The organism is Taibaiella helva (assembly GCF_003545695.1).
In the GTDB taxonomy this organism is placed as follows: Bacteria; Bacteroidota; Bacteroidia; order Chitinophagales; family Chitinophagaceae; genus Taibaiella; species Taibaiella helva.
Genome location: NZ_QUZZ01000004.1, coordinates 1 through 57,671, shown reverse-complemented (window position 1 = coordinate 57,671; position 57,671 = coordinate 1). Strand labels below are relative to the sequence as shown.

The following is a 57,671-nucleotide window of genomic DNA, read 5'->3' as shown; positions in this document are numbered from 1 at the left end:
GAAGCGGTGCTGGACGAGGCTATAGCCAGGGGCTGCAACCTGGTCGTCGCACACCACCCGCTTATTTTTTCAGGACTGAAGAGCATTACCGGCCGCAACTATGTTGAACGGACAATACTCAAAGCCATCCGGCATGATATCGTGATCTATGCGGCGCATACCAACCTGGATAACGTGCAGGCCGGTGTCAACAGGAAGATCGCCGAACGGCTGGGACTGCAGCAGGCCCGTATCCTGGCGCCGGTTAAAGAAAGTCTTTATAAATTATATACCTATGTCCCCGAAAGCCAGGCCACCGCTTTGCTGGCTGCGCTCTTCACCGCAGGCGCGGGCAGCATAGGGGAATACAGCGAATGCAGCTTTGCGACACCTGGAGCGGGCACTTTCCGGCCTTCGGCCCATAGTAAGCCGGTCATTGGCGCAGCAGGAGGGCCCAGGGAGATCGTAGCCGAGCAAAAGCTGGAGGTGATCGTGCCCAAGCACCTGAAAGCGGCAGTGCTGAAGACTTTGAAGGAAAACCATCCTTATGAGGAGGTCGCATATGAGCTGATCGCCCTGGAAAATGAAAACCAGACTATCGGAGCAGGCATGGTCGGCCGGCTGGAAAACCCCATGGCTCCTGAAGATTTTCTGCGGTTCCTGAAAGAAAAGATGAAAACTGCCTGTGTACGGTATACTGCGCCACCTGCAGGGAAGATCCGCACGGTAGCGCTTTGTGGCGGAGCGGGCAGCTTCCTTTTGAAGCAGGCCCGGGCTGCCGGCGCCGATGTATTTGTGACCGGCGATTACAAATACCACCAGTTTTTTGACGCGGAAGACCAGATCATGATCGCGGATATCGGCCATTACGAAAGTGAGCAATTTACCATAGAAATTTTTTCTGAAATTGTAAAGGAAAAATTTCCTAATTTTGCGCTTCTTTTTACGAAGACAAATACAAATCCTGTAAATTATTATTTCTAATATATGGCTACTGTAGCAAAAGATTTTTCGATTGAGGAAAAACTTACCGCCGTTCTGACTCTGCAAAAGATTGATTCCAAAAGGGATGAGATCAAAACGCTTAAGGGAGAGCTGCCGATGGAAGTGAACGATCTGGAAGATGAGGTGGAAGGCTTGCAGACGCGCGTAAACAATATTGACTCGGAAATTGCCAGCATAGGCGAATACATCGAAAGCCGCAAAGCCGCCAAGAAGGAAGCCGAAGCTTTGATCAAAAAATATGAGAAGCAGCAGGATAATGTGAAGAACAGCCGTGAGTTTGAAGCGATCACCAAAGAAATGGAGATGCAGGAGCTGGAAATGAAGCTGTGCGACAAGCATGTTAAAGATGCCGGTGTACGTATGCAGGAAACACAGCACAGCAAGCTGCAATCGCAAAGCCTGCTGGAAGCCAAGCAGGAAGCCCTGGCTGCCAAAAAGGAAGAGCTGGACAAGATTATCAAAGAGACTGAAAAGGAAGAAAATGAACTGACCAAGAATTCAGAAAAAGCTAAAGAAAAAGTTGAAGAGCGTTTATTGACCGCTTACGAGCGTATCCGCGCCAGCTACCGCAACGGACTGGCTGTAGTACCCGTACTACGCGACTCCTGCGGCGGATGTTTCAATATCATTCCCCCCCAGCGCCAGGCCGAGATACACCAGCGCAAGAAGATCATCGTTTGCGAACATTGCGGCCGTATCCTGGTCGACAATGATCTGAACGAGTCGGTGAAAGCCTGATCCGGGAAGGACGCTCAGGACAATGAAGGGTATTTCCGGCCGGACCGGAACCTCGTTTTCCTGTACAATTTTTTAACCTGTTTCTTTAGCGGCGTTTATATAAACGTCGCTTTTTTTATGAACCCGGGACAGCATGACAGCTGTCTCTAATACTGACCCCAAGAGCAAGACCCCGGTCCTGCTGCTTTATACGATTATCAACATGCTACAAACTTATCCGGCGCAAGCACAGGATCAGCTTGAATTCAATAAAATAAGACAGCTGCTGTCGCTGAAATGCCGTACTGATGCCGCCCGCAAGAGGGTGGACAACCTGAAATTCCATAGTCGATTTGACTATATCGCCATGGCACTGCAACAAACCCAGGAATATAAGCTGACCCTGGAAAGCCATGACCATTTCCCCAACGACTTTACCCGTAACGTAGAGCGGGAGCTAAAATACCTGTCCCTGTCCGGCGCCATACTCAAAGGAGAAGAGCTGCTTGCATTCCGCAGCCTGGCTCTCAATGTCAAAGAGATGCTCCAGTGGCTGAAGAACCATGATCCGCTTTATCCGCAGCTGCGGGCGCTGGCCGAAAAGATCGTTTATGAAAAAGAGATCAGCCAGATCATTTCTGCTGTAATCGACGATAGCGGCCAGGTAAAAGACAATGCTTCGCGCGAGCTGATGAGCATTCGCATGGAGCTGGATAAAGCGCGGCAGCTATTGCGCAAAACTTTTGAAGGTATTCTCCGGAGGCTGAGCAAGCAAGGCTACCTGGCCGAAATATCCGAGAGCTTTCTCAGTGGGCGGCGTACCGTAGCTGTTTTTGCCGAACACAAGCGCATTGTAAAAGGAATACTTCACGGCGAGAGCGATACTGCCAAAACGGTATTCATTGAGCCGGAAGAAACGATTGAGCTGAACAACGAAGTATCGGCGCTGGAACGGGCCGAGCATAAGGAGATCCAGCGTATTCTGGCACAGACCACGGCGCATCTTTCGGGCTACCAGCCCCAGCTCGACAGCTATTATCACCTTTGCGGTCTCTACGATTTCATCAGGGCAAAGGCCCTGCTGGCTGCAGAGCTGAATGCCACGCTGCCCCGCCTGAGCCCGCATCCCTCCGTACAGCTCATCAAAGCTGTACATCCCCTGCTTTTCCTGCACAACCAAAAAAACGGTAAACCCGTTGTCCCTTTAAATATTACCCTGGACCGCGACCAGCGGATACTGATGATCAGCGGACCAAATGCCGGCGGCAAAACAGTATCGATGAAGACTGTCGGGCTGCTACAGATGATGCTCCAGGCCGGCTTGCTGGTCCCCGTAGACGAGCAATCGGAAATGGGGGTGTTCAAGCAGATCTTTGTGCACATCGGCGATACGCAATCGATCGAGAATGAGCTGAGCACGTACAGCGCCCACCTGCGCGATATGAAATACTTCCTCGACTTTGCCAATGGAAAGACCTTGTTCTTTATCGATGAGCTGGGTAGCGGATCGGATCCCAACCTGGGCGGCGCTTTTGCTGAAGCCATTGTAGAGGAGCTTGCCGGGAAAAGAGCCTTGGGTATTATTACCACGCACTACCTGAATCTCAAGGTAATGGCCGGGAAGGTGCAGGGCATTTACAACGGCGCTATGACCTTCGATGAAGAAAGACTGGAGCCGCTTTACCAGCTGGCCATAGGAAAGCCGGGCAGCTCGTACACCTTTGCTATAGCCCAGCGCAGCGAGCTCTCCAAGAAGGTGATCGACCGTGCACGGCAGCTTACCGAGCGGGGGCATTTCAAGCTGGATAAGATGCTGCTGCAGACCGAGCAGCAATCGGTACGGCTGGGTGATAAGGAAAAGTATCTCGACCAGCTGCTCGACAAGAATGAGGCGCTGAAAGAGCAATATGAAGAGCTGATCGACAAAGAACGCCTGCGGCAGCATTTCGAAACGCTGAAGCTGCAGAACAAGATCAAAAAAGAAGAGCTGGAATACCTGCGCGACACCGAAAGGAAATTCAAGCAGATCATCCACGACTGGAAGAAAGCGGAGAACAAGCAGGAGGTGCTCGAATCGGCAGAGAAAATATTGTTTCGCCGGAAACAGATACAGCAGAATGAAGCTGCGGCGAAGAAGGCGGACAAGAAGTTCCGCTTGTCGGGGAGAGTGCCGCAGGAAGGCGACCTGGTACGGCATACGCTGAATCACCAGGTGGGTCGCCTTACCGAGATCAAAGGGAAGAAGGCTGTTGTGCGTATTGGCCAGATGCCCTTTACGATCAACCTGGCCGAATGGGTAACGGTGGAGGAGAAAAGAGAAACCAGGAAGAAGAAATAAAGCTATACTTCAGGGATGGAGGGGATTTATTTTCCCTTCCACCTGATCGCATAGCTGAGGTAAAAGTTAAAGTCGAAATTGGTGGACTTATCCCCCTTCCCGTAACCGGCGATGTAGTTAGGGGCTATTTCTTTAAAAATACCGCTGTTGAACATAAACTTCCCGCGTATGTTCCAGCCGACAAAAAAGCCTTTCCAGAACTCCACTTTAATGCCGCCGGTCACTTCGCCCCAATGAACAACATAGTTCTGGCTTTCCACGGAGCCGGCCACAGGCGGGCCAAAAGGATTGGCTATTTCATAGTCGACCGCGCTGCGCTTACCGGCTGCCACACCATAACGGAGGCCGATGAAGCCGATGTCGAAATCCCTGATGCTGATCACATCCAGGAATTGCTGATCCATGCCCAGGCGCAGGAAGTAGGACGAGCTGTTGTACTGCAGAAAAGAGTAATCTATTTTTCCTTTCCCGAAGCCGGCTTCCGCCACTACATAAGTCTTCTGGGTGATAGAATAGTCAATTTGCGCTTCATAGCCCTGCCGGCTGGGCCACATCAGGTTGTAGGCGATACGGTACAGATCGAAGCCAAGCCGGAGCTGATGCGTGCGGGGTGTACGGGGAAGCTTTGCGACAGTATCCGTCGCAATCTTCTGAATGCTGTCGGTAGCCGGTCGTCCGGCGCTATCCGCCGGCATTTGTGCAAGGACTAGGCCGGACAGGAACAAGGACAAAAGAACAAGTACAGCTGCTTTCATTAAAAGTTTCTTTTAAAGTACAATTGTACATGCCTGACTGTAATGTCGGTGGTAACGTTAGCCTGGGGCACAGCGGCCGAGTCGAGGATATGCTTCGTGGTTTTTACACCATTCAGGGTGTAATAAAAGGTATAGCCGCAGCTATTGGACACAAAATGGGATACCGGTGTGTAGTAATAGGTAATCGTATCCCATATTGATGATGCGGTATCTGCACGGAAAGCATAGCGCGTGCTGTCTCTCAGGGGATTGAGCGCGATGTGCATCAGGTTGCCACTTTGCTCGGTACCGGTAACGATATAGGCCGGCGTGTCGATCAGTATTTTCATCTCGGCGTTCCGCATAACGCTGTCGCTGTATACATAAATCAGGCTATCTCTTTGTGGCATGGTATCCACTTGTATGTATTGCGTATCGGTTATGATAAAGGCATTGCCAGTCCTTACCAGCAGGGGGACATAGCATTCCGGTCCGTCTTTTTCACAGGACAGTATTCCGGCGAGGCAAAGCAGCAATACCAGTATACCTGTCCGTTTTTGGGTTGGGGTTGAAAGCATGTGCAGGTTACAGCAGTTCTATGTTTTTTTCGATTTCCCTGATGACCCGTTCAAGATGGGTCTTCAGCTTTTGTTTATTCTCGCCGGCATGGGTCCCTGTAGTGGAAAGCGCTACGGCTTTCAGCTGCAGCTCGGTTTCCAGGGCGGCGATCTTATTTTGCTGGTCCGAAATGGTCCCGGTATGGCGGTTGCAGAGCTCCTCTAGGCGTTCTTTCTCGCTCAGTACGGCTGCATAGCGCTTCAGGAGCAGCTCCAGCTTTTGCTGTAATAATTCCAGTTCTTTCATAGGCCGGTTTTATTCTCTTACCAGCGCCTGCAGGTCCTTCTGGTAGGAAGCGATCAGCTGCTTCATCATACCATCTACTTCCTCGTCGGTAAGGGTACGCTCGTTCAGCTGGAACGTGAAGCTCAGGGCCAGCGACTTTTTACCGGCGCCGATCTTCTCGCTCTCAAAGACATCGAAAAGCTCGTATCCTTTCAGGGCTTCCCACTTCTGGGCCTGCGCAATGGCGGCTACTTTGCTGTAAGGTACGTTTTTATCCAGTACCAGGGCCAGGTCGCGGCGCATGGACGGGTATTTGGGCAGACCTGTATATTTTACTTTCACACCCTCAGCTGCTTCAACAAAAGCCTTTACATCAAGTTCGGCATAGAATACTTCCTGCTTCAGGTCGAACAGCTTCAGCCGGTCGCGGGATACGGCGCCGGCTTTGGCAATGATCTGCCTGCCGCGTTTCCATTCGATACCGCTATCGGTTACGGCCTCCTGTATTTTGGCAATGCCGCAGCTGCGGAAAATATTGTCAACAATGCCTTTGAGCTCATAAATATCAGCAGGCCTGGAGGGATGCTGCCAGTGCTGCTCCTCGCTGTTGCCCGTGATCCATATCGCCAGCTGGGCAGTCTGCTCGTACTGACCAACGGCTTCCTGCCGGTAAATATTGCCAAACTCATACAAACGCAGGTCCTGCGCCTTGCGGTTAACATTCCATGCGATAACCTCCAGGCCGCTTTCCAGCAGGGAAGGCCGCATCACGTCCAGCTCGCTCGACAGGCTGTTGATCATCTTTACCAGGGGCGCGGCCTGATCGTAATATTTGCTGTTGGTGATCGAGTTGGTTACAATCTCGCTAAGGCCTGCCGCACTGAGGTAGGTCGCCACCCGCTCCTTCCAGCGGCGGCTTACCGGGTCGGGACGGCGATGTAAAGAAATATTCAGCCGCGAGGGAATGGCTACATTGTCCAGGCCGTCGATACGCAATACCTCTTCGGCAATATCGGCCGGCTGGCGTACATCAGGTTTGTCGGACGGCACTTCAACCTCGATAAAATCTGCTGTTTTATTCAGTATGCGGAAACCCAGCGCGCTGAGGATCGTTTCGATCGCTTGCGGCGCATAGTCTTTGCCGCAAAGCTTCCGGATGTACTGGTATTGTACGGTAATGATATGCGCGGGTAGAGGAACGGGATAGATGTCGGTAAGCGCAGAGGCGACCTGGCCGTCTGCGAGCTCCTGTATCAGCTGTACAGCCCGTTTCAGGGCCGGCAATACCATTTGCACATCCACACCTTTTTCAAAATGGGTAGCGGCATCGGTGCGCAGGCCGTAATGCATCGAGGTCCTGCGGATGGCGCGGGGATCAAAGTAGGCGCTTTCCAGGAAAATGCTGGTTGTCTGCCCGCTCACGCCTGAATGGGCGCCGCCGAATACGCCGGCGATGCACATGCCTTTCTCCGCATCGGCGATCATCAGGTCTGCTGCGCGCATGCTGTGCTCCTTACCATCGAGGGTGACAAATCTTTCGCCATCCTGTGCCATACGGACCTCTATTTTCTGCCCGCCTATTTTATCATAATCGAAGGCGTGCAGCGGCTGGCCATACTCGTGCAGAACGTAATTGGTGATATCTACTACATTGTTGATCGGGCGCAGGCCTATGGTTTGCAGGCGCCGTACCAGCCAGTCGGGAGAGGCCTGCACTTTGATGCCGTTCAGCACAATGCCGCTATAGCGCGGGCAGGCTTCGCCGGCAGTGACCGTTACTTCCACCGGAACGCTTGCAGCGGCAAGCAACGGTTCCGGAGCTGCCGGGTATTTTACCGCCCAGGGTGTTCCCTTGTGATGCGTCATATAAGCGCATACATCCCTGGCGACGCCGATGTGGCTGTTGCCATCGCTGCGGTTAGGTGTCAGACCTATATGTATAGTAAAGTCCGGAGGAGCAATATTGAAATAAGCGGCGGCCGGTGTACCGGTTATGGCTGTTTCCGGCAGCACCATGATCCCGGCATGACTTTCACCCAGGCCGATCTCATCTTCTGCGCAGATCATCCCTTCGCTCACTTCTCCGCGGATCTTGGCTTTTTTGATCTCAAATGGTGTCCCGTTCAATGGGTGTACCGTGGTACCCACGGTAGCTACGATCACCTTCTGGCCCGCAGCGACATTAGGCGCGCCGCATACAATGGGTAGCAGTGCGCCTGTGCCTACATCGACGGTAGTACACTTCAGCTTGTCGGCATTGGGGTGGGGGATACAAGTCATCACTTCACCCACAACAAGGCCTTCCAGCCCTCCGGGAATCGCTTCAGAACGTTCCACTGCTTCCACTTCCAGCCCGATGCTTGTTAATATATGACTGAGTTCTTCAACCGGAACCGGCTGCGGCAGGTAATCCAGCAACCAACTATAGGCAATCTGCATAAACGAGTAATTCTGTATTTTTTGAGGGCGTAAAGTTACTTGATAATGTTGAAGTATGAAAAGGCTGTATAATGTTAATTCACCTGTACCTACATTGTTTTTCCCTTTAATTCGATATATTCGCTTCATGTTGCTTCGCTCCGCAATAACGGGAATGCTGCTGGCTGTCAGCTTACCCTATCCGGCAAAAGTATCCGCTCAACAACAGGTATCCGCTAAGGGGGCTGTCTGCAGCGTTAAAGAAGAAGGTCTTACCCTTACCTGGAACCAGGTAAAGACCCCGGCTATACTCCGGCTTCCTGCCCGTTACGGTTCTGTAACGTTACCCAAAACCTTTTCCGTATACATTGTAAATGAAAAAAGCCTGCAGCGCTACCTGGCTATGGCCGGGAAGCGGGGCAATACACCTACCACTATTCACCTGCCCTCGCTCTCCGACCAGGAATGCATACGCTTCAAAGTGATCTCCTCCGGCACGCTTTCTCCTGAGCTGGCTGCAAAGTTTCCCGGGCTGGTGTCGCTTAAAGGACTGGGTATTGATGATATCAGCGCTTCAGTGCGGATCGATTATGATGGTAAGGTGATGAATGCTGAGATCAGGCAACAGGATCGTTACTATATTATTGCTCCCTGGAAGAAAGGGAATAAGACTTATTACGTGGTGTACCGGAAAGAAGACGCCACGACAAAAAGAAGCACCCCCGCCGGAAGATAAATCCCGAAATTGTATCTCATTAATTTGTATCCGGAATCAATTTAAAAACATGATCAAAATCAACCGAAACTGGCTTACCGGCTGCTTGTCGCTGATAGCTCTGTCGCAGGCTCAGGCAACCGGCTTTTTCCATTCCTTCGACGGGAACACTGCACCCTCGAAGGGCCGGCAGGTACTTCAGCCGCTGGCATATCGCCTGGAGATGGCCGAACAGCCTGCGCTGAAAGATTTTCTGTTCTCACTCAGCAATGATCCAGCCAAAGCACAACGTATCAGCCTACCCACACCTGATGGTAGCTCCCGCGATTTCTATGTATGGAATACCCCTATGATGGAAGAGCCGCTGCGGTCCCGCTTTAGTGAAATACAAACATTCACGGCACGTGCAGCCGACAATCCGTCGGTAACGGCCAAGCTTGATTTTACCGTCAATGGCTTTCATGCAATGGTATTCGATGGGACCAATACTTTCTTTATCGATCCATACAGCGATATTGCCGACGGCTATTATACGATATATTATAAAAGGAATTACCAGCGTCCGGAGCAACAATACATGACCTGCAGCCTGGGTGGCGAAGCGTTGCCCGATGCAGAGGGCAACCTCCCCGAAACCATAGACGGTCAGCTGCCTTCGCTGGGAATGAAGCAGAGTGGCGGCACACGCAAAACCTACCGGCTGGCTTTGTCCTGTACCGGGGAATATGCTGCAGCTGTGGGCGGCTCTGTGCCGACTACTGCCAGTGTGCTGAGCGCTATGACCACTTCCATGAACCGGGTAAACGGCATCTATGAACGTGAAGTCGCCGTGACGATGGTTATGGTCGGTAACAATGACCAGCTGGTCTATCTCGATGCTTCTTCAGACCCTTTTACTGCCAATAACGACGGTAACACGCTGCTGGGACAAAACCAAAGCAATACTACCTCGGTGATCGGATCGGCCAATTACGATATCGGTCACATTTTCAGCACCGGCGGCGGCGGCGTTGCCTTCCTGGGCTGTGTATGCCGCAATTTTTCCAAGGCCAGGGGCGTGACCGGCTCCGCCAACCCGGTCGGCGATCCTTATGATGTCGATTACGTTGCACATGAAATGGGTCATCAGTTCGGCGCCAACCATACCTTTAACCGCTGCAGCGGTACCGAGAACAGCTTTACTGCCTATGAGCCGGGAAGCGGCAGCACCATAATGGCCTATGCCGGTATCTGCGGGCCAATCAATAACCTGCAGGCCCACAGCGATGATTACTTTCATACAGCCAGCCTGGATGAAATATCCGACTATATTACTACCCAGTCGGGGGCCGACTGTCCGGTGACGGATGTGGGGACGACGCCACCTACTTTACCTTCTATCACTGCCAGCTATTCCGTTCCCTATAAAACGCCCTTTGAGCTGATGGCTCCGGATGCAACGCCCGGTTCTCCTGAAGACGCCTTAACCTACTGTTGGGAAGAATGGGACCTGGGCAACCTCAGGGCAGATGAGGATACCAGTGCCAGATTTACTATGGGTCCTGTTTTCCGCAGCTTTGCGCCTGTTGCCGGTAAGCTGAGGGTATTTCCCCGTATCGACTCGCTGGTGCGAAATATCACCGCTTATAAAGGGGAGCGGCTGCCCGCAGTAGCCCGCACCCTCAGGTTCAAGCTGGCAGCCCGCAGCCTGGCTAATGGTTTCGGCGCTTTCGATTTTTCGGATAACGTGGTGACCCTGAATGTGATCAATACCGGCCAGCCTTTTAAGGTGACTTCGCCCAACCTCAGCACTGACACCGCTTATGCCAACGCCTCTGAGACGATCACCTGGGACGTGTCGCAAACTGATGCTGCACCCATCAGCGCAGCCAATGTAGACATTTTCCTTTCTGTAGACGGCGGCTTTACCTATCCCTTCACGCTGGCCACCGGCGTACCCAATACCGGTTCCGCAACATTAATGATGCCCGATACCTATTCTTTCAGGGCCAGGGTAAAGGTAAAGGGCGCCGGCAATGTATTCTTTGATATTTCGGATGTTAACTTCAAGCTCATCGATACCAACAAGGTTATGTCGGTTGCCGACGCGCAGCTCCGCAACGATCTGCTGATCTACCCCAATCCGGCTGTGAATGAGATCAACGTAACCAATAAAGGTATGGGGCAGCTGGACCTGGTTTTGTTCAATGCCCTTGGGCAGAAACTATGGAGCGGTACGGTGCAGAAGAGCGTCGTAATACCTGTGGGTGCTTTCTCACGGGGCATCTACTATCTCAAAGTAACAAATCCGCGACAGGGGAGCAAGGCTGTGCGCAGCATTTCCCTGCGGTAACCTAATTTTAAGGAAGAGAAGCGTCGCCCGTATCGCGGGCGGCGCTTCTCTTTTGGACCAGGCAAGGTGCGCCACGCATATGCCGCTAAAGCTTCTTTCGTCGTACCTTTGCTGTCGTTCTTTACCGATGAATCAAGAGATCAATAAAGCCCTGGAAGTGCTGCAACAAGGCGGCCTTATTCTTTATCCCACCGATACGATATGGGGTATCGGCTGCGACGCCACCAATGCCGCAGCCATAAGCCGTATCTACAGCCTTAAAAAAAGGGACGATACAAAAAGCCTGATCATCCTGCTCGCAGAACCCAAGTCTATTTTTCAATATATAGCGAACCCGCATCCCGACATTGTGGGTATGATACAAGAGTTTGAGCGGCCCACTACTGTGATCTATGACCAGGCGATCGGGCTACCCGACAACCTCGTCAATGCCGATGGCAGCATAGCCATCCGTATTACAAAAGATTCCTTTTGTAAAAGTCTTATCAAAAGACTGAAGCGACCGCTGGTCTCTACTTCTGCCAACACAAGCGGGAAGCCCTCTCCGAAAGGCTTTGCAGATATAGAAACCATCATAAAAGAAGGTGTCGACTATGTAGTGGATCACCGCCAGGACGAGCAAAACGAAACGCCACCTTCGCGCATCCTCCGCATTAGCGCCGATGGAAAAGTGCAGGTGATACGGGAATAGCCTGGCAGCTTCTTTTTCGTTACCTTCGCCATCCTTTATTTTTTTGAACAAGAACAGACATGATTGCATTCTCAGCGCCTGTAGCCGGTAAGCTTGCCTTGCCCGAAAAGCAGGTTATTGCCGTATTGGAATTACTATCGGAAGGGGCGACCATTCCTTTTATTGCGCGTTACCGTAAAGACCGGACCGGTGCGCTGGACGAGGTACAGATCCAGCAAATACAGGAGGAAGCCCGCTTCCAGCAGGAATTTACCGACCGCAAAGCGTTTATTGAAAAAACCATTAACGAGCAGGGTAAGATGACGGAGCTGCTGCAGGATAAACTGGACCAGGCGACCACACTCAACGAGCTCGAAGATATTTACCTGCCTTATAAACCCAAGAGGAAGACCAAAGCGCAAACAGCCCGTGAAAACGGCCTGGAGCCATTGGCTTTGCTGCTGCTGGAGCAAGGCGATATCCTGCCCGCAGCCGAAGCGGCAGCTTATATCAACGATAAGGTAAGCGACGGAGACAGCGCACTGCAAGGCGCCCGGGACATTATTGCTGAAATGGTGAATGAAGATGCCGAGGTGCGTGCCGGTATGCGTAAGCTGTTTGAAACGCAGGCTACCGTACAGGGTAAAATACTGAGCGGTAAAGAGGAAGAAGGGATCAAATACAAAGATTACTTCGACTTCTCGGAGCCGGTGTCTAAGATACCTTCCCATCGTATGCTGGCGATCATGCGCGGCTTTATGGAAGGCTTCTTACGGATGAGCATTGCGCCTGATGAAGAAGCTGCATTGCCGAAGATCGAGAAGCAGTTTATTAAAGCCAATAACGAGGCAGCCGACCAGGTAAAGAAAGCGATCAGGGATGCTTACCGCCGCCTGTTGCAGCCCAGCCTCGAAAGCGAGTTCCGTATGGCCCTGAAAACAAAGGCCGACGAGGAAGCGATCGCTGTATTTGCCGAAAACCTGCGCCAGCTGCTGCTTTCCTCACCTTTAGGCACCAAGAGAATACTGGCTATCGATCCGGGTTATCGTACCGGCTGCAAGGTGGTGATCCTGGATGAAAAAGGTGAGCTGCAAAAGAACGATCTTATCTATGTGCATGAGCAGAACAACCGATTGCTTGACGCAGAGCATAAGATCCGTACCTATATAAAGGAATTTGGAATAGAGGCTTTCGCCATCGGCGATGGTACAGCTGGTCGTGAGACCGAGCAGTTCATCAAGAAGCTGAATACCGGCTTACCGGTATTCCTGGTGAACGAGGACGGGGCTTCAATTTATTCTGCTTCAGAGATCGCAAGGGAAGAGTTCCCCGATCATGATATTACCGTGCGGGGTGCAGTGAGCATCGGTCGCAGGCTGATGGACCCCCTAGCCGAGCTGGTGAAGATCGATCCTAAAAGCATAGGCGTAGGGCAATACCAGCACGATGTGAACCAGGTGCGCCTGAAAGAAAAGCTGGACCAGACCGTGGTCAGCTGCGTGAATGCTGTAGGCGTCAACCTCAATACCGCAGGCAAGCACCTGCTGAGCTATGTGAGCGGGATAGGGCCGTCTATCGCCGAAAACATCGTCAGCTACCGGAAAGAGAAAGGCCGCTTTACCAATCGTAAGCAGCTGCTGGAGGTGCCCCGGCTGGGCAACAAAGCTTTTGAGCAATGCGCAGGCTTCTTGAGGATCAAGGGCGGCGATAATCCCCTCGATGAAAGCGGTGTGCATCCCGAAGCATATAAAGTAGTGGCGCAAATGGCGGCCGACAATGGTATCGGGCTGAAGGAAATGGTGGGCAACGAAGCCGTCGTTAACCATATCGTTCCCCAGAAATATGTGTCGGATACGGTTGGCCTGCATACCCTGCAGGATATCCTGAAAGAACTGAAAAAGCCCGGATTGGACCCCCGAAGCGAAGCGCAGGCTTTTGAATTTGCCGGTATTTATGCTATCGAAGATGTGCATGCCGGTATGATCGTTCCGGGCATCGTTACCAACCTTACCCGCTTCGGCGCTTTTGTCGATATCGGTGTGAAGCAGGACGGCCTGGTGCATGTTTCGGAGATCGCGCACAAATACATTACCGATCCGGCCGAGGTGCTGAAGCTGAACGATAAAGTCATGGTCAAAGTAACCGAGGTCGACATCCCCCGTAAACGGATCGCCTTATCCATCAAGCAGACACAGGACCCACCGGCACAGCAGCCCCGCGCCAAGCGTGCTGCGGAAATACGGCAGAAAGATGCTAGCCGGCCCAGCGATAATATTCATGATGCCTTGAGCCAATTGAAGAAAAAATTTGGGAAATAAAAAAGGAGAGGTCAGGTTTTATAACTTGACTTCTCCTTTTTTACATCAGTATATTGTTGACCGGAGCAAGTGCAGGAGGAAGGTCCTGCTCGCCCAGCATTTCGCGCAGATCGATCTCTATGGTACGGCTCATCGCGGTAACCGGTACATCGTTGGCGCTGCCCTCAAAGGGATTTTCGGTACTCTCCCCGATCTTTTCCATAGCCATAAACACCCAGGAAATGATGACAGAGAAAGGTATGGCCAGCCATATGATCCAGCTGCCCAGCTTATCGCTCAGCTTGCTGAACTCGCCCAAGGTGCCGAAAGGGATCAGGCATACGAAAAGCCGGATGAACATCTGGTTGATGGTAGCAAACTGCCGGGGATAGGGGAAATTCTTCAGGCGCTCGCATTTGCCTTGCTGCTCATAAAGGTTGACCAATAGCTGCTCCAGCTCGACATAATCCAGCGGGTCGATATGTCCCTGGGATTTCAACGCCTTCAGCTGCGCCGATTGTAGCCCGATAATATGTGTGGCCCGATTCTTCCGGCTCAGCACATAGTGCAGGTCTTCTTCCGAAAGGAAAGGCTTCAATGCCTCATCCAACCTGGTTTCCCATTCTTCGACACGGTACAGCCGGCCATATTCGATATACGAAGGCTTGCTGCGCGCGTTTTCCCAAGCCCTGTTTTCCCTCAACTGATAGCGGAGCGCAGTAAGCCAGGCAATGTGCCGGTAGATCATCTGCTGGTGTATGCCAGGCTGGGGATCTGTGCCAGGGATACCGATATTGTCTTTGACCAGCATGCCCCAGGCGCGGCTGGTATTGACGATCGCGCCATAGATCTGCCGTGCCTCCCACAGGCGGTTATAAGTCTGCGTATTCCTGAAGCCGACAATGAAAGCGGCCGCCGTTCCGACCAGCGCGATCGGTACCCAGGGTATAGCCAGCCATTGCCAGTGGAAAAAGAAAAGCAGGGCTGTAGGAAGCGTAGCGAATGCGATCAGGATGTAAATGTCTCTCCGTGTCCAGAGCAGGAATTCTTTAAGCGTGTAACGTTGACCGGCATGCATAGGCGCGTATATTAAAGATTAAGGGTTTCAGTGTTGCAGCAAAGCGCTGTACAGTTTGCCGCTCCGGTAAACGGAAGGACGTTCCTGCAGCTTACTTATCCGGGCAAAGCCCTGCCCCCGGAAGAGCTTGCTTAAAGATGCGAAGCTGATGGGATAGGGCACCCAGGTCTGTACGGGTTTATCTGTGTCGTATTCCACCATGAGAAAAGCGCCATCAGGCGCCAGGTGCTGCCTGATCCTGGCCAGGAAAGCGTCCTGCCGGCGTACGTAATGCAGGGCATTCGCCATCAGGATACCATCCAGCGGTGGCAGATCCAGGCTGGCCGTTTCAAAGTCTTCCAGCAGGAAATGAATGGTTACCGGCAAGTCGCCGGGGTCGGACCAGGATGCTGCTCTGTCGACAGCATAAATGCTGCTGCCGGGAGGAAGCAGCATAGCCAGGGCCCTGGTAAACACACCGCTGCCGCAACCAAGATCGGCCCAGCGCACGGGCGCGCCGTATTGTTCCAGCAACGGGCATCGCAGCATCGCAGCGGCTTCGGTAATCTGCATAGGGGGCATTTTTTATCCCGGATTTTTTAACTGGTATTCCGGCAAGAGCATTATTCAGGTACAATAATAATAAAGCTCTGCCGGTATCTCAGGGTGCCAGGTAAGGCAGATCATAAAAATAATACAATTACCTTATGGAAGTGTAAGTTCGGGACGAGCGTTGCATGAGCATCTGTCGTGTCAAAGGTCGAGCTGGTAATACACATTGGCCGCTATGACGCCGTCTGGCCATTGCATCATTTCTTCATGCGTGAACCGGAAGCCGAAGTGTTGATTCGCCCGCCGGGAGGCTTCATTGCCCCCGCGATGGGAGACGATGATCTGCTTCAGCCCTATATCCCTGGCCCAGGCGATCCGTTCCCGGTACAGCAGCGCAGATAGTCCTTTGCCACGGTGGTGCTTCCGGATGTAAGAGGCGACAAGCGTCGCTTCGCATTTGCCGGGATCAGTAATGACAATGCCGGTGATACCTACCAGCTCCTGGTCGTGGAACAGACCGAAAGAAGCCGATTGCGGGTTGTTCAGCCTTTGTTCCCAATCACCGGTTGCAAAGGCAGCCTCCCGTTCGTAAGTACTGCTGAACACGGAGGACTCCTGCTCCAAGGCTTCGAGGCGAAGCCGCTTATAAGCTTCCAGGTCGGTAAGGTCCAGCTTCCTGATGCTGTAATGGAATATATGGTTCATATTGTTTTGATTGAAAAAGAGCCGCAGGTTTGTCTGCGGCTCTTTAGCTGCGGCAGCCCGTTAACGGGCTGCCGGTAAGCCGTCTATTCTTCTTCTTCAGCCTCCGAAAGCCTTTCCTGTATACGATCTTCATTCCAGAAGGTATCGTACAGGCGGGGGAACAGCTTGCGGTATTCCTCCTTGGTCTCGGGCCAGCGCTGCTCGATCACCTTTTCTTCCGGATGGTCGATCAGCTCATAAAACTCATCTTCATTGTCTTTGTCCAGCTTTTCCAGCCAGGCATTGGCCGCAACGAATAGCATGTACTCACCGCCCAGGTCGCGTGCTTCTTTGGGCAAAAGGATATCGCAGATCACGTTGGGATCTGCGAGTATCTTATAGAAATGCTCTTTGCCCTGTCCGACCATCCAGGCACGGAAGTCTTCGTAAGTATCGTCGGAAATAAAGCTGCAGACCACGAAGGTTGCCGCCATGATAGGCCAGGTAGAAGCTTCCTCGATCTTTTCGCGCAGGATGTGCTCAAAGGCAATAATGTCCTCGGCGGAATAGGGGATCAGCAGCTCCGTAAGGGTAACACATTGGGTCTCAAAATTGCTGTTGCGGGCAGCACGGGCTTTATCGATCAGCTGCCAGAAAATTTGTTCGTTCATACCGTCGGGCTGAAAATATTATTGAATATAACGGAAATCATGACCATCCTTAATGTTGAGCAGGCTGTTGTAGATCAGGTGGATCACATTATCAACATCTTCCTTGTGCACCATTTCCACGGTCGTGTGCATATAGCGCAGCGGCAGGGAAATAAGCGCCGAGGGCACGCCTGCATTGGAATAGGCAAAGGCATCAGTGTCGGTGCCGGTAGAGCGCGAAGAGGCCGACCGCTGGAAGGGGATCTTATTGTCCTCCGCTGTTTTGATGATGAGGCGGTTCAGGTTGTTCTGCACGGCCGGTGCATAGGTTACTACAGGGCCTTTGCCACAAGCGAGATCCCCTTCGCTTACCTTGCTGATCATAGGCGTAGATGTATCGTGGGTTACGTCGGTAACGATAGCGACATTGGGCTGTATGTACTCTGCGATCATCTCTGCGCCCCGAAGGCCAATTTCTTCCTGTACGGAGTTGACGATGTATAAGCCGAAAGGAAGCTTCTTTTTGTTTTCATGCAGCAGGCGGGCAACTTCTGCGATCATAAAGCCGCCGGCGCGGTTGTCGAGCGCACGGCCTACATAATAGCGGTCGTTCAGCACCATGAACTCATCTTCATAAGTGATCACACAGCCGACATGAATACCCAGCGCTTCTACTTCCTCCTTGGAAGTGCAGCCGCAATCGAGAAAGATATTCTTCACTTTGGGGGTTTCCTCTTTCTCTCCGCTGCGGGTATGGATCGCCGGCCAGCCGAATACGGCTTTGACAATGCCTTTATCGGTATGGATATTCACCCTTTTGGAAGGGGCTATCATATGGTCGGAGCCGCCATTGCGGATCACATAGATAAGGCCATCGCTGGTAATATAATTCACAAACCAGGAAATCTCATCGGCGTGAGCTTCGATCACTACCTTGTATTTTGCCTTGGGATTGATGATGCCCACAGCAGTACCATAATTGTCGACATAGTGCTCGTCGATATAAGGGCGGATATAATCCAGCCACAGCTTCTGCCCTTCGGCTTCAAAGCCTGTCGGCGCCGCGTTGTTGATGTATCTTTCAAAAAAAGCCAGCGACTTTTTATTGACTACAGGAATATGTTTTCTTTCCTTCTGCTCTTTTTTAGCCATATCGGTTTTCTTTTTTATCCGGGCAAGTTAAATCATTCTCAGGAGCCGGCAAGGGGCATCCGCATTTCATATTGGTCCAGGAAGTTTTCCAGGCCGGCAGCGTTAAGGGCTTCAAGCAGCGTTTTGCGGCTGCCATCTACATTGTTGATCCTGACTTCCGGCGCGATTGTCGCAATGCCGGTCAATAGCGGCTGCCAGTCGTCCGGGTTGCCGGTAGTTGCTTCAAACTGGATCAGGTGCCCTGTTTCCGGGTTATGAATACAATAGCCGATCGTTTTTTCTTCCTGTTCCAAGGTATAGCAATGGTACCTGTCGCCAGCCGCCTGCACGGCCGCTGCGGTATTGTCCCAGGAATAAAAAGCGTCGCAGGGGAGTGCTGCATCTGCTATAGCGGCAAAAGGCACGCGGCTGGCCTGTACACCTGTAGCGCCAACTTGCAGCCGGCCCCTGAAACAGTGCAGCTTCTTGTGTATGCTAAACCCGATGCGTTCGTACACATGAATGGCTCTTTCGTTCCGATCGATCACTTCCAGGCTGCACAAGGTAATGCCGCTCTCGCGCAATAGCGGAAGCGCATAGGCATACAGCTGGTCTACGACTTTATGTCCGCGTGCTGCTGCCAGCACACCGGTGCCGGTATTGAATGCCGTTAGTTGTCCCTGCAGCATATCGATGCCATTGAGGATAAAGCCCGCCAGCCGGTCCTTGTCAAACAGGCCGTAGGACCTGGAAAAGTCAACTCTGGCGGCTTCCAGCCGTTTTTGCCAATAAGTAACATTGGCAGAAATAGGAACAAAATAATCAGCGAATGCCTCGGCAATGCTCGCTACGATATCGGCGAGCGCTGTATCTTTTAAATTGCGGATCTCCATCAAAGAGGTTTTTTTATTGTCCCCATCGGAAGCCCCCGGCTTGCAGGCCGGCCAGGTTGATCAGCCTGTCGACAACGGTTTGGGTCGCTTCTTCCAGGGATTGGGGTTTGTGATAAAAAGAGGGTGAAGCAGGACAAATGATACCGCCGGCTTCGGTTACGGTTTTCATATTGTTGATGTGGACCAGGCTGTAGGGCATCTCGCGGATCATGCAGATCAGCTTTCTCCTTTCCTTCAGCATCACATCTGCAGCGCGGGTAATGAGGTTGTCGCTGATGCCGCCGGCGATCCGGCCCAGGGTACCCATACTGCAGGGACAAATGATCAGCGCCTGGTAGTCGGCGCTGCCGGAAGCAAAGGGGGCATAGAAATCATTTTTAGCCCATACTTTAAAAGGAAACTGATCATAATCTTTATTGCCCAGCTCTTCTTCCCATACTGTTTTGGCATTGTCGCTCCACACGATCCCTACTTCGGTGATCTGGTCCTTCAGGAGGTCCAGCTTATGTAGCAGCTGCTGCACATAGATCGAGCCGCTCGCGCCGGTAATGGCTACCGCTATTTTCATCTTCGCTTTTATATTGTTAAGATGGCAAAACTAAGCCTTCTAATCAGTAAATTGCATACTTATTGGCCGGGATACCGGACGCCGGTGCTAACTTTAATTGAAAAGCACCTGTCTTAAAAGATATCCCTATTTTAATCATCCAAAGAAGAGTTCATGAAAAAGATACTTTCGCTGCTGGGCATCCTGTTCGCTTTTTCCCAGGCTGCCTGCGCTACAGATAAAACGGACGGCGCCGATAACAGCAAAGACGCCAAAGAGATCCATTGGATCAGCTTTGAAGAGGCGGAAGCCAAAATGAAGCAGCATCCGAAAAAAGTGCTGATCGATGTGTATACCGGCTGGTGCGGCTGGTGTAAGGTGATGGACAAAAAGACCTACAGCAACGATTCGTTGATCCGTTACGTGAACGAGCATTACTACGCAGTTAAGTTCGATGCCGAGCAGCGCAATGCCGTAACCTTCCAGGGTAAGAAATGGGAATACTCCGCTCAGAAAAGAGTGAATGAGCTGGCCGTGCAGTTGCTGCAGGGCCGTCTCTCTTATCCCACTACCGTCTTTATGGATGAGAACTTTGAGAATGCGCAGCCGATGCCTGGTTACCTGGAGATCTTCCAGATGGAAAGCATCCTGAAATACCTGGGCGGCAACAACCACAAGTCAACCCCCTGGCAGGACTGGCAGCACAGCTTTAAGCCGGCATGGCCTACTGTAAATGTCAATAAGTAATTTCCCGATCCTACTTGTACCGTGGCCCTGTCTGAAAGATGGGGCCACACTTATGTTCAGCGCTCCAGGCAATGGACGCTGTAGTGCTGTCCCCAGCCGCTCAGTATCCAGCAGCGCCGGGTGGTTGCGGTTTTCAGCAGCGCAATGCCGAATGCCAGGCCAAAGGAAGATGCCGTAGGATAAGCGCCACAGTATTGGTTGTAGGTTATCGTTTCCAGGTCCCGGAAAGGGCCGCCGGAACGGTCGGACCCCGGCGCATTCAGTAGCAGGAGATCGTTGTCTGCGACAGGAAGCTCATGTTGTTGCAGGAACTGTTCCAATGATGCAGCAACGGTCTTTTCATCAGCAGCGGAGAACATGTCGAATGCTCTGAGCTGTGCCAGCGTGTCTTGTGTCCTGCGGGCAGATAAAGAAAAAAAGGCAGCGCCTTCGCCGGCAATATCGGCAGCGGTGTATTTGCCAAAGCGTTCGAGTATCGCGTAGCTGGTATCCGTGCATTCGTCTACAGCGCCGGCCAGCACTGTAGCTTCCGGCCGCTCGGCCAGCATCAGCGCCGCATCGAGCAAGGCACTCTCAAAGGAATGCGCTTTGTGCACATAGGTCATGTTGTGGGCAGTACAGGCCAGCGATAAAGCGATCTGCCCGGATACTGTATTGTGCGTCGATTGGATAAAGGCTGTGGGGTTAAGGGTCTGCTCTTCCTGCACGATCATCTTTTGCAGGAAATTTTCCGAATCCTGCAGCATGCCGTAGGCCGTGCCCACGTGGATCGCATCCGGCAATACCTCACCCAGGCAAAGCTTTGCGGCTGCCACACCTGTGCGCACCGGTTTGGTCATGCGGCGCAGCTGCATGGGGGCGATCAACTCCTTGTAATCGGGCTCGATGCAGGCGGCTTTGCCCCGCGCCGGTTGCTGAAGTGCCGCTACCGGGGTGTCCTGTGTAAGGATGCCCGCAGGGCTGATGCTGCAAAATCGGTTGATGTACATTTTCATTGAAATAGGCGTCAAAAATACTTTTTTTGCCTTACTTTAGGCTGGCAAAATTACGATGCCCCGAGCTGCCTATACATACCTGGAGCCGATGAACGACTCGGAGCTTTCTTACCTCAAAGAAAAAGAAGCCAGGGAAAAACACGCCTTTTTAAAAACCACCCGGATGCTGGCCGTGCTGTTCGTGATCGTGCCCTGCTGCATGGGTATCATTATGGAAAGCATCAAGCGCAGCCGGGATACACCGGCCATGGCGCAGCTGCGTGAAGAGCAGGAGCCACGGGTATACCTCTACTATGTGCTGGGTATGATTGTTCTATTGCTGATCGTCGCTGTGGGTAGCTATATCGTCTATGCCCGCAGCCTGAAGCCGCTGCGAAAAGACATCCGTTTGGGTAACAAAACCATTGAGAGTACCGAGATCAGCCGCAAGCAATACGTCAATAGCAACGATACCTGTCATTTTTTTCTGCGTTCCACTTTCCGGCTCAGCATAGAAGTGAGCAAGGAAGACTTTGAGCTCTACGAAGAAGGCGACGAGATCAATATTGAATACAGCACTTTCTCCAGAGTTTACTTCGGCTATTTTTAACGACTTACCATGTATGCTGCAGCTGCTTCAGGTAAGCGGCAGTATGCAGCAGGCGGCTGCCGTACCAGCTGAATAGCTCACCATCGACCAGCTGTATGGTTGCTGCAGGCAGCAGGGCCTGTAATTCCTGTATATGCTGTTGTTTGAACGGATAGGGCTCCGATGAAAGCAGCACCAGCGAGGGATTACGGGCGATGATGTCTTCATTGCTGATGGTAGGATAGCGTTCCCCGTCTGCGTAGCTGTTGGTCAGCCCGGCGCGCTGAAGGATATCGTGGATAAAGGTATCGCGACCCACAGTCATCCAGGGCTTACGCCAGATCAGGTATAGCGCGGAACGAGCAGGGGAGAAGGCTTCCAACCCGCCGAAGTCTGCTGCGATACGCCCGGCGATGGTGTCTGCTTTATCCTTCTTATCCGTAAGTGCACCCACGGTACGGATCATCTCGAGGGCATCGTCCAGGGTATGGATATCGCTGATCCATACCGGTGCTATATCCTGCAGGCGCTCTACCTGCTCTTTTACATTCTCCTCCTTATTGGCAAGTATCAGGTCGGGCTGCAGTGCAGCAATACGATCGCGGTGCAGCGCTTTGGTGCCGCCTACTCTTGTCTTGCTCCGGAACCAGGAATCGGGATGCACGCAGAATTTGGTGATACCTACTGTCTCTTCCTCCAGGCCCAGGTCGTACAGGAGCTCGGTTTGGGAGGGGACCAGCGATACGATACGTTTCGGAGGACTATTGGGTTTGCTATCGCCATTAAGAAAGAACATAGCTTAATCTTCAGTAGGATGTTCGGGTTTGGGTAACAACAGTTGCATAAAGACCAGGTCCAGCCATTGACCGAATTTGTAGCCTACTTCCCTGAAACGGCCCACCTCTTCAAAGCCGAAATGCCGGTGCAGCTTCAGGCTGGCCTCGTTGGTAGCGTCGATGCCGGCAACCAGCGCATGCAGCTGCTGTTGCTGCGCCGATGCCAGCAGCTGCGGATACAGCAGCTTGGCTATCCCTCTGCCCCGGTGTGCGGGATCGATGTAGGCCGATATCTCGGCAGTGTATTTGTAAGCGGCCCAGGGGCGAAAAGGGCCATAGGTGCCGAAGCCGATGGCCTGCCCGTCCAGGTCAGCTACCCAAACCGGGAAGCCGTCCTGCTGCTTCTGGCGGAACCATTCGTGGCGCATAGCCAGTGTGTGCGGCTTGTAATTATACACCGAAGTGGTGTTTAATATCGCATCGTTGTAGATGTCCAGTATCTGCTGCAGGTCGCGTTCCTGCGCTTCCCTGATCTTTATCTCCATAAGCTAGTAGAGCAGATGCATCTTCTTCCTGCTTTTCCAGCCGGCATCGCTTTTTGATTCGGTGAAATAGACGATAAGGTCGGCATCGCTTTTCCAATCGGTAAAATAGATCTGTTTTTTGGCATCGCTTTTCCATTCGGTGAAATACCATACGCCTTCGTTCTTGCCTTCGGCATCGCTTTTGCTTTTGGTTTTATACACTACGATGTCGGCGTCGCTTTTGGAATCGGTCACATAGACGATCACCTGGGCATCGCTTTTCCAATCTGTAGAAAATACGACCTGTGCTCTGGCCGGGCGGACACCGCAAAGCATCAGCAACAGGCAGGCCAAACAAAGAATATTTTTCATGAGCGGGCAGGTTTTGACGCGCCTGCGCTACCTCCTGAATACGATGCGGAAAGTAGTGCCTTTGCCGGGTTCCGACGATTTTACAAAGATACTGCCATTATGGTATTTCTGGATAATACGCTTGGCCAGCGACAGGCCCAGGCCCCAGCCGCGCTGCTTGGTAGAGTAGCCGGGGGCAAACACCTTCTTAAAATTATTTTTGGGAATGCCTTTGCCCGTATCGCTGAGATCGATGGTGACCAGGCGGGGCTGATTGGTCAAGGTGATCAGTATCCGGCCTTCGCCCTCCATGGCGTCGAGTGCGTTGCGCATCAGGTTCTCGATCACCCAGTCGAACAGTGGCCCGCTGAGCAGTACCTGTACATCGTCTTCTTCATGCTCAAAATCGATCGTTACTTTCTGCGGCTTACGCATACGCATGTATTCCACCATACCCTGCAGGCGGTCAACGAGATTCTCTTCCTTCAGCTGGGGCACACTACCGATCTTGGAAAAACGATCGGCGATCAGCTGCAGCCGTGATACATCTTTTTCCATTTCCGATATCCATTCGCGGTTGCTTTCGTTATCCTTCAGCAATTCCATCCAGGCCACAATAGAGGATAAGGGGGTCCCCAGCTGGTGAGCGGTCTCTTTGGACATGCCCACCCATACCTGGTTTTGTATGCTGCGCTGTGCATTGGAAATGGCAATGATCACGATGAGCAGGAAAAAAACAATGATCGCAAGGATAAGGAGGGGATAATAACGAAGCCGGTTCAGCAGTATAGAGTCGCCATAGACGACGTAGCCCTTGCCCGGTAGGCCGGGTGTGCTGTAATCGTAGGGCAAGGGCTCGTGCAGTCGCTTGAACTCCTCATATTTACGAGCCAGGTATTCCGGATCGTTGATCAGGCGGCTGCTGTCCAGGTTCTGCGTGCTGGTGATCTCTCCCTTGTCCGTAGTAAGGAACAGCGGTATGGTTGTATTCTCTGTAATGACTTTCGATGCAAAAGTAACATCGGACTGTGCCTGCGGTGATCCTATGGCTATCGTGCGGAAGGCTTCCACCAGCATGACTACTCTTTTCTCCTCTTCCACAGCCATATCCTTGGCTACCTGGTTGAAGTAGTACAAGGCAAAGCCGACGATCGTAAGGGCAAAGACAACCAGGTATGTTTTCCAGTGCAGGTACTTGCGCATGGGCCAAAAGTAAGTAAAAAACATAAGGACGAAAGCCTTTCCCCACGGGCTTCCGGCTTTATCTTTTTTCTGTTTATTTGCGCCGAACTCGCTATTTTTGAAGCTATGGGCTTTCTTTTTCCCCTGTTTCTTCTGGCCGGCCTGGCGCTGGTGATCCCGGTGCTGATCCACCTGTTCAACCTGCGGCGCTACAAACGTGTTGCCTTCCCTGATACCCGCTTCCTGAGGAATATCCAGCTGTCGACCAAAAGGCAGGCGAAAGTACATAACTGGCGCCTGCTGCTGATGCGGATGATTTTTCTGCTGGCCCTGGTGCTGGCTTTTGCACAGCCTTTCCTGGGCCGCAGGGGTACCGAAGGAAAAGCTGCGGTATCGGCGATCTATATCGATAATTCGTATAGCATGACGATAGGGGAAGGACAGGAAAGCCTGCTGCAGCAGGCAAAGAAGAAAGTCCGGCAGCTGATTGCCGCTTCCGGCAATACGGCGCGGTTCCTCCTGCTGAGCAATGATAAGCTGGCTGCCACGCGGCCTATGCTGCGCAGCGAAGCGCTTGAGGCGCTGAATGCCATCCGGCCGGTAGCGCGGGTAGCTTCCCTGCGGCAGGTAATGAACAGCATTGTTGCCGCACAGGCGAACGAAGGGAAAGAGCCCTGGAATATCTACCTGTTCAGCGATCTGCAGCAAAGCACGCTGGATGCAGACGAAAAGCTGCCGCAGCCGGTAAACGCCACGGTGTACTGCTATCCGCTTACTGCCGATAAAGTGTCTAACCTGTATATCGATACGGCTTACTTCCTTTCCCTAAACCTCGATACCCGCCAGTCCAATCCGCTGGTAGTGCGGATAAAGCAAAGCGGTGCAGCGCAGGAACAGGGCAGCAACCTGAGCGTGGCTGTGGGCGGGCAGGTAAGGGCGGTGAGCGCGATCTCCCCTGAAGCGGGTAAGGATTGGACAGATACCCTGCCATTGCAGCTGAATGGCGCCGGCTGGCAGCAGATCAGCATCAGCCTGGAGGATCATCCGTTGAGCTTCGACGATACCTTCCGCATTGCGGCGCGCACCACGCCCAACCTTTCCGTGCTGATCGTTAGTGACGAAACCATTAATCCTTACCTGCAAGCTGCCTTCCGCACCTATCAGGGCTTCCGCGTGCAGCAGGAGCATGCCGGCTCGGTGAATAAGGCGCAGTGGCCGCAATACAGCCTGGTGATCCTGCAAAATCTTTCCCGGATCACGCCCGATGTGCAGGAAGCCGTCAAAGAAGCCCTGCAGCGCGGGCAGAACATATTGCTTTTTCCCGGTAACATTACCGACGCCGATGCATTTAATCAGGCCCTGAAAAGCTGGGGCGATATCAGCCTTGGGAAAGTAGATACAAGTAGACAGCAGGTGGTATCCCTGCAGCAGGCACATCCTTTGCTGCAGGATGTGTTTGAAAAAGTGCCGGACAACATACAGCTGCCGGTGGCCGTAAAGCGATACCCTGTCGATGCTTCGGTAGCCGCCAACCAGCAGGCGCTGATGAGCTTTCGCGATGGCAAGCCTTTCCTGGCGCAATATTCGCTGATGCAGGGCAAGCTCTATCTCTGCGCTTCTTCGCTGGATGACCGCAGCTCCAATTTTGTGTTAAGCTACTTCTTCGTTCCGGTCCTGTATAAGATGGCAGTGCAGGGGAGCGGTGGCAATATCTATGCGCGGGCTGTGGGCAGCAGCGCGCCCTTGTGGCTGCCGGTATCAGGTACGGACGACCGGAAGGTATGGCATCTCGCCAGGCCCGGCTTCGATGCAATCCCTTCGCAGCGGCCCGCCGGCATCGGTGTAGAGCTTTACCTGAACAATACCGCCAGGGACGCCGGCTTTTACCAGCTGTACAGCGAGGCCTCGAAAGATACGGTGCTGGTGGGGCTGAATGCGCTCCGCAAGGAGTCTTTGCTGGGCAGCATTTCCCGTACTTCACTGGAACGGGTGATGGCGCCGGCGAAGCTGCATTGGCTGGATGAGCAGACCGTAGGCCGCCAGGGCTGGAACCAGGCACATGATCCATTCCCCTTGTGGAAGATCTGCGTGATCGTGGCCTTATGCTGCCTGGCGGGAGAAACCTTCCTGCTGCTGCGGAAAAGAAAGGCACCGGAACCGGTGGCTGCCGTTTCCTGAAACTATTGTTTATAGCTTGATATGCTCCCGGGAACTATGCCCTTTGTCAGGCCTTCCTGCGGATACCCAGAAGCAGGAACAGCCAGCCGGCGATGAAGAACAATCCACCAATAGGCGTCAGGATGCCCAGCCCGCCTAAGCCAACGGAAGCCGTTGCTTTCAGGTACACCAGGCAATAGATGGAACCGGAAAAAAGCAGGATGCCGCCAAGAAAGGCCCAGGTGGCCCGGCGTATCCATGCCGAAGGAAAAGCCTGATGCAGGATACCGGCAATGGCCAGCGCAAAGCTGTGGTAGAACTGGTACTTCACTGCGGTTTCATAGGAAGCCAGCAGCTCGTCGGTAAGGTGGGGACGCAGCGCATGAGCGCCCATGGCGCCGGTGATCACGCCGATAAGCGCGAACAGGAATGCAGCAGTAAGAGCGGGTCTGTACATTGTTCAGAGCGAAAGATTGTTATCGGAAAGGTATTGCTCGAGAGCTGCTGCAAAGGTACTCAGGTTGGCCGTTCCGGTGTCTATCTTCAGGTGTGCCTGCTCGTATATTTCTTTTCTTTGCCTGTACAGCCGGGACAATTTTTCGGCCAGCTCCTGCCGGTTGCCATTGACCAGCAGGGGGCGTTCGAGCCCTTGTTCCTCAATATTGGCCAGGAGAGCTTCAAGCTCCGTTTCCAGGTAGATCACGCAGCCCGCTGCTTTCATCAGCCGCAGGTTGTCTTTATAGCAGGGCGCGCCGCCGCCGGTTGCGACTACAACCTTGTCGGCAAACTGCTCCAGGACAGCGAGCAGGGCTTCCCGCTCCTTTTCCCTGAAATAGGTTTCACCGGCCTGGAAGAGCTGTGGAATGCTGCTGCCTTCCCGGGCTTCGATCACATGGTCCATGTCCACCTGCCGGTAATGCAGCAGCTCGCCCACCTGGCGGGCCCAATAGCTTTTGCCGCTTCCCGGCATGCCGATAAGGAATATGCGCATCGTTTTTCAGGATAAAGATTTGCAGATGTCCGGCAGCTGCTCTGCTCCGAGCAGGTTATGACCGGTGTCCAGCACATGCAGCCTGGCTTGCTTCAGGTTCCGGATAAACCGTTCGCCCTGCGCCGGAGGAAAAATACGGTCGTGCCGTCCCATGAAAAGATGGGTCTCCACTTTGTACTTGTTCAGGTTCCACTTCACTGCCGCTATATTGACCACAAGTCTGCTGGTGACCGGCCATACATAAGACAGCTGATGCCTTACGTTTTCGTCGGTCAGGTTCCGTTGGGCAAATTTAAACCGGGATTCGTCGATGATCTTAAACTTCCTAAGGAAACCGACACGGCTTATCCATTTGTCGGGATCCCGCATCATGCTTTTGAAGCCCAGCTTGCCTACCGGATTCCTGGTGGCGAAATGATACCAGAAATTCTTTTCCAGTCCGTCCGGCGCCAGCAATATCATTTTATCGATCCAGTTGGGCTGCTGCTCGATTACGTTCAGGCATATCCTGCCGCCCAGGCTGTACCCCAGCAGGGAAAGCCGTTCGGCACCGAAATCGTTCCGTATGCCCTGGACAATAGCCATCAGGTCTTTCTTGCGGAAGTAAGGGTCCTTCCAGCGGGTAAGGCCATGCCCCGGCAGGTCTATCGATACTATGGTATATTCCTGCTCCAGCAGGGCGGCAAGCGGAGCAAAGATCGCGGCGTCGTTGCCGAAGCCGTGAAAGGCGATCAGCAGCTTGCTGCCCCGGCCCATCCGGAGGCAGTGGATCTCGTTGTCGTTATATTTTAAAATGCCGGCGTGCGGTAACATATCTTAATGATCTCGGGAACAATCCAACAAACAGGTAAGGGCTATAGGACGAGGTTAAAAAAAAGCTGTCACCACAGGCGACAGCTTTGAACTTATTTCTGAAGGGAGCCTACGCCGCGTAGCAGGCGCCCCCACCGGATACCTTTTTTCGTATAGGCATCAACCTGGTTTTCCGGGTTGCTGCCATAGCTGAGCCAGACGAAGGATGCTTTACCTACGATATGGTCTTCCGGGACAAAGCCCCAGAAACGGGAGTCGGCAGAGTTGTGCCGGTTGTCGCCCATCATCCAGTAATAGTCCATTTTAAAGGTATACCGGGCCGCTTCCTGGCCATTGATGAAGCACCTGCCTTCCTTTATCTCAAATTTGTTCTTTTCATAAGTCTCGATGGCCCTGCGGTACAATACGGCATTGGCCGGCGTCATGTCGATGGCCATCCCTTTTTTCGGGATCAGGATCGGGCCGTAGTTGTCCTGGTTCCAGGGGAACAGGGCAGGGTTCTGGGGATATACGGCTTGCCCGCTGGGGCCGGTTACATTGCCTTTCGGCTCTACAGCCGTTGTAATGCTGGTCACGCCCGGCAGCTTGCTGTAGGCCTGCATGGTCTCATATTCCATCTCCATCACCATACCGGTGGTATTGTTGCCGCCGCGGAACAGGATATGATGCTCTTCGCCGTAATCGTTATCGTAGCGGAACTGCGGTCCGACCTGTACCAGGTAATCCATGCGCTGGTGGGGAAACAGCTCACCCCTGGCGCCGTTGACGTAGACCACGCCATCGATGACCTCTATCTTGTCGCCCGGTATGCCCACGCAGCGCTTGATATAGTTCTCTTTCTTGTCGACGGGACGGGTAATGATCTCGGTACGGCTCAGCACGGCATCCCTGCCCATCATACGCACCGCGGCATAATAATCCTGCGCAGGGTCGATCAGCATAGCTGTATCGTTGTTGGGAAAATTGAATACCACTACATCGTAACGTTTTACTTTGCCAAAGCCGGGCAGCCTGCGGTATTTCCATTGAACCGCGTCGGTATAGGACTTCCCGCCGAAGATAGGCATGGTATTGTGTACGAGTGGAACAGCCAGCGGGGTCATGGGCATACGGGGTCCATAGGCCACTTTGCTCACGAAGAGATAGTCGTTGATCAGCATAGTGCCTTCCATGGAGCCGGAGGGAATGGTATAGGCTTCTATAAAGAAGGTACGGATAAGGGTGGCTGCAACGATCGCAAACAAGGCGGCGTCAAGCCATTCCCGCCATACGGGTTTCTTTTTCTTATTGGGATCCTGTTTTTTCTTTTTCCAGAAAGCTAGGCGCATATTCTTTTCAGGGGATTGATCATCATTATTGCGGCAGGAATGCCTGCCTGGCTATAAGCGTCAAAAATAGTAACTTATTGCCAATAAGCCGCTTTTCATTTATGCTCTGATGCGGGAAGGATAAAGGCCCCGCACACCAAGGGTAGCGGGGCCTTTATACAACATGTGCAAAAAAACTTATGTGGCCGGCACTGCGGCGCTGTCGGCAGCTTCTGCCGGTACGGCATCTTCAGTACTGTCGGGAATTACTTCTTCTACATCATCTGAGGGTCTTCTTTCTGCCTCGGCTACTTTCTGGCCAAAACGGATCAGCTGCAGCAGGCTGTTCTCATCTTTCTTCTGGAAGGTAGCTTCGAAATGCATGTCGGTATGGTCGCCTTCCAGCTTACCGCCATGTGCCGTGATGGATTCCAGCAATTGCTTGCCATCGTGGAATACCGAGCTATCTTCTTTGCCGTACAGCAGATCGAGCGGTACAGAGCTGATCGAATTTTTAATATCCATAAAGAAGCCGGAGGGACTGCTCTTTGCCTCGGACGGAACCTTAAGCGCCGTATTGCCGGAAGTTTGCAGGAAGCTGGCGGCTACGGCAGGCTCGTTGGCGGCTACGACATAGCTGCCATCGGTAGCCAGGGTGAACGATCCGCCGATCATATAAGTATTGGGTGCAGCGCCGGGCGACAGCATGCCGTTGCTGAGGGCCAGCTGCAACAGTTTGTCAAAGGAAGCCTTATCCTTGATCTTCATCGAAAAGGTACCCTTGAATGTGGGCACCGGTTTGGTGTAGTTCACAGAAGAGCCGGCCAGGGTGTACGACTGGCTTTCGGTGGTTACTTTAAAGTCAGTAAAGGCGAGCAGGAAATCACCGGTAAAGGCGTTCAGGATATCGTCGAGGCTCAGGCTCACTTCTTTGAGGGCGGCGCTGGCCAGGGGAGCCATACCGATAGTATCGATCAGTGCTTTGATGCCCTGGGGATTGATATGATGGCTCAGCATCAGGTTCATCTGGCTGCCGGGAACCTTATTCAGCAGGTCGTTGTTCACCGATTTTACTTCGAGCGCCGATGCAATGCCTTTTACGCTGGGATTAAAATAGTAGCGGGCATCGCCGGTGATCTTGCCTTTCTCAAAGTCGATACCGCCGGCGAGGCAGGCATCTTTGATCAGCTTTTTCTGTGAGGCCATGATGGTACCGGCCTGGCCCAGCTCTTCCTGGGGCATAACGTTCATCAGGGATTCATAGTTCATCCATACGCTGATATCGTGCCCGGCTTTCATCAGCTCGGTAAATTTTGCATTGGTGGCTATCGATTGGTCTTTCTGCATTGAGAAGGTTTTCTCGATCTCCTCGGTCAGCAGCGTAGTGTTATCGGCCGCCGGCTTCAGGCTGCCGTCGTCGGCCCATTCCCGCTGGGGCATGGTAGCGGCAACTATGGCTGTCTGCTTGTTCCAGCCTACACAGATGTTCGGATTCAGCACGGCAAAAGACAGCTTATCCTTAGTGGTCAGCTTCGCTTCTTTAAATTTATCTTTCAGAAAAGCGCTGAATTTTTCGGCGTCTTTCAAAGGAAGCAGTACCTGGTAGCGGGATTTGCTCTGCGTGCGCAGGTCGGGTACGGCATAAGCGTACACGATCGACAGGAATTCAATACCTGTTTTTTCTATGTCGAAATGTGAGGTGTCGCCGCCGGCGCCGCGGGTCATTTCCTTCAGCATAGGACTGCCCGAGATGGCGCTTAAGCCCACTTTTTGCACCAGCAGCTGCCCGGCATTAATGCCGATCACGCCGATAGCGTCTTTGGGAATATAGCGGAGATTGTCATCTTTCTTGCTGCAGCCAGCCAGGACAAGGAGCAGGCACAGCACAAGGGGCACTAAGCGAAGGGATTTTTTCATCGATAAAGTTTTAGCTGGCAAAAATAAATAAGCCTTGTCATATAACAAGGCTTACCGTGAATATTGAACATTCTCTTATCAGAACGGCAGATCGTCGGGCTGGTTGCCGGCATTGCCGAAGTTATTGTTCTGCTGCGGCTGAAATTGCTGCTGCGGCTGCTGTGCATATTGCTGCTGGGGCTGGGGAGCGCCTGCTGCAGGTGCAGCGGAAGCCCTTTCTACCCTCCAGGCGTTGAGGTTGGTAATATACCGCACCTGCCCGTCGCGTTCCCAGCGGTTACCCCTTATATTGAAGTTCACTTTAAGCACCTCGCCTTCCTGGAACTGATCGATCACTGCGCAGCTCTGGTTCACCAACTGGAAAGAAGCATAGTTGGTAAATACCATACCGGTAGGGCTTTCATCCGTGAGCTCCAGCACGAACTCTCTTTTAGAAAAATTGTCTTTGATCTGTTGCGTAGGGAATTTGGCATGCAATCTGCCGGACACTTCTAAACTCATATTAGCTGTATTTATAAAATTAGTTGACGAAGTTAAGCTATTTTTTTAAGGTATGTTCTATCTTTTATGCTAAAGTAAAGGCGGCATAGCCGGCCTCTGTCATTTTAGGTTCTGTTCCAGGCTGTTGATTGTACAATGTGATGGTTATCATACACTTGTTGTCTTTTTAAGGATGGCCCATTTCCTGAAAACAGCATAAGCAAAATATTAAAAGGCTGCTTTGATGATGCCTTCAAAATCATCGGCGTTCAGCGAAGCGCCGCCGATAAGGCCGCCGTCCACATCGGGGCAGGCAAACAGCTCGGGCGCATTGGAAGGCTTGGCGCTGCCACCGTACAGGATCGGTGTCAGGTCTGCCACCTCAGTGCCATATCGGGCAGCGATCAGGCTGCGGATATAAGCATGCATGTCCTGCGCCTGTGCGGCAGTGGCGGTACGGCCGGTGCCGATGGCCCATACCGGTTCATAAGCGATCACGATATTGCCGAATTGGCCGGCATCAAGATGGAACAGGGCGCCTTCGATCTGGCGGCGTACGAGGTCGTTCTGCGTACCGGCATCCCTGATCTCCAGGGGCTCGCCTACACAAAAGATCACTTTCAGGCCCTGGCTCAGGGCAGCATCGGTCTTTTTGCTCAGCAAGGCTTCATCTTCGCCGAAGTACTGGCGGCGCTCGCTGTGTCCGAGGATCACATAGGCTACGCCTACGCTTTTCAGCATACCGGCAGATACTTCGCCGGTGTAAGCGCCGGAGGCTTCCTGGTGGCAGTTTTGAGCAGCAAGGAAATGGCCGGGCACCTCTTTCAGCTGTGTAGCGGCCAGCTCAAGCTGCGTGAACGGCGGAGCGATCACCACTTCCAGGTTTTCGGGAAGCTCAAGCGCTGCGGTCCTTTTCAGGATGTCGGTCACCAGTTGTTTCCCTTCAAAAAGATTCTGGTTCATTTTCCAGTTGCCGGCTACAATTTTCTTTCTTGACATGTAAAAATTTAAGAGGTTTGAATGTATGTAAGGTTTGAAATGTTATGTTTTGTGGTTAGCGTCGTTGCGTCACGTTCATCAGGTCTCTCTGTTTGGCCGTGCGCTCAAATACATGCTGCAGGATACTCTTTTCATCTGCACTCAGCTGGCGGTTGCGCCGGATCATCATGCGGTTGGCGGTATCCAGGGCTTTATCCAGGGTGTAAGTGGTCATGCCTTCGCTGCCGCCCCAGCTGAAAGAGGGAATGAATTTTTCGGGAAAGCCGCCGCCGTAGATATTGCAGCTGACGCCCGCCACAGTGCCGGTATTGAACATGGTATTGATGCCGCATTTGGAATGATCGCCCATCAGCAGGCCGCAGAACTGGAGGCCGGTCTTCACCGACCGGTGCTCATATTCATCCCATATTTTCACCTCATCATAGTTGTTCTTCAGGTTGGAGCAATTGGTATCGGCGCCCAGGTTGCACCATTCCCCGATCACGGCATTGCCCAGGAAACCATCGTGCCCCTTATTACTGTTGGCGAAAAAGACGGCGTTGCTGATCTCCCCGCCGGCTTTGCAACCGGGTCCGATGGTTGTGGCGCCATATACTTTAGCACCCATTTTAAGCACTGCGTGCTCACCCAGGGCAAAAGATCCCCTGATGATAACGCCATCCATGATCTCGGCATCTTTACCGATATAGATAGGGCCGCTGCCGGCGTTCAGGATGCAGGGATAGACTTTCGCACCGGGTTCGATAAATATCTGGCCGGGATTGAGCGCCGTTACATGAGCCGGCAGCTCCTGCGATTGCCGCCCTGCCGTAAGGAGGGCAAAATCGTCCCTGATGGATTGGTCGTTTGCAGCGAAAATATCCCATACCTGTTCCAGCTTCCGGAAAAAGCTGGTGTAGCTGATCGTTTTTGCCATCTGCTGCGCCGTCTCCAGCTCTTGGCCCTGTACCTGTGGCTGGCTGGTACGGAATGCGATCAGCACATCGTCCTGGATCAAAGCTTCTTCCGGCTGTAGTTTTTTTATGGCTTCAGCCATATCTGCTGTAGCAAATACGGCACTGTTGATATAGGTATGCACGGTCTCATCCGTATCCTGGCGCCCCGGGCTGAAAGCTGCCCCGGGTTTTTGCTCAAACAACCTTTTGAGGTGATCGGTGAGGGTATGTCCATCGTTGTGCAGGGGAAAGGCGCCCTGCAGGTAGCTTTCGGTAAGGGTCCCCGTCGCCGCTTCCAGCAGTAGCTCCCAGCGTTCCCGCATGGTCAGGATGCCGCAGCGGACATCGGCCATCGGACGGGTATGGGTAAAGGGAAGAAAGCGGTAACGGGCCGGGCCGTCGAACAAAATAAAGGACATAGGTCAGGAAAATTGCGCTGCGAAGTTCGGGATTTTTTGAAAAGATAAGACGCTGTGAAAGGGCTGCCTGCCAATGGGAGGCCATTCCGTCAGGATATCGATGGCGGTATTCCCCCGCGGACAGGGCTATAAACAAGCGGATAATGCTTACCTTTGCACTCTTTTTAATTCATAGAAACAGGAGAACCCAAAGATGATTTTACCTATTGTGGCCTATGGACATCCCGTGCTGCGTAAGGAATGCGAGGATATAGCACCCGATTATGCCGGCCTGCCGCAGCTGATCGCAGATATGTGGGAGACCATGTACCACACCAATGGCGTAGGACTGGCTGCCCCGCAGATCAACCGCCCGGTCCGCATTTTTGTTGTCGATACCGAGCAGATCGTGGAAGGCTTTGACGAAGAAGACCATAAGCAGTATCCCAATGAAAAGCCGGTGAAACGTACCTTCATTAACGCGCATATCGTGGAAACAACAGGCGAGCCCTGGGCCTATAATGAAGGCTGTCTCAGCATTCCAAAAATCCGGGAAGACATCAAGCGCCCCGAACATGTGCGGCTGCGTTATGTGGACGAGCAATTTGTTGCGCACGAAGAAGATTTTCATGGTATTACGGCACGTGTAATCCTGCACGAATACGATCATATCGAAGGCAAGCTCTTTATCGATTACCTGCCCCAGCTGAAGAAGCGCCTGCTGAAGAAGCGCCTGGAAGATATTTCCAAGGGAAAAGTACGCGTGGATTATCGTATGATGCTGCCTAAATAAGCGATGGAAAAACAAGAAACAATAGCTTCCGAAGGCCCGAAGGGCAATGTGCTGGTGCGGTACTTCAGGACCATGCCAGTATTTTTCCCGCTGATCGGCCTGTTCCTCCTTGTCCTGACGGTTTACGAGGCGTTGAACTACCTGGGCGACGATTCGGTATCGCGCCTGTATTGGCTACGTCCGCTGGTGCTGGCACTGTATTTCCTTTGCTGGGCAGGAGCCTGCCTGGCACGGAAGCTGCCGGCTATAGGATTTGTAGGGCTCACCATTATTAATGTGGCATTTTACCTGTTCGGTCCCGATAGCATACTTAAGCGGGCATTGGGCGACCTGCTGTTCCTGCCCATACCGGTGAACCTGCTGTTTGCTTTCCTGCTGCTGTTCTTTTTCAGGAAGATGAAATAGAGCGACCCGTTTGGGGATAAACCTTAACCCGGTTCCTGTGCCGAAATGAATAACCGGATGGGAACCGGGAATTTTTTTGTTGATTTGTGGTAATCGTTGCCGACCGGCAATCATTTTCAATCATGAGCTACGCACAATCTTTTGAAAGATTACAGAACATACTGGCCGAACTGAGGGAGAAATGCCCCTGGGATAAAAAGCAAACAATCCACTCGCTGCGGATACAAACCATCGAAGAGCTGTACGAGCTGGCCGATGCGATCACCGATGAGGACTGGAAAGGAATCAGGGAAGAGCTGGGCGACCTGCTGCTGCATATCGTGTTTTATAGCAGGATAGGGCAGGAGCAGGGCCAATTCGCTATCGGCGACGTGATCGAATCGGTATGCAATAAGCTGGTGGCCCGGCACCCGCACATCTATGCCCAGGTAAAAGTGGAAGATGAAGCCCAGGTAAAGCAAAACTGGGAGCAGCTGAAGCTGAAGGAAGGCCGTAAATCGGTATTGAGCGGGGTGCCCACAGCGCTGCCGGCGATGGTCAAGGCGTTGCGGTTACAGGATAAAGCCCGGCAGGTCGGATTTGAATGGGATAACAAAGAACAGGTATTTGAAAAAATAGAAGAAGAGCTGCTGGAGCTGAAAGAGGCTATCGAGGTCAAAACACAAAATGATATCGAAGAAGAATTCGGCGACCTGATGTTCTCGATGGTCAATTATGCCCGCTTCATCCATGTCGATCCGGAGAATGCGCTTGAACGGACCAATAAGAAATTTAAGTCCCGTTTTGAGCAGATGGAACTGCTGGCCGAAGCCGGCGGCCGGTCGCTGCACCAGATGACCCTGGCTGAAATGGATGCGCTCTGGAACGAGGTGAAGCGAAAGCCTGCCTGACCGATCCCTAACCTAAAAACACTACACATTGAATAAGTGGCTGAAAAATGTGCCACATCTGGGCTGGCTTACGGTATTTGCGATCTCGCTGGTCGCCTGTACCATCCTGTACCATTGGGAAAAGCAGCAATACAGCCCCCGCCGGCTGGTGCACTATGTCCAGCGGGATTTCAGCATAAAGGAAAATGCTACCGTAAAAGACAGCCGCAGCGGCGCGTTCGGACGGTTTTTTAAATCCCGTGGTAAAAGCACCCTCAGCACGGATTATTTTCTGTTCCTTGCTACATCGAAGGAAACCCTGCTGTGGAATACCTCTCAGGTAGATCTGCCGGTAATGGTACGCCGTCATCCCGATGCCTATCTCGGGGGCAAGCTGCAACGGCTTACTGCGGGCTTTTTTTACATACGCACATGGCCGCTGGCCCGCTATGCCGCTGAAGCCGACAGCAATGCGGTGTTTGCCTACACCCTGGTTCCGGTCGTTTACAATTATCCGCTGGAAAACCAGTACTTCCAGTCCCGTTTCGTAGCCGATCCGCGGATACCTGTATCCACAGGCGTTTCCGATACGGCAGGGCCCGGCAGCTATCCCGTATGGCGCGACAAGGGGAATGCAGCCTTCTATCTCAGTTTTCGTGAAACGGCGGAAGAAACCTATACGGCAGGGCTGGCCGTATGGCTGTTTACGATCGTTACCTTGTTCAGCTTCGCGTTCTGGCTGCACGAGGTATGTCTCGATATCGGTCCGCGCGCCGGGAAGCCATTCCGGGGCTGGCTCGTGCTGCTCGTCATACTGGCAGGATTTTATTTCGGACGGAGCTGGATCACCTATCCTTCAGGTTATCTCAATTCGGAGCTCTGTTCTCCCGAGCTGTTTTCTTCGGGAGAACGGGTAAGGTCGCTGGGCGATTTCATTGTTTCTACGGCGATCATTTTCTGGCTGCTGCTTTATTTTATCGCTTATGTGCCGGTCGCGACACAACCTTTGCTTCGGCACCAGGTGGTCGACCGGATATTGCGTTTCCTGCTCGCGACGGGCCTCATCCTGTTCCTGTACCAGGACATTGCTCCCGATATGCGAAAGCTGGTGATCGATAGTAAGATCTCGTTCCAGGTAGGCGACTTTTCCAGCCTCACGCCCTATACTTTCGTTGGTATCTTTACGCTTTCCGTCATTACCATCAATTTCCTTATTGTGCTGGGCATCATCAATGCCTTGCTGGCCCGCGCGACGCGGCATAGCTGGCTCAAGTACGGCTTTGTGCTGCTGGTAAGCCTGCTTATTGTGTACCGGCTTTCGGGCACGGAGCTTAATGTGTTCAATATGGCCATTATGTTCATGTCCTTTGCCGGCCTGCTGCTGATCGATGCTTTCGGCTTGCCTATGCAGCGGCGCACCCGCCTGTACGACTTGTCCATTGCGCCGACCTCCTATCTCTGGTTTGCCATATTGTGCTCCTGGATCACCCTGGAGATCTTTTATTTCAATTATATCAAGGAGAAAGAGCTGCGGACCGTATTTGCCCAGAAGCAGCAGCAGGTCGATGATGCCTATGTGCTGCTCTATACTTTTATGGACTTCGCCCCTTCGTTCCAGAAAGATACGGTGATCCAATCCTTTTTCCGGGATCCTGGCCAGCATAGCCAATTGCTTGCGGAAAAGTACATTTTTTACAATTACCTGTCGGAGTATGCCCGCAAATACAGTGTCTCCATTTATTGTTATGACCGCCGGCGCAAACCCCAGGGAGGCAGAGATTCGACCGATGCGCAGTTGTCACGCCTAACCGACACGGTGACCACACAGGGATTCGTATATGCGATGGGACGGGCAGCCGGTAACGGGCACCTGTTCTGGTTGCGTTGCCCTATTCCGGCGCCCGGCGGCTCCGGCGATACGCTGGGTTATATCGATTTCGATGTCGCTGTCGATAAGACACCGAAAATGATCAGCCGGCGGTCGTTCCTGGGAAAGAAATACAACCCTACCGACCAGCTCTATTTTGATAAATATGCTTATGGTATCTACAGGAACAATACCCTGTGGACGCAGTATGGCAACCACGTTTTTCCTTATATCAACGCTGGCAGCACCGATACCCTGGAGACCCGCTTTTACGAGTCCTGGAACAGCTCCCGCCTGGTTTACCGCTCATCGAAAGAAGAGCAGATCGAGGTGATCTATGATCGTAACCTGCTCATCAGTGTCATTTCGCTGTTCAGCTATGTGCTGGCGGTGCTGCTGGTGCTTACGGGTCTCACCTTTATTGTCCGGCAGCTTTTCTTCTATCCGGCGCGTACCCGCTTCTTTCTGCGGAATTTCAATTTTACTATCCGTACCAAGATCAACCTGACTATCCTGGTTACGGTATTCGCTTCGCTGCTGGTGGTCGGTGTGATCACCCTTTCTTTCCTCAGCAGCAAGTACAAGGAGAACCAGCGGAAAAGCCTGCAGAACCTGCTGCTGTATTATGCCCAGAACATCAACCAGTTTGTAGAGGAACATCATCTTGATCTCAATGCCGGGCCTGCCGGGCCGATCGACAATTACTCCGATCTCAGCTACCGCCTCAATGCCCTGGCCGAAGACCAGGGAGCCGATATTAACCTGTACAACGGTTCGGGCAAGCTGATCGCCACTTCCCAGCCCGAACTGGTGAAGAACGGCCTGTTGTCGCGGCATATCCAGCCCGAAGTATTCAGGGCGCTGCGCAACGGCGATCAGACGGAGCTGCTCATCAGCGAACAGATCGGCGACCTGAAGTACCAGAGTATATACACACCGCTCAGGAGCCGTAACGACAGGATACTGGCTTATGTCAACCTGCCTTATTATGCCTCGCAGCGGGAGCTGAACGACGAGATATCCAATGTGCTGGTATCGCTGATCAATGTATATGCGCTTATCTTTTTCCTGTCGGGTATCTTTGCGATCATTATTTCCAACAGCATTATCCGTTCTTTCCGCCTGCTCATCGACCAGTTCAGGAATATACGGCTACGGCATAATGAATATATCGAATGGCCTTATAAAGATGAAATAGGAGTGCTGGTAAAAGAATACAATACAATGATGCAGAAAGTGGAAATGATGGCTTCGCGGCTGGCCCGTACCGAGCGTGAGGCGGCCTGGCGGGAAATTGCGAGGCAGGTGGCGCACGAGATCAAGAACCCGCTTACGCCCATGAAGCTCAACATCCAGTACCTGCAGCAGGCAATCAAAAATGATCGCCCCGATATCCATGCGCTGGCGTCAAGGGTCTCCGATACGCTGATCGAACAGATCGAAAACCTGAACCTGATCGCATCCGAGTTCTCCAGCTTTGCCAAAATGCCCGAGGCCGATCCTGAAGTTTTGCAGCTGGAGCAGGCCCTGCATTCATTGGTGCAGCTGTTCCAGAAGGATAATAAAGTAGCGGTTGTGCTGGAGCCCGGCGATAAGAACCTTTGCATCTATATGGACAAGAGCTATTTTATCCGCGTGTTCACCAACCTGATTCAGAATGCGATCCAGGCTATCGAGGAGCATAAGGCCGGCTTGGTCCGCATCAGCTATGAACAAAAGGATAATGACGTTGTTATTGCAGTCGAGGATAACGGAAGTGGTTTTCCCGAAGAGCTCCAGGAAAAGCTTTTTGTGCCGTATTTTACAACCAAGTCGTCGGGTACAGGATTGGGCTTATCGATGACCCGCAATATGGTGGAACATTCCAACGGCCGCATATGGTTTGAAACGATGCTGCATGAAGGCTCCACTTTCTTTGTCTGCTTACCTTTGGTGGAAAGCGCGCATAGCAGCGTGGCAAAAGATCATTAAGGCATTATCGCCCTTAGCTGGGAAGCCGGAATTTTCCGGCTTTTGTTTTATTTTTATTTGCTAATGCCTTATAAATTGCAGAATTTCATCGCGACTTTTTTGACAATCACCGAGGAATGCGCAGGTTTTTCAGAATAATATTGTACATCATAGGCAGTATCCTGCTTCTGGTTATACTCGTCATTGTGTTCCTGCAAACACCGTGGGGTAAAAACTTTGTACGGCAGCAGGCGGTTAAATACTTGCGCAACAAGCTGAAGACAGAGCTGGTAATCGCGAAGCTGGACTATTCCATTCCCGATAAGCTCCTGCTGGAAGGTGTGCTGCTGAAAGACCAGAGAAAAGATACCCTGCTTGCCGTGGAGCGCCTGCGGATCAATATGGATATGTTTGCCCTGCTCAAAGGCAAGCTCGCTGTAGACGATATCCTGCTCGAAGGTGTCAATACGCATGTGTATCGCCCGCTGCCCGATACGGTATTCAACTACAATTTTATTATCGAAGCCTTTGCCGGTAACGACACCACAGCCGCGCAGCCGGAAGGTGCAAAGGATACCGCGGCATCCAAGCCGATGGATATCGATATTGCCAAGGTGGTGCTGAAAAATATACGGTTGCGTTACGACGATGCGACCGGCGGTACCTATTTCTCTATGAATCTCGGCAACCTGACCCTGCGCCCAGGGAAGATCGACCTGGAGCGAATGAAGTTTGAGGTGAAGGAATTCAGTGTAGGCGGATTGCAATCCTACTTTGCCACAGATACCTCGTACCTGCCGCCGCCGCCAAAAGATACCACACCTGCCGCAGATTTTCAGCTGGCTGTTGAGAAGCTGCACCTGGACAACATTAAATTTGCCTTTCTCGGGAAACAGGATTCCATGTATTTCGGCATACAGGTAGGCTTGCTGGAAACGAAGATCAACCATTTCGGACTGCAGGAGCAGCTGGTCGATATCGATAAGCTTCAGCTGGAGAATGTAGCCTCTTCGGTGGCTATGGGCAAGCCGAAGACAGCTGCGAAGGTGGCGAAGGACCTGGATAAAGCCACAGAAGACTCGCTGGGCAACAATAACTGGAGGGTGCTGGCCGGCAGCCTGATGCTGAAAGAGATCGGTTTTGTCCTGGATAACAATGCCGAACGGCGGCAACCCATCGGTATGGACTATGCGCACCTGAACTTCCAGCATCTTTCTTTCAATGGTGAAGATATTCTTTACAGTCCCGACACCATTTCGGGCAACCTGAAGCACCTGGCGCTCAATGAGCAGAGCGGGCTCAGCATTATCGAGCTGCGTACCCGCTTCCTCTATTGCAATAAAGGCGCACAGCTGAAGGAGCTTTACCTGCAGACGCCCGGTACCACCTTGCAGGACCGGCTCGAAGTGAGCTATCCCTCACTGGCTTCCCTGGAGAAGGAGATGAACAAGATGCGGCTGGATATTGCCATCAGCAAAAGCAAGGTGAGCATGAAGGATGTGCTGCTGTTCATGCAGCCCGAGCAGCGCAAAATGCTTGCGCCTTATGCCAGCCAGCAGTTCCAGGTGGCAGCGCAGATCAAAGGATTCCTTAATGCCCTGGTCATTAATGATTTCAACGCTTCGGGTCTGCAGGGCACCGTTGTGGCGCTGAAAGGCCGGCTGAACGGGCTTCCCGATGCCGATAAGCTGAATTACGATCTGAACATTGCTACCCTGCGCAGCACTTACCAGGATATTGCGCCTTTCATCCCTGATAGCCTTAAGCAGCAGGTACGGATCCCCGAATGGTTTTCGATGTCGGGCCTGTTGTCCGGTACTACCAAAGATTACCGGCCCGATCTCGATATCCGCACGGCCGACGGCGATGCCACGGTGAAGGGAAGCTTGCTGATGTCGCCGGGTGAAGGCAAAGAGCAATACGATCTGGCCCTGACGACCAATAACCTTAACCTCGGACGCATACTGAGGCAGGATACCCTTATGGGAAAAATCACGATGCGCGCCAATGCCAGGGGCGCCAGCTTCGATGTCAATAAAATGAACACGACGTTCGACGCCGATATCGCTTCGGCCTGGGTGATGCAATACAATTACAACAGTATTCATCTTGGAGGAACGCTGGCCAATAAGATTGCTGATATCAAAGGCAATTCGGCTGATCCCAATATTAATTTCACCCTGACGGCCCTGGCCGATCTCAGCAATAAATACCCGGCGCTGAAAGCGGATCTCAGCATCGGCAATTTTGATCCGCAGGCACTGAACCTGTACAGCGATACCTTGAGGATCAAGGGTGATATCCATGCCGATTTTGAGAGTCTGAATCCCGATTATCCCAGCGGTACCCTGACCTATGCCGCACCACAGCTGCATATGCCGGGCTACGATCTGCACCTTGATAGTATTGTTTTCCGTTCAAAGCCTGATGCCGACAGTGTGCAGAATATTTACCTGAATGCGTCGAATGTACTTTATGCCAACCTGACGGGACATATCCCGCTGACGCAGATCGGCAATGCCGCGCTGAGCCATATCAACAATCACTACCGGATCACCGATACGGTCATTAATGTGCCGGGGCAGTACGATATGACGCTCAACGCTCATGCTGTATACCGCCCGCTGCTCAGGACCTGGCTGCCCGATCTGAAGCCTTTCGATAGCGTTAAGCTGGCTGCAGTGCTCAATCCCGGCGCCTTCAATATAGACGCTTACGTACCTAAGGTGATCTACGGCAAGAACCGTGTCGACAGCGGCGTGGTGAAGGTTTATGAAGCAGGGGATACGCTTCGTTACAGCGCTTCGCTCAAACGCTTTACCCAGGACCAGTTTGCCCTCTGGTATCCTTCTGTATCCGGTTCTTTGCGCCGGGACAGCATTTATGCCCGGGCCCGTATTGCCGATTCGGTGAAAAAAGAGCAGTTTGCGCTTGGCGCTGCTATGTATCACGACCTGAGCAGCGACTCGGGCCTGACCTATATCCGTATGTTCCGGGGCATTGTGCTCGATTATGACCGCTGGGCGGTCAATCCGCAAAACCGCATTGTGCTGGGGTCTGCCGGGTTTTATGTCCGGGATTTTGTGATGAGCAAAGATAACCAGTCGATACAGGTCAACAGCGAGCAGCCCGAATTCAAAGCGCCCTTTACCGTGTCGGTCCGGAATTTCCTGTTGTCCAATGTTACCCGTATGATCAGCAGGGATACGCTTGTGGCCGACGGCTATCTCAATGTCAACGCCAAAATCGATCTGAGGGACTCCTTCCCCAAAATCAATGCCGATGCGAATATCAACCAGCTTGTCGCTTTTAACCAGCCGGTGGGCGACCTGAAGCTGACTGCGCAGAATGAAACGGAAAACACCTACGATGCGCACCTGCAGCTGACCGGGAACGAGAATGATGTGGTACTGGATGGCCGTTATTTCCTCGAGCCGGTAGACAGCAACCAGTTTAAGTTCGATCTCGTGGTCAATGCGCTCAGCCTGAAAAGCTTGCAGGGCTTCAGCTTCGGCTCGATCCGCAACAGTTCCGGTTTTCTTCGGGGTAATCTTAATATAGCCGGGACTACCGACCGTCCAAAGCTGCTAGGCGAATTGCATACCGATAAGCTGACAACAACCGTAAGCATGCTGAACGCGCCGTTCACCATGCCTTCCGAGACGATACGTTTTGCCAGGGAAGGCATGTTGTTTGATCATTTTACGATCAGGGACCGGAACGGTAACGCTGCAACGATCGACGGTCGTGTCCGTACCCGGAACTATACCCGCTACAACCTTAACCTGAATGTAAAAGCCGACCACTGGGAGGCCGTTAACTCCACGCAAAAAGACAATGAGCTGTTTTACGGCAAGCTGATCCTGAGCACAGACCTCAATATAAAGGGACAGGCCACGGCGCCGAAGATCGATGGGGAGCTGACGATACACGACAGCACCCGCCTTACCTATGCGATGATAGACAATGGTCCTGGTATCCAGGAGTCCGAAGGTATTGTACGCTTCGTCGACAGCCGCGATACGACCTGGGTAGATTCCACCCAGATCATTACCGCGCGTAATATGCGCCTTTCCCGCGCGACGCAAATGAATGTGAATGTCGGCATCGAGGAAAATGCCATCTTTAATGTGGTGATCGATCCCGTTACCGGCGATAACCTGCAAGCGAAAGGCGAAGCAAACCTCAATACCTTCATCGGTCCCGATGGAGCTGTGGGGCTTACCGGTACCTATGAGCTGAAGGATGGGTATTATGAATTGAATTATAATTTCGTCAGGAAGAAATTTGCGATACAACCGGGCAGCGTGATCACCCTGGCCGGAGACCCCCTTGACGCAGAGGTAGACATTACCGCTGCTTATGCCGCCAATATAGCGCCCTATGAGCTGGTAGAAAAGCAGGTGGACCAAACCGATCTGAACTATTACAAGCAGCGGCTTCCGTTCCAGGTGCTGCTGAAGCTCAAGGGCAAAGTGATGAAGCCCGAGATCACTTTCGATATCGTGTTGCCTGAGGATAAGGAAAACGTGGTCAGCACTTCGGTTGCGGAGCAGGTGCAGCGGAAGCTGATTGAGATCCGTAACGATCCCTCTATCCTGAACAAGCAGGTATTCGCCGCCCTTATCCTGGGCCGTTTCATTACCGACGATCCCTTTGCTTCAGGCGCAGGCGGCGGCGTGGAATATGCCGCCCGGCAAAGCGCCAGCCGTTTCCTCAGCGACCAGCTGAATGCCCTCGCAGGCCAGCTGGTGCAGGGCTTTGAGCTGAACGTAGGGCTGGAATCCTCGGAAGACTATTCTACCGGTGACCGGTCTACCCGCACCGATCTGAACATTACGGCGTCGAAGAGGCTGTTCAACGACCGGCTGAAAGTAACGGTAGGCAACGATTTCCAGCTGGAAGGCCAGCAGGCGCAAACACAGCAGAGCAGCCTTATTCCCGGTAACCTGTCGCTGGATTATATGCTCACCAAGGATGGCCGTTACCAGGTAAGGGGCTATCGTGTTAACCAGCTGCAGAACCTGGTCGACGGCTATGTGGTGGAAACCGGGCTGAGCTTCCGCCTGAATATTGAATACAACAAATTCAAGTACATCTTCCGCAACTGGGATAAATACCGTAAGAAAAGGGAGGCAGAACGCGCCAGGCAGGCCCAGAAGAACGGCGGCGCAGCACAGTAATGTTCATGCAAAAGGTTATAACTTATAGCGCATAATGTACCGTTTTCGCAGATATATCTATAGTTTTTTATTGGTCGGTTATGTATTGCAGGCATTGTCCTGCAGCAATTCCCGTTACCTGAGCGATAATGAATCCCTGTACCTGGGCAATAAGGTAAAGATCATGGATACCTTCGTAGCGAAGAAGGACAAAAGTGCTTTGGAAACGGAGCTGTCGGAGGCGGTGCGCCCTAAACCCAATTCTTCTTTCCTTACCGTCCGCCTGAAGCTGACCCTGTATAACATTGCCGGTGTGCCCAAAAAAGAAAAAGGCTTTCGCAACTGGCTGCGGAACAAGATAGGCGAGCCGCCTGTACTGGGCAGCAGTGTGAGCATCGACGGAAACAATAAAGTGCTGAACAATATCCTGGTCAACTACGGCTACTTTAGCGCAGAGACTGCAGGGCGAAAGGAAACCAAAAAGAAAAAAACACATGCTTTTTTCGAAGTGAAGACCGGTCCGCGTACCTATATCCGCGATGTTTACTATCAAAAGAGCGATACTTCCCAGCTGGCAAAGGACATTGTCGACAATGAGAGCAAGTCTTTGCTGAAGCCGGGCGATCCTTACAACCTGCAGATGATTAAAGATGAACGCCTCCGGATCGACAATATTCTGAAGAATAAAGGCTATTATTATTTCTCTCCCGAATTTATACTGGTCGATGCCGACACCGGTGCGGGACCTAACCTGGTTGATCTCATCGTTAAGATGAAGTACAGCGAAATGCCCCGGAACGCTTACCGGCAGTACCGGATCAATTCCGTAACCGTGTTTCCCAATTACCGTCTCAGCAGCAACAGCAACCGAAATGCCCGTACCGCCAGCGATACGCTCAACCGCCCGCGCCGGATACCTAAGGGAGAAGATACCCTGGTTTTCGATAACTTTAAGGTGATCGACCGTCAGCACCTGTACCGGCCCTATGTCTTTTACCAGGCCATGCAGTTTGAGCCGGGCGAGCTATACAATAAAAAAGACCAGAACATTGCGCTGAACCGCCTGGTAACGCTGGGCGCCTTTAAGTTTGTAAAGAATGAATTCACCCCGCTGAAGGACAGCAGCCGCAACCTGCTCGATGTATCTTACCTGCTGACCCCATATGCCCGTAAGTCTATCGGAGGTGAGCTGGGCGGCTATACGCAGAACGATACCCGTGGCGGTATCAGGGGGTCGGTCAGCTGGCGCAACAAGAACCTGTTCCGGGGAGCTGAGATCTTTACAGTAAAGCTGACAGGAAGTATGGAAGCACAGTTTGGCGGCGGATCAAATGTAAGGCGACCAAACGCCTACAATGCAGGCCTGGAGACCAACCTGAATATTCCCCGTTTCCTGATCCCCTTTGTGAACATCAAGCCCTCGGGTATGTATATCCCCCGAACGATCATTTCGGCAGCCTATAACTACTCCCTTCGGGCGGGCTTTTACCGGATCAGCTCGCTCAGCTTCGGCTATGGCTTCAACTGGAAAGAAGACATCCGCAAAGACCATAAGCTGTACCCCTTCAATATTACTTATGTAAGAACCGATACGATCGACAATAGCAAGAGCGGGCAATTTAACTTAAGCAACCTGTTGTTCAACGGGATCATCTTCGGGCCTACCTATGAATATACGTTCAACTCGCAGCTGGATGGTGTACGGCGAAGAGGCAATTTCTATTTCAATGGTCTGATCGATCTGTCCGGTAATATCGTTGGCCTGGCACAGGGCGCTTCCCAGGAGAAGCCCAAAAAGATCTTCAACTCCAACTACGCGCAGTACCTCAAGACGCAGATCGACTTCCGGTATTACTATAACCTGACCCCCAAAACGGTGCTGGCAGCAAGGGCGCTTTTCGGCTATGGCTATGCCTATGGCAATTCAAGCCGGTTGCCTAATGTCAAACAGTTCTTCAGCGGCGGTAGCAGCAGCTTGCGCGGCTTCCCCTCAAGGCTTCTGGGACCGGGTACCTTTAATGAAAGATACCTGCGGGGTACCGATTCGCTTATTGAAATACTGGGCGATATCAAGGCTGAATTCAGTGTAGAATACCGGGCCAAGCTGTACAAATTCATCGAAGGCGGCGCCTTTGTCGATGCCGGCAACGTATGGCTGTTGAATGATAACCCGACTTTCCCCGGGGGTAAATTTACCGGAAGCTTTTATAAGGAGCTTGCCGCAGACGCCGGCCTGGGCCTGCGTTTCGATTTCTCGATCCTGCTGCTGCGGCTGGACTTCGCCTTTCCCATCCGCAAGCCCTGGTTCCCGGAAGGGCAGCGCTGGCGCTTCAACGATATCCATTTCGGCGATCCCGACTGGCGCAAGGAAAACCTGTTCTTCAACCTGGCTATCGGCTATCCCTTCTAGGCGCTTTGTCGCGTTTTGCCTGGGGGATATGTCTGACCGGTCTCGCTTTCTATACCCAAAGGACTTTGGCTTATATGCATAGCGGCGCTGCATCGCTGCGTGATAAAAATACGCTTTCTAAAAAAGATCCGGCCGGTGTTTAGCCGGCCGGATCTGCTGTCTGTAACCAGGGATATTAAAACACACATTACTCTACTTCTCCCATGATCACATTTCTTAGCTTGACCGCAAACTGCATATTTAAAATGCCGTAGATAATGGAGAAAATACCGACGAGCACAAAGGAGGCGACAGGACTGAATACCTGTGCGATAAGGCCCACGGCGATCACCGTACCCACCAGCACGCTTACAAAACGCATAATCATATTCTGAGGCCGGAAACGTTCCATCAGCAATAGGGTAAACCCATAAATAAACTGCAACGTGACGACGAAAATAATACCGTAGCTCATATACAGGATAAAATGGGCGACATCAGGCACGAAAAACAGGAACACGATACCCGCAGCCAATTCTACCATTCCTTCCAGCAGGAGCCATTGATGGGCGATACGCAGATGCCTGTTGTTGTAGGCATACATGAACGTCAGTAGAGCCGCAGCCAGGTTGAGTATACCGAAGGAAACAATAAGGGCCATGGTATCGATGAGCGCGCAGAACAGCGCTGCGATGCCCCAGGCGATGGCCAGGGTGCCCTTTGCGACCAGCAGGTTGTTCTGTTTGGCCGTTCCGGTTCTTTGAAGGGAATAGTCCATAACAGCAGATTTTAGTTGTTTATGGTAACAGTTCTGCTTTTTTATTGTTGAAGAAAGAATTGCGGCCGTTTGCCCTAAATCGTCGAATTTTGCATACCGGATTCATTGTCAGTGAGCTGGTGTGCTATCTTTTTTCTCTATAAAAACGATCATTTTTCTCTATAGATGTCTTTTTTCCTGGATCATATCCAACGCATCATCCGGCAATATGAAGGTAACACGCCCCTGGCAGCCTTTCTGAAGCATTACTTCCGGCAATATCCCAAGCTGGGCTCCCGCGACCGCAAGGCGCTGAGCGAGGCGGTGTATATTTATTATCGCTGCCGGCGTTTTTTCAACAATGAGGTGGCTGTAGAAACGGTGATCGCGCAAGGGATTACACGTTGCAGCAGTCAGAATGCCTTTTTACAAAAGATGATCCCGCCGCAACCGGCGACGCCGGACATGCTACCGGATCAGCTGCACGATTTTGATGAGCACATTTCTCCGGGTTTGCCTGTAAGCAAATGGCTCAGGTCCCTGTGGCAGCAGCCGCAATTGTTCCTGCGCCTGCGCCGCGATCCGCAGCAAATAAAGAGGTTGCTGCAGGAGAACGGAATCCCGTTCGCGGCAGAACCCTTGCCAGGCAATATGGCAAACGATTGCCTGAAGCTGCCGAATGGCTCGGCTGTAGACGGAATACTGCCTGCGGATGCTTATGTCGTCCAGGACTGGGCATCGCAGGCCAGCATGCACCTGCTGTTGCAGGAAACGGGCGTCAAGCCGGCTTCCGCCTGGGATGTTTGTTCGGGTGCAGGCGGAAAGTCTTTGTTGCTGAAGGACAGGACCGGTGTCCGAAGCCTGCTGGCTACGGATATCAGGGAAAGCATCCTGCACAACCTGCGGCAGCGCTTCCGGCTGTATAGCCTGGGACAGGTCGATACGCTGGTGCTGAACAGCGCCGATGAACAAGCTGTAAAGAAGGCAATGGGTTCAAGGCAGTTTGATCTTGTGCTTTGCGATGTACCCTGCAGCGGCAGCGGTACCTGGGCGCGTACGCCTGAACAATTCCATTTTTTCAGACCGGAAAGAGACTTGCAGAAATTCCGGCAGCTGCAATATCCCATTGCGGCCAATGCCGCGTCTTATGTAGCTCCGGGAGGTATCCTGGCTTACATTACCTGCAGCGTATTCCACGAAGAGAACGAAGATGTGGTAGCCCGCCTGGAGCAAAATACCTCACTGCAGCTGCTGTACAAGGAGCTGATCGACGGCATCGGCCGGCAGGCCGATTGCCTGTACCTTGCCGTGTTCCGTAAGAGAATGCCATAGGCTGAAGCGGTCTTAGCGGATGCTGAGCTTGGTCACCTGGTAACCCTCTTCGTTGTCCAGGCGCAGCAGGTAAAGCCCGCTGTTCAGCATACCGACAGGGATCGCTTCGCCGCTGTTGCTCGTCCCTTCGATCAGCTTCCTGCCCTGCAGGTCGCTGATCCGGTACTGGAGCTTGCCAGGGGCTTTTGCAGTGCTGATGAATACCTGGTCTGTAGCAGGGTTGGGATAGATTTTGAAAAGGTCGTTACGCGTCTTTGGTGTGCCGTAAATCCCAGTGGTTTCATAGGCCCTCCTGAAATCGGGCACGCCGTTGCCGACGATATTGTTGGGATGAGCGAATGAATCGGATACGGATTCGATCAGCGAACGGATCTTCAGCGGAGGCCAGGAGGGCAACGATTGCATCAGGCAGGCGGTGAGGCCGGCGATCACGGGCGTCGCAAAGGACGTGCCCGATGCCAGGGAAACTAAACCGGAAGGGTTGATGACGAAATCCTGCACCCCTTGACCGCATACATTGGGCTTAAGCATGCCGGCAGCATTGGGCCCTCTGCCTGAGCTGGAGGCTGGTACTTTCTGGTTGTCTACCGAACCTATGGTCATTGCGCTGTCGGCATCGCCCGGTGTCAGGATATGCTGCCAGGACGAGGTGCCTTCATTGCCGGCAGAGGCGATCATTAAAATACCTTTTCTTACCGCGATGTTAGCGGTGCGTGCCGGAATAGTCGTTTTGCCATCCAGCTCGCTATAGGTGTGGGAATCGGCGGGATCGTCAAACGTGTTATAGCCCAGTGAAGTCGTGACGAGATCGGCGCCGAGGCTGTCGGCACGTTCCACAGCAGCGGCAAAGTTATCTTCTTCGATGGCCTGCTCCGTACCGGCATCATCCGACAGATAAAGGGCATAGCTAGCCCTGGGCGCCGTGCCGACATGGGTTTCCGGCATATAGCTGGCCATGCACGACAGCACCTGGCTGCCATGGCTGCTGTAATCGAATACGTAAGTCGTATCATAAATGAAGTTCCAGGTATCGGCGAGCCTGTTTTGTTGGAACATACTGTCGTAAGCTGCTGCTGTGTTGACGCCGCTAAAGCCTACGTCGACTACTGCGATCAATTTCCCTTCGCCCATATAGCCCTGCTCATGCAGGTACTCGCCATTGCAAAGGTGGATCTGCGACCAGGCGTTACTATAGAAGGGCAGATCGAAACCGGTGGGCTTTCCTGCAGGCTCTCCTTCCGTACCTGGGGGAGCAGGCTTGTGGTGCAGCCCACCGGGATAGTAGGCTACCCGTTTTATGCCGCTTACAAAAGCAATAGGCTGAAGCGCTAAGATGGCAGCAGAATCTTCCAGCAGCAGCACACAGGAGTTGAACCAGCGGGAGCGGCTGTGGAGCACACCGCCTGTGGTATGCAGCACACTGTCGATATATTGCGGAACCACCGGAAGGTCGGTGCTGTCGATGGCGATACTGAAGCCTGACCTGCGCGCCAGTGCTCTCGGCGATAAATAATCAGAAGGGGCAGATAAAGAATAGGGAGTAGCCCGTTTGTCCGTAAATGTTACACGGAAGGCGTATTGCGGGCTCTGGGCTTCCGCGGAAAGGAAAGTAAGACTCAGGAACAGGAATGCCAGGCTAATAGAGACGATACCCCTCATAAATAGTGATTATCGTCTAAAGTTACGAATAAATCATAGTGTTCCACTATCGGTGAAGGTGTCTGCTTCATGCTCGGAGAGCGAGTTCAGCTCAAGGAAGATGCAATCGGTTACGGCAATCACTTCATGCCATATATAAGGTGGGATTTCTATCCTTGCCGGGCCTTCTACCCATTGGGTTTCGGTCTTCGGCTGATGCACAGGGCGCCAGTTCAGATGCAGATTGCCATGCGCCAGGATAAGGATCTCAGGGTTCTTGCTCAGGGAAATTCCTTTGTGATAATGCCGCCCGCTTACAGTACCGGCTTTACGGAAGCAAAGCAGGTGCCGGCCCATGCGCTCATGAAAGTATTCATGTGTGGTGCCGCGTTCGTCGTTGCCGATGGGGTCGAGGGGCGTTATCGTGATCATGATGCTTTCTTATTATTCAGTGGGTGTGTCCGTCGCTTCATCCGCAGTAGTTTGTTCCTTCAGCTTTACGTCCCCTTTGCTGAGCTCGATCTGGCCGGAGGCAGCCATCTCACGCAGCCGCCAGTGGAGAAACAGATCGCCGGTGGGCAGCTTATGCTTGCTCATGGCCTGGTTGATCACTTTCGTTGCTTTCTGGTTCTGGTTGCTGATAAAAGTAAGCAGCAGGATATCGTAATGGTCGATGCTTTGCGGCGCCAGCTTTTTGCCCCCCTGGTGTATCCGCAGGCCTGCGTTTTCTTCGATGAGCCGGGACCATTCGTCGCCATCGGTCTCCCACTCGGATGCCGTCGTTACCCGGGCCAGTTTTTTGGCTTTTGCAATTTCCTTTACGGGAATATGACCTATGCTTTCGGGGTAAAAGAGCTTGCCGTTGGCGTCGAGGAAGGGCAGGCCGTTAATATTGATGACAGAAAATCTTCCCTGGTGTTTTTTGAGGAAATGCAGCAGCCAGAAATAAGCCATTACATCGGCAGGCGCGGGCGCCATCCAAAACCATATTTTAAGGTCCGGATCATTGGAAAGCCTGCTGGAAACCGCCATCAGCCGTTCAAGGTCGTCAACCTCCGCAGCAGGCTGCCCTTCGGGCGCAACTTGCGTCCAAAATGCGCTGCGGCCTTCACTGAAGGTCATCCCCTCCGTTTTTAAGGGGCCTACATGTAAAATATCTTTCAGGACCACTACTTCGCCTTCCAGCAATTCCTGGACTATAGCTTCAACAACGGGTGTGGCGGTCAGATCGCCTACGATAAGATGGATCACACTCATAGCCTGCAAAATAAAGTGTAATTTATGGAACGGCAAAGCAAAGGCCGCGGTCGAAAATTCCTATATTCGTTCTCTTTTCATACGCTTATGTTTTCAATTGCCATTCACGGAGGCGCGGGCACTATTGCCCGCCATTTGCTCGACAAGGAAAAGCAGGCGGCTTATGAAGCTGGGCTGAATGCTGCGCTGAACGCGGGGTTTGCCTTGCTGGAAGCCGGGGGCACTGCGCTGGATGCGGTTACGGCCGCTGTCGTGTCGCTGGAAGACTGCCAGCTGTTCAATGCCGGCAAAGGCTCTGTGTTCAACCACGAAGGACGGCAGGAGATGGATGCTTCGGTGATGCGGGGCGACAACAGGGCGGCCGGTGCAGTGGCCGGTGTGCATGGGGTAAAAAATCCCATACACCTGGCCCGGGCGGTCATGGAGCAGTCGGAGCATGTGCTGCTGTCGGGTGCGGGAGCTGAAGCCTTCGCCCGCCTGCAGGGTCTGGCATTTGAGCCGGATGAATATTTTTTTGACGCCTTTCGTTACCGGCAATACCAGGAAGCATTGGCTGCCGACCGTATCCAGCTGGACCATAGCGCTTCCGGCGACCGGAAGTTCAGCACTGTAGGGGCTGTTGCGCGCGATAGCCAGGGTAACCTTTGCGCAGCGACCAGCACCGGTGGCATGACCAATAAAAAATACGGCAGGATAGGGGACACCCCGGTGATCGGTGCGGGTACTTATGCGCACAATGCCACTTGCGCGGTGTCCTGTACCGGGCATGGCGAGCTGTTCCTGAGACAGGTAGCCGCGCACCAGGTACATTGCCTGATGGCTTATAAAGCCTGTTCCCTGGAGGAGGCCTGCCGGCAGGTGGTAATGACCGACCTGGTTGCTATCGGCGGTGAAGGCGGCCTCATTGCTGTCGATGCGCAGGGAAATGTGGCCATGCCCTTCAATTCCGAAGGGATGTACCGGGGCTACCGGAGCAGTAACGGAAAGCATGGCGTATTTATCCATGCGGAATAGTATCCGGCGTTTTAATAGCCTGCTTCGATAAATAAAAAAATATTATCTTTAAGGCCCAAAATTAGAAAGAGCAGACCAGAACGGTTTATAATAAAACAGAACTATGAGATTTAAAGCTTTACTATTTGCGGCAGTTATACCTGCTGCTGTACTGACCGGTTGTTCGAAAGACTCAAAAAACGAACCTGTAGCAGAACCGGGACCCGCAGGGAAAGCCGCTTTCCACTTTGAGCATTATGCAGGCAACACACCGCTGAGCCTGGGCAATAGCCAGGGATATGTCTATAATACACCCCAGGGTGATCAGTTCAATGTGACGATGTATAAGTATTATGTCAGCAATATTAAGCTGGTAAAAGCCGACGGTTCCGAATATGCCGAGCCCGAAAGCTATCACCTGGTCAACCAGGCAGAAGCCTCATCGCTTAGCTTCGATGTGGCCGGTATTCCTGCGGGAAGCTATACTGCCGTAAAGCTGCTGCTGGGGGTGGACAGCACAAGGAATGTATCGGGTGCGCAGACCGGTGCGCTGGATCCGGCCTTAGGCATGTTCTGGGCCTGGAGCACAGGTTATATTATGGCCAAGGTCGAAGGCGATTTTTTAAAGACCTCGACCAATGCTAATGCTGTATTCTCTTTCCATCTGGGCGGCTTTACCGGTAAGAACAGTGTGCTGAATGAAATAACATTGCCCCTGCCACAGGAGCTGGCTGTAGGTGATAACACCAGCTCAAGCCTGACCCTTAAATCCGATCTGCTGAAATGGTTTAATGGCTTCGCGCCTATCGATCTCCAGACGCTGAACCAGGTTGGTTCGGCCGGGGTTGAGGCCTTTGATCTTGCACGCAACTTCAGCTATTCCTTCTCGGTAACCAAAGTGCAGAACTGATTATTTGTATATCCTTTATTCTTTTCCGTGTGAAGATCAGAAGTTCCGTATTGCGCAGCCTGCTGGTGCTGACAGCGGGAGGCATGCTTGCCTTCTACAGCTGTAAAAAAGATAATGTCACCGACCCGGGAACACCCGAAGATCCTTCGCTGGCCGATATCGAGTTCCGTATCCCTGCCAGCTGGCCCCTGCCGGTGTATAATTACAGTAACAATCCGCTGACGAAAGCCGGCTTCCGCCTGGGGCGGCAGCTGTTCTTCGATCCTATATTGTCCAGCGACAATACGGTTTCCTGCGGTACCTGCCATCAGCCTTTCGCGGCTTTCTCCCAGCTTGATCACAAAGTGAGCCACGGGGTAAAGGAGCGTGTCGGCACCCGCAATTCCCCGTCTTTGTTCAACCTCAACTGGCACAGCAGCTTTTTCTGGGATGGCGGCGTCAACCATATTGAAATGCAGCCTTTTGCTCCCATTACCAATCCCCTGGAAATGGACGAGACCCTGGTCAATGTGGTGGCCAAGCTTCAGGCACAGGATAAGTACAAGCAAATGTTCAAAGAAGCTTTCGGTACAGAGGAGATCACAACACAGAAAATGTCCAGGGCTTTAGCGCAGTTTATGGGTATGATGGTCTCGGCCAATGCACCTTACGATAAATATATGCGCCAGGAAGGCACACTGAATACCGATGAGCTGGCGGGCCTGACTGTTTTTCGCAGCAAATGCGCGACCTGTCATACCGAGCCGTTGTTCTCCGACTTCAGCTTCCGCAACAATGGCCTGGCCCTGGTGAATAACGAAAAAGGTGTGGTCGACAGCGGCCGCGGTATCATCACCCCCAACGACCCTGCTTCGCTCTATAAATTCAAAGTGCCCTCGCTGCGCAACCTGAAATACACAGCGCCTTATATGCATGACGGCCGCCTGGCGACTATCGATGCCGTTCTGGATCACTATACCAATGATGTACAGCAGACGCCCAACCTTGATCCGCTGCTGGCGGGCGGCATCAGCCTCAGCGCGCAGGAGCGGCAGCAACTGAAGGCCTTCCTCAATACCCTGAACGACGAGACCTTTGTAAAAGATATCCGCTTCCAGGAGCCTAAGCAATAAGGTGAGCTATCCTGCAAGCTCCCTGTAGTGCTGCATCAGCCGGGTAGCATGCGCCTCCTCTGTAAAAGCAGCGGCAAACTGTTTGCCGGTAGCGATCATGGCCTGTCTCAGCGATTCATTGTCCCTGACCTTCCTTATCGCTTCTGCAAGCCCTGTCGCGTCACCGGGCGGTACGTACAAGCTGCCGGGACCGCCGGCTTCTTCCAGGCAGGAGCCCGTTGCGCCGATGGCCGGCACACCGGAATACAAGGCCTCCAGTAGCGGGATGCCAAAGCCTTCAAATTCGGATGGATAAATAAACACCGAAGCCAGCTGGTACAACGCCGGCAGGTCGGCGAAGGGCACGTTTTCCAGGAAGATGACCTGCTCTTCCAGGTGCTGCGCTTTCAGGTAGGCCTTCACCTTTTCTGCATAAGCGGCAGGCTTGCCCACCACAACCAGGCGCTCCACCGGAAGCGCCTTCAGCGCCCGGGCGATCAGCATCAGGTTTTTGCGTTCCTCTATGGTGCCTACGTTCAGCAGGTACCGGTCGGGCAGCCCGTATCGCTGCTGTACTTGCTGCAGGACTTCCGGGCTGCAGGCTTTGCCGAACACAGGGTCGCAGGTCTGGTAGACCACATGAATGCGGTCGGCTTCTGTGCCGAAGTAATGTATGATATCTCTTTTTGTCTGCTCACTTACCGCGATGATCCGGTCGGCGTGGCGGCAGGCATACCTGAATTTCAGCTCGTAGATCTTACGGTCGGCGGCCTTGTAATATTGCGGATACCGCAGAAAGATCAGGTCATGTATGGTGACCAGGGTTTTGATGCCGGTATGTTGTATCCCTGCCGGCAGTTCGTGGCTGAGCCCGTGATAAATATCGAGCCGGTCGCGCTTCAGCTGCGGTACCACAAATCGGCTGCGCCAGGCAGAGGTCAGTATGGGGAACCGCGGGCTTCTCAACGTAACAGCAGGCTGCAGCAACGGCCGGGTGCGGTCGTCCTGGACGATCCTGGGGGTGTATAGAAAATATTCTTCTGCCGGAAAAAAACGGGCGAGCGCACTGATTACCGAACGGCTGTAATTGCCCAGGCCGGTATGGTTCAGAAAGGCTCTCTTGGCATCGAAGCCGATTCGTAGCATAGCCGCAAAGATGGGAATAATTATGGAAAACAAATGGCCGGCGTCGAAGACGCCGGCCGGAACACGCAGTGTATCAGCAAAGTCTTTATCGCACCAGGGTTACATTGCCGGTGTATTTCAGCATCCGTAAGGATCAGCGGCGCTGCATCAAGGCATATGGTGGTATCGGCGTCCAGGTCGATGTGCGGCATGGGTTCAGGAGTATGTATGCCTTCGAACAGCAGGTAATACTGGTAACGACCGGCGCTTCCATTGGTGGGCAAAGCTGGTTATACCATCCCGGGACTGCAATGCTGTTAATACACACCGCCTTCATCACGTTTGACATGCTCCAGCAGCTCCAGTCTCGGGCACTGCGAAGGGCAACGCATCTTCGCTTTCAATTCCCGCTTTTTGATCATTCCTTTATA

50 protein-coding genes (1 of these 50 running past the window's edge) are annotated in these 57,671 nt (G+C 52.7%); 20 read left to right on the top strand and 30 right to left on the bottom strand.

What is annotated here, in order from left to right; translation table 11 throughout:
• From DZC79_RS07970 to DZC79_RS07960, 3 genes are all read left to right on the top strand, one after another.
• A protein-coding gene (locus tag DZC79_RS07970; RefSeq protein ID WP_118951040.1) for a Nif3-like dinuclear metal center hexameric protein crosses the window boundary here: on the top strand, window positions 1-963 show its 3' portion. Its footprint begins 138 nt before the window's first position; 963 of the gene's 1,101 nt are visible here — the last part of the coding sequence; the start codon falls outside the window, past its left edge; its stop codon occupies window positions 961-963.
• Between the two features lie 3 nt (window positions 964-966).
• Entirely contained in the window at window positions 967-1,722 is a 756-nt protein-coding gene (locus DZC79_RS07965) for a zinc ribbon domain-containing protein (RefSeq protein WP_118951039.1), read from the top strand.
• A gap of 202 nt (window positions 1,723-1,924) precedes the next feature.
• A complete protein-coding gene (locus DZC79_RS07960) occupies window positions 1,925-4,039 on the top strand; it encodes an endonuclease MutS2 (RefSeq protein ID WP_118951474.1) in 2,115 nt (704 codons plus the stop codon).
• A 26-nt stretch (window positions 4,040-4,065) separates the two neighbouring features.
• Here the strand turns inward: DZC79_RS07960 and DZC79_RS07955 are convergent, their stop codons facing one another.
• From DZC79_RS07955 to pheT, 4 genes are read right to left on the bottom strand one after another with little or no spacing between them, the layout of a single operon-like run.
• The gene (locus tag DZC79_RS07955; RefSeq protein WP_157977003.1) at window positions 4,066-4,794 is read right to left on the bottom strand and encodes a DUF6048 family protein; all 729 of its coding nucleotides are present in this window, start codon (window positions 4,792-4,794) and stop codon (window positions 4,066-4,068) included.
• Window positions 4,794-5,351 (bottom strand): DUF6452 family protein, encoded by a 558-nt coding sequence (locus tag DZC79_RS07950; RefSeq protein ID WP_157977002.1) that lies wholly within the window; start codon window positions 5,349-5,351, stop codon window positions 4,794-4,796. Before DZC79_RS07950 ends, DZC79_RS07955 begins: the two co-directional genes overlap by 1 nt.
• Window positions 5,352-5,358: 7 nt before the next feature.
• A complete protein-coding gene (locus DZC79_RS07945) occupies window positions 5,359-5,637 on the bottom strand; it encodes a hypothetical protein (protein ID WP_118951036.1) in 279 nt (92 codons plus the stop codon).
• A gap of 9 nt (window positions 5,638-5,646) precedes the next feature.
• A complete protein-coding gene (gene pheT / locus DZC79_RS07940; RefSeq protein WP_118951035.1) occupies window positions 5,647-8,055 on the bottom strand; it encodes a phenylalanine--tRNA ligase subunit beta in 2,409 nt (802 codons plus the stop codon).
• Between the two features lie 127 nt (window positions 8,056-8,182).
• Between pheT and DZC79_RS21460 the strand changes: the two genes are divergently transcribed.
• The 4 genes from DZC79_RS21460 to DZC79_RS07925 all read left to right on the top strand — a co-directional run bounded on the left by DZC79_RS21460 (window position 8,183) and on the right by DZC79_RS07925 (window position 14,069).
• On the top strand, window positions 8,183-8,770 hold the full coding sequence (locus DZC79_RS21460) for a hypothetical protein (protein WP_198666820.1): 588 nt from the start codon (window positions 8,183-8,185) through the stop codon (window positions 8,768-8,770).
• A gap of 49 nt (window positions 8,771-8,819) precedes the next feature.
• Window positions 8,820-11,081, top strand: a complete 2,262-nt coding sequence (locus tag DZC79_RS07935; protein WP_198666819.1) for a reprolysin-like metallopeptidase — start codon at window positions 8,820-8,822, stop codon at window positions 11,079-11,081.
• Window positions 11,082-11,208: 127 nt separating this feature from the next.
• Window positions 11,209-11,772, top strand: coding sequence for an L-threonylcarbamoyladenylate synthase (locus DZC79_RS07930; RefSeq protein ID WP_118951033.1), 564 nt, complete (start codon window positions 11,209-11,211; stop codon window positions 11,770-11,772).
• Between the two features lie 59 nt (window positions 11,773-11,831).
• A complete protein-coding gene (locus DZC79_RS07925) occupies window positions 11,832-14,069 on the top strand; it encodes a Tex family protein (protein ID WP_118951032.1) in 2,238 nt (745 codons plus the stop codon).
• A gap of 40 nt (window positions 14,070-14,109) precedes the next feature.
• Here the strand turns inward: DZC79_RS07925 and DZC79_RS07920 are convergent, their stop codons facing one another.
• The 7 genes from DZC79_RS07920 to DZC79_RS07890 form a co-directional block, all read right to left on the bottom strand.
• The gene (locus DZC79_RS07920) at window positions 14,110-15,126 is read right to left on the bottom strand and encodes a bestrophin family protein (protein ID WP_118951031.1); all 1,017 of its coding nucleotides are present in this window, start codon (window positions 15,124-15,126) and stop codon (window positions 14,110-14,112) included.
• 27 nt (window positions 15,127-15,153) lie between these two features.
• Window positions 15,154-15,678 carry a class I SAM-dependent methyltransferase gene (locus DZC79_RS07915; RefSeq protein WP_157977001.1) on the bottom strand — a complete coding sequence of 175 codons (525 nt, stop codon included), beginning with the start codon at window positions 15,676-15,678 and terminating at the stop codon, window positions 15,154-15,156.
• Between the two features lie 180 nt (window positions 15,679-15,858).
• Entirely contained in the window at window positions 15,859-16,362 is a 504-nt protein-coding gene (locus DZC79_RS07910; protein ID WP_118951029.1) for a GNAT family N-acetyltransferase, read from the bottom strand.
• An 83-nt stretch (window positions 16,363-16,445) separates the two neighbouring features.
• Window positions 16,446-17,012 (bottom strand): DUF4240 domain-containing protein, encoded by a 567-nt coding sequence (locus DZC79_RS07905; protein WP_118951028.1) that lies wholly within the window; start codon window positions 17,010-17,012, stop codon window positions 16,446-16,448.
• An 18-nt stretch (window positions 17,013-17,030) separates the two neighbouring features.
• Window positions 17,031-18,143, bottom strand: coding sequence for a M42 family metallopeptidase (locus DZC79_RS07900; protein WP_118951027.1), 1,113 nt, complete (start codon window positions 18,141-18,143; stop codon window positions 17,031-17,033).
• Window positions 18,144-18,181: 38 nt separating this feature from the next.
• Window positions 18,182-19,015, bottom strand: a complete 834-nt coding sequence (locus DZC79_RS07895) for a GNAT family N-acetyltransferase (RefSeq protein WP_118951026.1) — start codon at window positions 19,013-19,015, stop codon at window positions 18,182-18,184.
• Window positions 19,016-19,028: 13 nt separating this feature from the next.
• On the bottom strand, window positions 19,029-19,583 hold the full coding sequence (locus DZC79_RS07890) for a UbiX family flavin prenyltransferase (RefSeq protein ID WP_118951025.1): 555 nt from the start codon (window positions 19,581-19,583) through the stop codon (window positions 19,029-19,031).
• 153 nt (window positions 19,584-19,736) lie between these two features.
• Between DZC79_RS07890 and DZC79_RS07885 the strand changes: the two genes are divergently transcribed.
• Complete coding sequence (locus tag DZC79_RS07885; RefSeq protein ID WP_118951024.1) at window positions 19,737-20,309, top strand: thioredoxin family protein; 573 nt, start codon at window positions 19,737-19,739, stop codon at window positions 20,307-20,309.
• Window positions 20,310-20,365: 56 nt separating this feature from the next.
• Here DZC79_RS07885 and DZC79_RS07880 read toward each other — a convergent pair whose 3' ends face one another.
• Entirely contained in the window at window positions 20,366-21,298 is a 933-nt protein-coding gene (locus DZC79_RS07880; protein WP_157977000.1) for a beta-ketoacyl synthase chain length factor, read from the bottom strand.
• 61 nt (window positions 21,299-21,359) lie between these two features.
• On the opposite strand from DZC79_RS07880, the gene DZC79_RS07875 reads away from it, so the two are divergent.
• Window positions 21,360-21,893, top strand: coding sequence for a hypothetical protein (locus tag DZC79_RS07875; RefSeq protein WP_118951022.1), 534 nt, complete (start codon window positions 21,360-21,362; stop codon window positions 21,891-21,893).
• Between the two features lie 4 nt (window positions 21,894-21,897).
• Here DZC79_RS07875 and DZC79_RS07870 read toward each other — a convergent pair whose 3' ends face one another.
• The 4 genes from DZC79_RS07870 to DZC79_RS07855 are packed head-to-tail and all read right to left on the bottom strand — an operon-like array spanning window position 21,898 to window position 24,726.
• Complete coding sequence (locus tag DZC79_RS07870) at window positions 21,898-22,668, bottom strand: ABC transporter substrate-binding protein (RefSeq protein ID WP_118951021.1); 771 nt, start codon at window positions 22,666-22,668, stop codon at window positions 21,898-21,900.
• 3 nt (window positions 22,669-22,671) lie between these two features.
• Window positions 22,672-23,193, bottom strand: a complete 522-nt coding sequence (locus DZC79_RS07865; protein WP_118951020.1) for a GNAT family N-acetyltransferase — start codon at window positions 23,191-23,193, stop codon at window positions 22,672-22,674.
• Window positions 23,194-23,196: 3 nt separating this feature from the next.
• Window positions 23,197-23,544 (bottom strand): DUF6150 family protein, encoded by a 348-nt coding sequence (locus tag DZC79_RS07860; RefSeq protein ID WP_157976999.1) that lies wholly within the window; start codon window positions 23,542-23,544, stop codon window positions 23,197-23,199.
• A gap of 27 nt (window positions 23,545-23,571) precedes the next feature.
• Entirely contained in the window at window positions 23,572-24,726 is a 1,155-nt protein-coding gene (locus DZC79_RS07855) for a sensor histidine kinase (RefSeq protein WP_157976998.1), read from the bottom strand.
• 105 nt (window positions 24,727-24,831) lie between these two features.
• Here DZC79_RS07855 and DZC79_RS07850 point away from each other — a divergent pair, with 105 nt between their 5' ends.
• Window positions 24,832-26,883 (top strand): BatA domain-containing protein, encoded by a 2,052-nt coding sequence (locus DZC79_RS07850; protein ID WP_118951017.1) that lies wholly within the window; start codon window positions 24,832-24,834, stop codon window positions 26,881-26,883.
• A gap of 46 nt (window positions 26,884-26,929) precedes the next feature.
• Here the strand turns inward: DZC79_RS07850 and DZC79_RS07845 are convergent, their stop codons facing one another.
• The 8 genes from DZC79_RS07845 to DZC79_RS07810 form a co-directional block, all read right to left on the bottom strand.
• The gene (locus tag DZC79_RS07845) at window positions 26,930-27,319 is read right to left on the bottom strand and encodes a DUF423 domain-containing protein (RefSeq protein WP_118951016.1); all 390 of its coding nucleotides are present in this window, start codon (window positions 27,317-27,319) and stop codon (window positions 26,930-26,932) included.
• A gap of 3 nt (window positions 27,320-27,322) precedes the next feature.
• The gene (locus tag DZC79_RS07840) at window positions 27,323-27,853 is read right to left on the bottom strand and encodes a shikimate kinase (RefSeq protein WP_118951015.1); all 531 of its coding nucleotides are present in this window, start codon (window positions 27,851-27,853) and stop codon (window positions 27,323-27,325) included.
• Between the two features lie 6 nt (window positions 27,854-27,859).
• On the bottom strand, window positions 27,860-28,666 hold the full coding sequence (locus tag DZC79_RS07835; protein ID WP_118951014.1) for an alpha/beta fold hydrolase: 807 nt from the start codon (window positions 28,664-28,666) through the stop codon (window positions 27,860-27,862).
• Between the two features lie 92 nt (window positions 28,667-28,758).
• Complete coding sequence (gene lepB, locus DZC79_RS07830; RefSeq protein WP_118951013.1) at window positions 28,759-29,994, bottom strand: signal peptidase I; 1,236 nt, start codon at window positions 29,992-29,994, stop codon at window positions 28,759-28,761.
• 177 nt (window positions 29,995-30,171) lie between these two features.
• Window positions 30,172-31,890 (bottom strand): DUF4836 family protein, encoded by a 1,719-nt coding sequence (locus tag DZC79_RS07825; protein WP_118951012.1) that lies wholly within the window; start codon window positions 31,888-31,890, stop codon window positions 30,172-30,174.
• A 78-nt stretch (window positions 31,891-31,968) separates the two neighbouring features.
• A complete protein-coding gene (locus DZC79_RS07820) occupies window positions 31,969-32,391 on the bottom strand; it encodes a DUF3127 domain-containing protein (protein ID WP_118951011.1) in 423 nt (140 codons plus the stop codon).
• Window positions 32,392-32,598: 207 nt separating this feature from the next.
• Entirely contained in the window at window positions 32,599-33,369 is a 771-nt protein-coding gene (gene tpiA / locus DZC79_RS07815; protein WP_118951010.1) for a triose-phosphate isomerase, read from the bottom strand.
• Window positions 33,370-33,424: 55 nt separating this feature from the next.
• On the bottom strand, window positions 33,425-34,723 hold the full coding sequence (locus DZC79_RS07810; RefSeq protein ID WP_118951009.1) for a GlmU family protein: 1,299 nt from the start codon (window positions 34,721-34,723) through the stop codon (window positions 33,425-33,427).
• A gap of 193 nt (window positions 34,724-34,916) precedes the next feature.
• Here DZC79_RS07810 and def point away from each other — a divergent pair, with 193 nt between their 5' ends.
• The 6 genes from def to tamL all read left to right on the top strand — a co-directional run bounded on the left by def (window position 34,917) and on the right by tamL (window position 48,158).
• Window positions 34,917-35,495: a peptide deformylase gene (gene def, locus DZC79_RS07805; RefSeq protein ID WP_118951008.1), complete on the top strand. Its 579-nt coding sequence runs from the start codon at window positions 34,917-34,919 to the stop codon at window positions 35,493-35,495.
• Between the two features lie 3 nt (window positions 35,496-35,498).
• Complete coding sequence (locus DZC79_RS07800) at window positions 35,499-35,900, top strand: hypothetical protein (protein ID WP_118951007.1); 402 nt, start codon at window positions 35,499-35,501, stop codon at window positions 35,898-35,900.
• A 122-nt stretch (window positions 35,901-36,022) separates the two neighbouring features.
• Window positions 36,023-36,790, top strand: a complete 768-nt coding sequence (mazG, locus tag DZC79_RS07795; RefSeq protein WP_118951006.1) for a nucleoside triphosphate pyrophosphohydrolase — start codon at window positions 36,023-36,025, stop codon at window positions 36,788-36,790.
• 28 nt (window positions 36,791-36,818) lie between these two features.
• Window positions 36,819-40,607, top strand: coding sequence for a sensor histidine kinase (locus tag DZC79_RS07790; protein WP_118951005.1), 3,789 nt, complete (start codon window positions 36,819-36,821; stop codon window positions 40,605-40,607).
• Window positions 40,608-40,723: 116 nt separating this feature from the next.
• On the top strand, window positions 40,724-45,769 hold the full coding sequence (locus tag DZC79_RS07785) for a translocation/assembly module TamB domain-containing protein (RefSeq protein ID WP_118951004.1): 5,046 nt from the start codon (window positions 40,724-40,726) through the stop codon (window positions 45,767-45,769).
• Window positions 45,770-45,803: 34 nt separating this feature from the next.
• Entirely contained in the window at window positions 45,804-48,158 is a 2,355-nt protein-coding gene (gene tamL, locus DZC79_RS07780; protein WP_118951003.1) for a translocation and assembly module lipoprotein TamL, read from the top strand.
• Between the two features lie 187 nt (window positions 48,159-48,345).
• Here the strand turns inward: tamL and DZC79_RS07775 are convergent, their stop codons facing one another.
• Window positions 48,346-48,915: a DUF308 domain-containing protein gene (locus DZC79_RS07775; RefSeq protein ID WP_118951002.1), complete on the bottom strand. Its 570-nt coding sequence runs from the start codon at window positions 48,913-48,915 to the stop codon at window positions 48,346-48,348.
• Window positions 48,916-49,080: 165 nt separating this feature from the next.
• Here DZC79_RS07775 and DZC79_RS07770 point away from each other — a divergent pair, with 165 nt between their 5' ends.
• Entirely contained in the window at window positions 49,081-50,226 is a 1,146-nt protein-coding gene (locus DZC79_RS07770) for an SAM-dependent methyltransferase (protein ID WP_118951001.1), read from the top strand.
• Between the two features lie 12 nt (window positions 50,227-50,238).
• Here DZC79_RS07770 and DZC79_RS07765 read toward each other — a convergent pair whose 3' ends face one another.
• The 3 genes from DZC79_RS07765 to DZC79_RS07755 are packed head-to-tail and all read right to left on the bottom strand — an operon-like array spanning window position 50,239 to window position 53,121.
• On the bottom strand, window positions 50,239-51,885 hold the full coding sequence (locus DZC79_RS07765) for a S8 family peptidase (RefSeq protein ID WP_118951000.1): 1,647 nt from the start codon (window positions 51,883-51,885) through the stop codon (window positions 50,239-50,241).
• 33 nt (window positions 51,886-51,918) lie between these two features.
• Entirely contained in the window at window positions 51,919-52,296 is a 378-nt protein-coding gene (locus DZC79_RS07760) for a hypothetical protein (RefSeq protein WP_118950999.1), read from the bottom strand.
• A gap of 12 nt (window positions 52,297-52,308) precedes the next feature.
• Complete coding sequence (locus DZC79_RS07755) at window positions 52,309-53,121, bottom strand: DUF3658 domain-containing protein (protein ID WP_118950998.1); 813 nt, start codon at window positions 53,119-53,121, stop codon at window positions 52,309-52,311.
• Between the two features lie 87 nt (window positions 53,122-53,208).
• On the opposite strand from DZC79_RS07755, the gene DZC79_RS07750 reads away from it, so the two are divergent.
• The 3 genes from DZC79_RS07750 (at window position 53,209) to DZC79_RS07740 (ending at window position 56,136) form a co-directional block, all read left to right on the top strand.
• The gene (locus DZC79_RS07750; RefSeq protein WP_118950997.1) at window positions 53,209-54,135 is read left to right on the top strand and encodes an isoaspartyl peptidase/L-asparaginase family protein; all 927 of its coding nucleotides are present in this window, start codon (window positions 53,209-53,211) and stop codon (window positions 54,133-54,135) included.
• A 103-nt stretch (window positions 54,136-54,238) separates the two neighbouring features.
• Window positions 54,239-55,024, top strand: a complete 786-nt coding sequence (locus DZC79_RS07745) for an MbnP family protein (protein WP_118950996.1) — start codon at window positions 54,239-54,241, stop codon at window positions 55,022-55,024.
• A gap of 29 nt (window positions 55,025-55,053) precedes the next feature.
• A complete protein-coding gene (locus tag DZC79_RS07740) occupies window positions 55,054-56,136 on the top strand; it encodes a cytochrome-c peroxidase (protein WP_198666818.1) in 1,083 nt (360 codons plus the stop codon).
• Between the two features lie 6 nt (window positions 56,137-56,142).
• Here the strand turns inward: DZC79_RS07740 and DZC79_RS07735 are convergent, their stop codons facing one another.
• Together DZC79_RS07735 and DZC79_RS07730 are read right to left on the bottom strand one after the other, a co-directional pair.
• Window positions 56,143-57,261 (bottom strand): glycosyltransferase family 4 protein, encoded by a 1,119-nt coding sequence (locus tag DZC79_RS07735; RefSeq protein WP_118950995.1) that lies wholly within the window; start codon window positions 57,259-57,261, stop codon window positions 56,143-56,145.
• A gap of 20 nt (window positions 57,262-57,281) precedes the next feature.
• Complete coding sequence (locus tag DZC79_RS07730; RefSeq protein ID WP_118950994.1) at window positions 57,282-57,524, bottom strand: hypothetical protein; 243 nt, start codon at window positions 57,522-57,524, stop codon at window positions 57,282-57,284.
• Window positions 57,525-57,671: the final 147 nt, after the last annotated feature.

Bases quoted from the DNA above. Each gene is read 5' to 3' on its own strand.
- DZC79_RS07920 (WP_118951031.1), bottom strand. From the start codon at position 15,126: ATGCATGCCGGTCAACGTTACACGCTTAAAGAATTCCTGCTCTGGACA.
- DZC79_RS07925 (WP_118951032.1), top strand. From the start codon at position 11,832: ATGATTGCATTCTCAGCGCCTGTAGCCGGTAAGCTTGCCTTGCCCGAA.
- DZC79_RS07810 (WP_118951009.1), bottom strand. From the start codon at position 34,723: ATGTCCTTTATTTTGTTCGACGGCCCGGCCCGTTACCGCTTTCTTCCC.
- DZC79_RS07785 (WP_118951004.1), top strand. From the start codon at position 40,724: ATGCGCAGGTTTTTCAGAATAATATTGTACATCATAGGCAGTATCCTG.
- DZC79_RS07870 (WP_118951021.1), bottom strand. From the start codon at position 22,668: ATGTTCTTTCTTAATGGCGATAGCAAACCCAATAGTCCTCCGAAACGT.
- lepB (WP_118951013.1), bottom strand. From the start codon at position 29,994: ATGCGCCTAGCTTTCTGGAAAAAGAAAAAACAGGATCCCAATAAGAAA.
- tpiA (WP_118951010.1), bottom strand. From the start codon at position 33,369: ATGTCAAGAAAGAAAATTGTAGCCGGCAACTGGAAAATGAACCAGAAT.
- DZC79_RS21460 (WP_198666820.1), top strand. From the start codon at position 8,183: ATGTTGCTTCGCTCCGCAATAACGGGAATGCTGCTGGCTGTCAGCTTA.
- mazG (WP_118951006.1), top strand. From the start codon at position 36,023: ATGAGCTACGCACAATCTTTTGAAAGATTACAGAACATACTGGCCGAA.
- DZC79_RS07825 (WP_118951012.1), bottom strand. From the start codon at position 31,890: ATGAAAAAATCCCTTCGCTTAGTGCCCCTTGTGCTGTGCCTGCTCCTT.
- DZC79_RS07750 (WP_118950997.1), top strand. From the start codon at position 53,209: ATGTTTTCAATTGCCATTCACGGAGGCGCGGGCACTATTGCCCGCCAT.
- DZC79_RS07875 (WP_118951022.1), top strand. From the start codon at position 21,360: ATGCCCCGAGCTGCCTATACATACCTGGAGCCGATGAACGACTCGGAG.
- DZC79_RS07765 (WP_118951000.1), bottom strand. From the start codon at position 51,885: ATGAGGGGTATCGTCTCTATTAGCCTGGCATTCCTGTTCCTGAGTCTT.
- DZC79_RS07900 (WP_118951027.1), bottom strand. From the start codon at position 18,143: ATGGCTAAAAAAGAGCAGAAGGAAAGAAAACATATTCCTGTAGTCAAT.
- DZC79_RS07955 (WP_157977003.1), bottom strand. From the start codon at position 4,794: ATGAAAGCAGCTGTACTTGTTCTTTTGTCCTTGTTCCTGTCCGGCCTA.
- DZC79_RS07965 (WP_118951039.1), top strand. From the start codon at position 967: ATGGCTACTGTAGCAAAAGATTTTTCGATTGAGGAAAAACTTACCGCC.
- def (WP_118951008.1), top strand. From the start codon at position 34,917: ATGATTTTACCTATTGTGGCCTATGGACATCCCGTGCTGCGTAAGGAA.
- tamL (WP_118951003.1), top strand. From the start codon at position 45,804: ATGTACCGTTTTCGCAGATATATCTATAGTTTTTTATTGGTCGGTTAT.
- DZC79_RS07905 (WP_118951028.1), bottom strand. From the start codon at position 17,012: ATGAACGAACAAATTTTCTGGCAGCTGATCGATAAAGCCCGTGCTGCC.
- DZC79_RS07800 (WP_118951007.1), top strand. From the start codon at position 35,499: ATGGAAAAACAAGAAACAATAGCTTCCGAAGGCCCGAAGGGCAATGTG.
- DZC79_RS07880 (WP_157977000.1), bottom strand. From the start codon at position 21,298: ATGTACATCAACCGATTTTGCAGCATCAGCCCTGCGGGCATCCTTACA.
- DZC79_RS07885 (WP_118951024.1), top strand. From the start codon at position 19,737: ATGAAAAAGATACTTTCGCTGCTGGGCATCCTGTTCGCTTTTTCCCAG.
- DZC79_RS07860 (WP_157976999.1), bottom strand. From the start codon at position 23,544: ATGAAAAATATTCTTTGTTTGGCCTGCCTGTTGCTGATGCTTTGCGGT.
- DZC79_RS07915 (WP_157977001.1), bottom strand. From the start codon at position 15,678: ATGCAGATTACCGAAGCCGCTGCGATGCTGCGATGCCCGTTGCTGGAA.
- DZC79_RS07855 (WP_157976998.1), bottom strand. From the start codon at position 24,726: ATGCGCAAGTACCTGCACTGGAAAACATACCTGGTTGTCTTTGCCCTT.
- DZC79_RS07865 (WP_118951020.1), bottom strand. From the start codon at position 23,193: ATGGAGATAAAGATCAGGGAAGCGCAGGAACGCGACCTGCAGCAGATA.
- DZC79_RS07935 (WP_198666819.1), top strand. From the start codon at position 8,820: ATGATCAAAATCAACCGAAACTGGCTTACCGGCTGCTTGTCGCTGATA.
- DZC79_RS07840 (WP_118951015.1), bottom strand. From the start codon at position 27,853: ATGCGCATATTCCTTATCGGCATGCCGGGAAGCGGCAAAAGCTATTGG.
- pheT (WP_118951035.1), bottom strand. From the start codon at position 8,055: ATGCAGATTGCCTATAGTTGGTTGCTGGATTACCTGCCGCAGCCGGTT.
- DZC79_RS07755 (WP_118950998.1), bottom strand. From the start codon at position 53,121: ATGAGTGTGATCCATCTTATCGTAGGCGATCTGACCGCCACACCCGTT.
- DZC79_RS07890 (WP_118951025.1), bottom strand. From the start codon at position 19,583: ATGAAAATAGCGGTAGCCATTACCGGCGCGAGCGGCTCGATCTATGTG.
- DZC79_RS07845 (WP_118951016.1), bottom strand. From the start codon at position 27,319: ATGTACAGACCCGCTCTTACTGCTGCATTCCTGTTCGCGCTTATCGGC.
- DZC79_RS07775 (WP_118951002.1), bottom strand. From the start codon at position 48,915: ATGGACTATTCCCTTCAAAGAACCGGAACGGCCAAACAGAACAACCTG.
- DZC79_RS07945 (WP_118951036.1), bottom strand. From the start codon at position 5,637: ATGAAAGAACTGGAATTATTACAGCAAAAGCTGGAGCTGCTCCTGAAG.
- DZC79_RS07960 (WP_118951474.1), top strand. From the start codon at position 1,925: ATGCTACAAACTTATCCGGCGCAAGCACAGGATCAGCTTGAATTCAAT.
- DZC79_RS07745 (WP_118950996.1), top strand. From the start codon at position 54,239: ATGAGATTTAAAGCTTTACTATTTGCGGCAGTTATACCTGCTGCTGTA.
- DZC79_RS07910 (WP_118951029.1), bottom strand. From the start codon at position 16,362: ATGAACCATATATTCCATTACAGCATCAGGAAGCTGGACCTTACCGAC.
- DZC79_RS07930 (WP_118951033.1), top strand. From the start codon at position 11,209: ATGAATCAAGAGATCAATAAAGCCCTGGAAGTGCTGCAACAAGGCGGC.
- DZC79_RS07895 (WP_118951026.1), bottom strand. From the start codon at position 19,015: ATGGAGATCCGCAATTTAAAAGATACAGCGCTCGCCGATATCGTAGCG.
- DZC79_RS07735 (WP_118950995.1), bottom strand. From the start codon at position 57,261: ATGCTACGAATCGGCTTCGATGCCAAGAGAGCCTTTCTGAACCATACC.
- DZC79_RS07820 (WP_118951011.1), bottom strand. From the start codon at position 32,391: ATGAGTTTAGAAGTGTCCGGCAGATTGCATGCCAAATTCCCTACGCAA.
- DZC79_RS07760 (WP_118950999.1), bottom strand. From the start codon at position 52,296: ATGATCACGATAACGCCCCTCGACCCCATCGGCAACGACGAACGCGGC.
- DZC79_RS07835 (WP_118951014.1), bottom strand. From the start codon at position 28,666: ATGTTACCGCACGCCGGCATTTTAAAATATAACGACAACGAGATCCAC.
- DZC79_RS07950 (WP_157977002.1), bottom strand. From the start codon at position 5,351: ATGCTTTCAACCCCAACCCAAAAACGGACAGGTATACTGGTATTGCTG.
- DZC79_RS07850 (WP_118951017.1), top strand. From the start codon at position 24,832: ATGGGCTTTCTTTTTCCCCTGTTTCTTCTGGCCGGCCTGGCGCTGGTG.
- DZC79_RS07770 (WP_118951001.1), top strand. From the start codon at position 49,081: ATGTCTTTTTTCCTGGATCATATCCAACGCATCATCCGGCAATATGAA.